The organism is Microbacterium phycohabitans (assembly GCF_032464935.1).
In the GTDB taxonomy this organism is placed as follows: domain Bacteria; phylum Actinomycetota; class Actinomycetes; order Actinomycetales; family Microbacteriaceae; genus Microbacterium; species Microbacterium phycohabitans.
The window spans coordinates 1-57,671 of sequence record NZ_JAWDIT010000003.1; the positions used below are offsets into that span (position 1 = coordinate 1).

Genomic DNA, 57,671 nt, shown 5'->3' on the forward strand with positions numbered 1-57,671 from the left:
GGGTTGGACGAACCTCTGGTGTGTCAGTTGTTCCGCCAGGAGCACCGCTGATTAGCTACGTTCGGGATGGATAACCGCTGAAAGCATCTAAGCGGGAAGCCGGCCTCAAGATGAGACTTCCATGCCCTTTGGGGTGAGAGGCTCCCAGCCAGACTACTGGGTTGATAGGCCGGATGTGGAAGCGTAGTAATACGTGAAGCTGACCGGTACTAATAAGCCGATGACTTGATAACACACCGTTTTTGGTGCTTGCGTCCACTGAGTGGTTCTCGATGTACGGTCGAGAACAACACAACAATGAAAATCGTTGTAGGTTTTTGAAACATCAATAGTGTTTCGGCGGCCATAGCGAGAGGGAAACGCCCGGTCACATTCCGAACCCGGAAGCTAAGCCTCTCAGCGCCGATGGTACTGCAGGGGGGACCCTGTGGGAGAGTAGGACACCGCCGGACTTCCTTTAACGAAATGGCCACCCAACGCTGGGTGGCCATTTCGCATATACGGGGACATTCCCCGTGAGATGACAGCGCCGGTACGCACCCTCCGTGAACACGGGGGACGCGTACCGGCGCTTCGTCGTACCCGGACGGCTAATGTCGACGGAGTGAGTGAGTTCGCGGGGCACCTTCCGGGCAGCCGCGACTATCGACGGCTCCTCATCGGGCTGTTCTTCGGCGGGGTCGCAACCTTCGCGCAGTTGTACTCGACGCAGGCGTTACTGCCGGCGATCGCCGAAGACGTCGGTACGGCTCCGGCCGGGGCCGCGCTCACGGTGTCGGCGTCCACGTTGGGGCTCGCTGCGGCGGTCATTCCGTGGTCGATCGTGGCGGACCGCATCGGGCGCATTCCGGTGATGGCGATCGGGCTCATCGCCGCGACCATGCTCGGTGCCGCGACCCCCCTGGCGCACGACATCGTCATCCTGCTCGTCCTGCGCCTGCTCGAGGGGGCCGCTCTCGGGGCCGTTCCGGCGGTGGCTCTCGCCTACCTGAGCGAGGAGGTCGACGCCCGTCACGTCGCGGCGGCCGCGGGCTCCTACATCGCGGGCACGACCGTGGGCGGTCTGAGCGGTCGCGTGCTGTCGGGCTGGGTGGGGGAGGCTGCCGGGTGGCGGTGGGGCGTGGCATTTGTCGTTCTGCTCTGCGTGGTCGCGGCGGTGCTCTTCCTCTCCCTCGTCCCGGCGGCGCGTGGGTTCGTCCCGGGCCGCCGGCGCGCGGTGCGCGGTCCGTCGATCCTCCGGCGCCTCGCGGTGAACCTGCGGTCTCCGGTGCAGCTCGCACTGTACGCGCAGGGGTTCCTGCTGATGGGCGCGTTCGTCGCGGTCTATAACTACCTGGGCTTCCACCTGAGTGCGGCGCCCTTCTCGCTGCCGCCCGTGGTGATCACGCTGTTGTTCCTGGCGTATCTGGCCGGGACGTTCTCGTCGCCCCAGGCGGGCACGATGGCCGTGCGGTACGGCCGGCTTCCCGTGCTCGCCATCGGGATCGCGGTGATGGCGGCCGGGGCGGCGCTGATGCTCGTGCCCGCGGTCGTCGCTGTGCTGGCGGGCCTGATCGCGTTCACCGCCGGGTTCTTCGCCGCGCACGCGGTGGCATCCGGGTGGACCCCGGTCGCGGCGGCACCGGAGGCGCGAGCGCAGGCGTCTTCGTTGTACTACCTCGGTTACTACGCGGGCTCGAGTCTGTTCGGGTGGGTGCTGGGCGTCGTCTTCGGTGCCGTGGGGTGGGGGTGGTTTGTCGCCGCGGTGCTGGCGATGTGCGCGGCGGCTTTCGCTCTCGCTCTCGTCGTTCTGCGCCGTGGCGGTCGCGCGACCGCGACCGCCTGAGCGTTCGCGCCGGATCATCGACACGCGGCGTCCGCAGGTCAATGCCCACGTCCGAGAGGGAGGAGACCGACTAGCGTCGAGGGTGACGTGAGGGAGGTCGGGAGTGGACGACGCCGATGAGCGCACCATGACGGATGACGAACTGGTCGACGCGCAGCAGGCTGCTGCCGCGGGCGACATCGATGAGGTGGGCGAGACCGTCACCGAGATCAGCTACGACGAACAGCGCTATCCCGCGCGTCCGCGCCGGCTGCGCCCCCGGGATCAGTTCCGGGGCGGGACCCTGCGGCGCTTCCTCACCGACCCGCGCAACGCCAACGGCGGCAACCCGTCGTACGTGGAGTGGCTGGTGCGGCAGTCGATGCTGAAGGACGCCGACGTGCTCAGCCGCCAGCTGTCGGGGCAGCCGTCGATGTGGCGGAACCCGTACGCGCGACCGGATGCCCGTCGGGCGATCGAGTCGACCGACGTCTGGTTCACCGCCTATCCCATCTCGCTCATCACCCGCCCGGGGGAATCGTTCCTCGACGCGCTGGGCGACGAGGCGCTGTGGGAAGCGTTCGAGTGGGTGGGCATCAACGGCATCCACACCGGTCCGGTGAAGCGGGCGGGCGGCATCACGGGCTGGCAGGAGACGCCCAGCGTCGACGGGCACTTCGACCGCATCAGCACCCAGATCGATCCCGAGTTCGGCGACGAGAACGCGTTCCGTCGGGTCGCGGACGTGGCCGAGTCGCACGGGGGGAGCGTCATCGACGACATCGTGCCCGGGCACACCGGCAAGGGGGCGGACTTCCGCCTCGCCGAGATGGCGTACAAGGACTACCCCGGGATCTACCACATGGTCGAGATCCCGCGCGAGGACTGGGCCCTGCTGCCGGAGGTCCCGGCCGGTCGTGACTCCGTGAACCTCGACGCGGAGACCGAGCGGGAGCTGAGCGCACGCGGGTACATCATCGGCGAGCTGCAGCGCGTGATCTTCTACACGCCCGGCGTGAAGGAGACCAACTGGAGCGCCACGGCGCCCGTGGTCGGCACCGATGGTTTGGAACGCCGCTGGGTCTACCTGCACTACTTCAAGGAGGGTCAGCCCTCCATCAACTGGCTCGACCCCACGTTCGCGGGCATGCGCCTGGTCATCGGCGACGCCCTGCACTCGCTCGGCGACCTCGGCACGAGTGCGCTGCGACTGGACGCCAACGGCTTCCTCGGCGTCGAGAAGAGCGCGGAAGGACTGCCGGCCTGGTCGGAGGGACACCCCCTCTCGCACGCGGCGAACCACATCATCGCCGGCATGGTGCGCAAGGTCGGCGGGTTCACGTTCCAGGAGCTGAATCTGACGATGGAGGACATCCGCGACACGGGCGCGGTCGGCGCCGATCTGTCGTACGACTTCGTCACGCGTCCCGGGTACCACCACGCGCTCGCGACGGCGAACACCGAGTTCCTGCGCCTCGCCCTGAACACCGCCCTCGAGACCGGCGTCGAGCCGGTGCAGCTCGTGCACGGGATGCAGAATCACGACGAGCTCACCTACGAACTCGTGCACTGGGCCACGACGCACCGCGACACCGTCTACCCGTTCCGCCACGACGAGCACACCGGGGGCGAGATCGCCGAGATGGTGCGGGCCGATCTGACCCAGAAGCTCACGATCGAGGCGGACTACAACCTCGTCTTCACGCAGAACGGCATCGCGTGCACCACGGCATCCCTCATTGCCGCGACGCAGGGGAAGGCGACCCTCGACGAGATCACCGAGGCGGACATCCCCGCGATCCGCGATGCGCACCTGCTGCTGGCGAAGTACAACTCGTGGCAGCCGGGGGTGTTCGCGCTCTCGGGGTGGGACCTCACGGGTTCGCTCACCCTTCCCGCGGACGACGTGCGGCACCTCATCGCGTCGGGAGACACCCGGTGGATCGAGCGGGGCGGCCACGACCTGCTCGACGTGGCTCCCGAGGCCGTCTCCTCGGTGTCGGGGATGCCGCGGGCCCGCTCGCTGTACGGATCGCTGGGTGATCAGCAGGCCAACCCGGAGTCGTTCCTGTCGGGGCTCCGCGACGTGCTCCGCATCCGCGGCGACCACGGGATCGCCATCGCGACGCAGGTCGACATCCCCCAGGTGGGACACCCCAGCATGCTCGTGATGGTGCACCGGCTCGACGGGGGAGACCGCCGCGCCGAGGACGCTCCGCTGCAGATCACGGTGCTCAACTTCTCGGGCGAGACCATCGAGGGCACCGTGCGCTCGGAGTTCCTGGTGCCGCAGAGCACAGCGGTGGACGCGGCGACGGGCGACGTCGTCGGTCGCGTCGACGAGCTGCAGAGCTTCTCGCTCGAGCTCGGGCCCTACGCGGGACTCTTCCTGGTGCTCGACGCCCCCGAAACCGAGGACTGAGTCGCGGCGGGGAGCGGCGGTCCTGCGGCCGTGCTCCCCGCCGTGCGTCTGTCGGGCGGGCGGTGTCGCGCGGGCGATGTCGGAGGCCGGGCGTAGTGTGTGCCCGTGCCCACCGTCGTCTGTCTCGTGCCCGGCTGCGGCCGGGGCGTCGCCCCGGACGCACCTGTCTCGGTGTGCACGTGGCATCTCGCGGTCGGGGCGGAGTGGGCGGCGGAGACCGACGGCGTCACCGACCTGCTGCCGGCGCCGTGCCGCCTGTGCGGGTCGCGTCTGGGCGTGCGGTGGCCGAGCGGATGGTTGTGCGCCGTGTGCGAATGGCGCCACGGCGAGCCCGTCGACGACGAGCTCCCGCCGCCCCGGGTCGACGTCGTCTACTACCTGAGGTTCGACGACCGCATCAAGATCGGGACGAGCGCACGACCCCGGCAGCGCCTCGCCGCCGTGTGGCACGACGAGCTGCTCGCCTTCGAGCCGGGGGACCGTCTCGTCGAGCAGCGCCGTCACCGGCAGTTCGCCGACGAGAGGTTCGGCCGCACGGAGTGGTTCCGGCGCAGCGCCGCTCTCGACGCGCACGTCGCCGCGTTGGCGGCGGGCGTCGACGACCCGTGGGCGCTGTACGCACGGTGGACGAGCGAGGCCATCGCCCGTCGCGGATGACGTCTTCACGGGTGTACGACGCGGTGAGCGCACGGGCAACCCCTCCCTCCCACGCGATCCCCGCCGTAGCGTGGGGTCGAGGACGAGAGAGGCCAAGGCATGGGACTATTCGATCGACTGTTCGGGTCGGGGGACGACCGCACCGACCGCGCCGCGGCACCCGCCTCGCGCGGTCAGGCGAGCGGGATGCGCGACGCAGAGGGACGCTACGCGCCGCCGCCTCCCGCGGCAGCACCCTCGGCGGCATCCGGAACCGAAGACGACCAGCGGGCGATCGAGCGCTACCGCTATCTGCTGCGCACCGCGCCTCCCGAGACGGTCGAGCAGGTGCACGCCGAGGCCTTCGGTCGACTCACGCCGGCGCAGCGCCGCCAGGTGCTCGACGAGATGTCGTCGGGATTGACGCCGTCGGAGCGGCCGGCGAGCGACGACCCCCGCGCACTCGCCCGCGCGGCGACGCGCGCGGAGTACTCGCAGCCCGGCTTCATGGAGCGGACCTTCGGCGGTCGCTCCTTCGGCGGCGGCGCCGGACCGGGCTTCGGATCGATGCTCGGTGCGTCGATGCTCGGCACCATCGGCGGCTACGTCGTGGGCTCGGCGCTCGTGGGTGCGATGTTCGATCCCGGATACGACGCGGGCTACGCGGACGGCGTCGCCGCGGATGCCGGAGCGGATGGATCCGGAGCGGATGCTGCGGCCGACACGGGCGGAGGGGACGTCGGGGGCTTCGAGGGCGGAGGCTTCGGGGGAGGGGACTTCGGCGGAGGCGACTTCGGTTTCTGATCCGTGAGCGCCGCGCCGGTGCCCGACGTCGGCGTGCCGCGGTCGGATCGCACGGTCGTGGACCCGCGGAACGATATCGTCGAGGCCATGGCGCCCCGCATCTCCCGAGTGCGCCTCGGCCTGCGGCGCAGCATCGTGGCGAACCAGATGCTCCTGGCCGCGGCGGCGTTCATCGGCATCCTGGTGTCGATCTCGGTCGAGCACGTGATCGATCCCAGCCGATTCCTCGCCGGCGCCGCCCTGCTCTTCGCGGGTGCCATCTCGGCGGTCCTCCTCCCGTGGGACCGTGTGCCGCAGGTGTGGGCGGCTCTGCTCCCCATCGTCGACGTCGTGGCCATCGCCCTCATGCGCGAGAGCGCGCCGCTGGCGGGGCTCGGGCTGCTGTGGACCTTCCCGGCCCTGTGGATCGGGACGGTCTTCGGGGTACGGGGCATCGTCGCGGTCTCGGTCTCGGTGACGATCGTGATGTTCCACCAATCCATGGCGGTCGACCTGCAGCGCTTCACCGCGTCGACGCTGCTGCTGCCCTTCGTCGTCGCGGCGCTGTCGACGATCGCCCACTTCACCGCGCGTCGCGCGCAGGCGCAGCGGGAGCTCCTGGAGAAGCAGTCGGCGGAGCTCCGCCGCGCCGTGGAGCGCGCGCGTCGGCAGGAGGATCTGGTCACCGAGGTGCTGGATGCCGTCGACTTCGGCGTCACCCGCGTCACGGCGGCCGGCGAGTTCGCGGTCACGAACGCCGCCCACGCCCGCCTGCTGGCCACCACCGACGTGCTGGGACGTGAGATCGAGGTCTTCGCCGCCGACGGATCGACCCTTATCGCGGCGGATTCGACGCCCCTCGCCCGCGCGCGGGCCGGTGAGGTCTTCGAGGGCGAGATGGTCTGGTACGGCGGACCCGGAGAAGACCGGCGCGCGTTGAGCGTCACGGCGCGCCGCCTGCCGGCGGCCGAGAACGGCGAGATCAGCGGGGTCATCGTCTCGCGGGACGTCACGGTCGAGGAGCAGGCGCGTCGTGCACGGGAGGACCTCGTCGCGAGCGTGTCGCATGAACTGCGCACCCCGCTCACCTCGATCATCGGCTACCTCGAGCTCGCCCTCGACGACCCCTCCATCGCTCCCGCGACCCGCGACAGGCTGGCGGTGGCCGAGCGCAACGCGTCGCGTCTGCTGGAGCTGGTCGCCGACATCCTCGCCCTGTCGGCCACCTCCCGCGAGGGGGTGGGGGTCGAGCTCGAACTGCGCGCGACGGATGTGGCGGCGGTGGTCCGGGCGGCGATCGAGTCGATCGCCCCGCGCGCCGTGGATCACGGTGTGCACATCGATGCCTCCGGCGTCGTCGAGGCGCGAGCGGTGATCGACGCGCGCCGCGTGCGGCAGATCGTCGACAACCTCCTGTCGAATGCCATCAAGTACATCCCCCGCGGCGCGGCGGTGAGCGTGTCGGTGCAACAGGACCTGCATTCGGTCTCGATCCTCGTGGCCGACAACGGGCCCGGGATCTCCGTCGCCGAGCAGGGCCGCCTCTTCGAGCGCTTCTTCCGCGGGGATGCCGTCCGCAACTCCTCGGCGCACGGCAGCGGCCTCGGCCTGGCGATCAGCCGTGACCTCGCGCGCGCCCACGGCGGCGAGATCACCGTGCGGACCGCTCGGGGCGAGGGCGCCGTGTTCACGGTGCGCCTTCCGCGAAATCCCCGGGAGGGCGAATGATCTTCGACGTCCTGACGCTGCAGGCCTCGGCAGCCCTCGTCATCGTGGTCTCCGCGGTCATGTACCTGCTCGACACGATCATGCTCAAGGACGGCCTGCCCGGGCGCCTCTGGTCCGGCGCCTACCTCGCGGGCACCTTCTCCGCGCTCTGCTACATCGCCTGGCTGCTGCTGCCCGATGTCTTCGTGGCGGTGGCCGTGGGCAACGGCGCGTTCGTCGCGGCGACGGGGTTCATCTGGCTGGGGTGCGTCGCCTTCAACGGCCGCGCCCTGCGAGGGTCCGCGATCCTCCTCGGCGCCGTCGTGCTGCTCGTGATCGTGTCGGCCCTCGCGGCCGGTCCGGCGGGAGGCGACTGGGCCGGTGCCATCCCGTTCTTCCTGGGCAACGCGCTGTTCGCCGTCCTCGGGGCGGTCGAGACGCGACGCGGCGCCATCGGCCGGCGCTGGAGCACGGTGGGCCTGACGATCATCCTGGCCATCGAAGCGGTCTGGTTCGTCAGCCGCACGGGGGTGTTCCTCGCGAGCGGGCCGGACAGCGAGCTGTTCCGCACGGTTTTCGACACCCGGGTGTCGGCGTTGCTGACGATCACCCTCGTGATCGCGGCGGTGACGGTGACCTCGGTGCTCCGGGCGAACGAGTCGACCCTGCGCGGTTCACCCGACGTCCGCCGACTGTCGGTGGATGCCAACGGCGTGCTGTTCCGCGAGTCGTTCGAGGCCACGCTCGCCATCGTCTGCGGGCGGGCCGAGCTCGCCGGCGAGGGCGTCTGCGTGATCGGCATCCGCATCGACGATCTGCGGCGGGTCGCCGTGGCGTTCGGCCCGGACGACGCGGAACAGATCGCTCGGGAGCTGCGCCGCGCGGTCCGCCGGTACTCGCCCACGATGGCGCTGGTGGGGGAGGCCGACACGACCGGCCTCGCGGTCGCGTTCACGACCGGACCGACGACCGACATCGGGCGCGTCGCGCGCGCGCTGCACGACAGCGTCGTGAGCGATCTCTCGCACTTGAGCATCTCGGTGGTGCCCGTGGTCGGCGTCGGTGTCGCGGTCACGGCGGATCACGGGTACGACTCGCAGGCGCTCACGCTGCGGGCCGACGAAGCGGCCGCGCGGGCCGCCGCGACGGGGGAGCAGTCCTTCCGGATCGGGTGAGGGCCCGGTCAGGAGCCCGCGTCCGCGGCGAGGTCTTCGACGCGCCGGCGCAGCTCGCGCGGGCGGAACGGCTTGGTCAGGTAGTCGTCCGCGCCGGCCTCGCGTCCCATGCGCTGCTCCGCCTCATCGGCGCGAGCGCTCACCATCAGGATGCGCGTGTCGCTGAATGCCCTGATGCGCCGCGCGGTCTCGAAACCGTCGATGCCCGGCATGCTCACGTCGAGAGTCGTGACCACCGGTTCGTGCCGGCGGACCAGTTCGATGCCGTCGAGCCCGGTGCTCGCGGCGTGCACCGTGAACCCCGCGCTCTCGAGCACGGCGGACACGAGCGTGCGGATGTCGAGGTCGTCCTCGATCACCACCGTGGTGCGGGTATCGGGCATGGCGGAGCTTTCGTCGGGAGGGAGAGAGCGTTCCCACCTGTGAGGAATCGTAGACGACGCCGCGCGGCGGCGCGCGGGGGTGCCGGCGGCGGCGCGGTATGGCATCCTCTTCGGGTGCCTCTTCTCGCGCTGACGGGTGGGATCGCCTCCGGCAAGTCCACCATCTCCGCCCTCTTGGCCGAGCGCGGCGCGGTCGTCGTCGACGCCGACGCGATCGTGCGGGAGGTGCAGGCGCCCGGCTCGGCCGTGCTCGCCGCGATCGCCCGGGAGTTCGGAGACGAGGTGCTCACCGCCGACGGTGCGCTGGACCGGCCCGGTCTCGGAGCGCGCGTGTTCGGTCATCCCGACCGGCTGGCCACTCTGAACGCGTTGGTGCACCCCGCGGTGAAGGCCGAGTCGCAGAGGCGTTTCGACGAGGCGTTCGCCCGGGACCCGCGGACCGTGGTGGTCTACGACGTCCCGCTGCTCGCGGAGGCGCGCGCCGGCGACGCCTGGGACCTGGTGATCGTCGCGCACGCTCCGGTCGAGACGCGCGTTCGGCGTCTCATCGACGATCGCGGTCTCAACGAGGCCGACGCCCGTGCCCGCATCGGCTCGCAGGCCTCCGACGAGGAGCGGCTGGCGCTGGCGGACGTGGTGATCGACACCGCCACGACGATGGATGCCACGCGGCGGCAGGTCGACGACCTCTGGGCGCGGATCTCCCCGACCGCGTGACCGGGGTCGCGGCCGGCTCGTCGACGCGTCGATGAGCTGAGGAAGGCTTTGTGCTCGCGGACGGCGAACGCAAGCCGACCCCGATGTCGGAGGCCCCGCCTACGCTGGAATCATGCAGCCCACTCGCTCCGTCCGTCCTTTCGAGGTCATCAGCGAATACTCCCCGTCCGGCGATCAGCCGCAGGCCATCGCAGCGCTCGCCGGGCGCATCAATGCGGGCGAGACCGACGTCGTGCTGCTCGGCGCCACCGGAACGGGCAAGTCCGCGACCACGGCCTGGCTCGTCGAGCAGGTGCAGCGCCCGACGCTCGTCCTGGCGCACAACAAGACCCTCGCCGCGCAGCTGGCGAACGAGTTCCGCGAGCTCATGCCGAACAACGCGGTCGAGTACTTCGTGTCGTACTACGACTACTACCAGCCCGAGGCCTACGTGCCGCAGACCGATACGTTCATCGAGAAAGACAGCTCGATCAACGCCGAGGTCGAGCGGCTGCGTCACTCGACGACCAACTCGCTGCTCTCGCGTCGCGACGTCGTCGTGGTCTCGACGGTCTCGTGCATTTACGGCCTCGGTGCGCCCGAGGAATACCTGCGCGCCATGGTGGCCCTGCAGGTGGGCGAGCGGTACGACCGCGACGCGCTCATCCGCAAGTTCATCTCGATGCAGTACAACCGCAACGACGTCGACTTCTCCCGCGGCAACTTCCGCGTGCGGGGCGACACGATCGAGATCATCCCGGTCTACGAGGAGTACGCGATCCGCATCGAGATGTTCGGTGACGAGATCGAGGCGCTGTACACCCTGCATCCGCTGACGGGCGACGTCATCGAGAAGATGGACTCGGTGCCGATCTTCCCCGCGTCGCACTACGTCGCGGGCACGGAGACGGTGCAGCGGGCGATCGGCACCATCGAGCACGAACTCGCCGAGCGCCTGAAGGAGCTCGAGTCGCAGAACAAGCTGCTCGAGGCGCAGCGGCTGCGCATGCGCACGACTTTCGACCTCGAGATGCTGCAGCAGCTGGGCTTCTGCTCGGGCATCGAGAACTACTCGCGCCACATGGACGGCCGCATGGCGGGCGACCCGCCGCACACGCTGCTCGACTTCTTCCCCGACGACTTCCTCCTCGTGATCGACGAGTCGCACGTGACCGTTCCGCAGATCGGTGCGATGTACGAGGGCGACGCGTCGCGCAAGCGAACGCTCGTCGAGCACGGCTTCCGCCTGCCCAGCGCCATGGACAACCGTCCGCTGCGCTGGGACGAGTTCAAGGAGCGCGTGGGGCAGACGGTCTACCTCTCGGCCACCCCGGGGCGCTACGAGATGGGGATCGCCGACGGCGTCGTGGAGCAGATCATCCGGCCCACCGGGCTGGTCGATCCCGAGATCATCGTCAAGCCCTCGAAGGGGCAGATCGACGACCTGCTCGAGGAGATCCGGGTGCGCGTCGAGCGCGACGAGCGCGTGCTCGTCACCACCCTCACCAAGAAGATGGCGGAGGAGCTCACCGACTTCCTCGGCGAGCACGGCGTGCGCGTGAGGTACCTGCACTCGGATGTCGACACCCTGCGACGCGTCGAGCTGCTGACGGAGCTGCGAGCCGGGGTCTACGACGTGCTCGTCGGCATCAACCTGCTGCGCGAGGGTCTCGACCTCCCCGAAGTCTCGCTCGTGGCGATCCTCGACGCCGACAAGGAGGGATTCCTGCGCAGCGGGACCTCCCTCATCCAGACGATCGGCCGTGCGGCGCGAAACGTCTCGGGCGAGGTGCACATGTACGCCGACAAGATCACCGATTCGATGCGCAACGCCATCGACGAGACGGAACGTCGGCGCGAGAAGCAGATCGCGTACAACACCGAGCACGGCATCGATCCGCAGCCGCTGCGGAAGAAGATCGCCGACATCACCGAGGTGCTCAACCGCGAGGCGACGGACACCAAGAAGCTGCTCGCCCGCAACGACAAGGCGGGCAAGGGCAAGTCGCCGACGCCGTCGCTGCGGCGCACGGGGATCGCGGCCGAAGGTGCGGATCAGCTCGAGTCCACGATCGCCGACCTCACCCAGCAGATGCTCGCCGCCGCCGCCGAGCTCAAGTTCGAGTTGGCGGGGCGTCTGCGCGATGAGGTGCAGGACATGAAGAAGGAGCTGCGCGCGATGGAGCGGGCCGGGCACGCCTGACCCGGGGAAGAGCGGGCCGGGCGCGCCTGACCCGGGGAAGGACGACCGATGGAGCAGCGCGTCACACTGATCACCCTCGGCGTGCGTGATCTCACCCGGGCGGTCACCTTCTACGGCGCACTCGGCTGGCATCCTCACCCGGCCTCCGTCGACGGTGAGGTGGCCTTCTACGACACCGGCGGGCTCGTCGTCGCGCTCTGGGCGCGGGACGCCCTGGCCGAGGATTCGCAGGTCATGGACGGGGGCGGGTGGGGAGGCGTCACCCTGGCGCACAACGTCGGTACCGAGGCCGAGGTCGACGCGATCCTGGAGGCGGCCCGATCAGCCGGGGCGAGACTCGCGCGAGGCGGCGCTCCCATGGCTTGGGGCGGCTATTCCGGCGTCTTCGTCGATCCCGACGGCCACCCGTGGGAGGTCGCGGTTAATCCCGGGTGGCCGTTGGATGCGCACGGGCGTCCGCGGCTGGGATGACGCGGGCGGCAGCGAGGAGTCGCCGCCGTCAGGGGCAGTGCAGGAGCGGCTTGGGGCCAGTCCGGTCGACCGTGTGCTCGGCCATCGCGTGGCCGCACAGGGGGCACGGGCGTCCCGTGCGCAAGGGCTCGGGCGTGGTCTCGTACGGGCCGACGGATGCCGGTCCCGCGACGCGGATCAGTCGGGTGTTGAGGTACTGGTACCAGCCGCCGGCCTCGCGCACGCGTGCGCGGAGGGATGGGCGATCGGCATCCTTTCGTGTCATGATCATTAGTGTACTAACTATTCGAAGGAGGAGGCGATGGACGATCCCCTCAAGCTGGAGAATCAGGTGTGCTTCGCCCTCGTCACCGCGGCGCGGAACGTGGTGGCGATCTATCGGCCCGTGCTCGAGCCTCTCGGGCTGACGCACCCGCAGTATCTTGTGATGCTCGCCCTGTGGGAGAGCGCCCCGAGGTCGCTGGGAGCGCTGGCCGCGGAACTCGCCATGGAGCCGGCGACCCTCTCGCCCCTGGTGAAGCGTCTCGAGGCGCAGGGGCGGGTGGTGCGCCGGCGTCGTGCCGACGACGAGCGGGTCCTCGACATCGACCTCACCGACGAGGGGCGGGCGCTGCGCGCTGCGGCGCTCGAGGTGCCGGGGAAGATCATGCAGCGCGTCGGCGCCGACGAGCATTCGCTCATCGCCCTGCGCGACGGTCTCGCTCCGTTCGCGGCGCCCGTGCGCGACTGAGCGACGTCGTCGTCGTCTCGCGGTCCGATGGCGCCTCTCCGCGATGCGGGACATCGGCCGAGACGGGGGCCTCGGACCGCCGGTGACGGGACACGGCCGTCCTCCGCCGAAGCGTCCGACCGGACGCGGCGGGTCGGGAGTCGTCCGGCCGAGCCCGTCCCGCGGCCCGAGCAGGGCGGGAGCCTCGCACATCCGTGCGCTCGGGGCGAACCCGGGGCCGATGTCGGAGGGTCGACCTAGACTTAACAGGTGCCGATCGTTCCTGTCTCTTCGCCCTCGTCGTCCGCGAATTCCGCCAACAGCGGCAAGCTCAGCGTCCGGGGTGCGCGCGTCCACAACCTCAAGGACGTCGACCTCGACATCCCGCGCGATTCGCTGGTCGTCTTCACGGGGCTCTCGGGCTCGGGCAAGTCGAGCCTGGCCTTCGACACGATCTTCGCGGAGGGTCAGCGGCGGTACGTCGAGTCGCTGAGCGCCTACGCGCGCCAGTTCCTCGGGCAGGTCGACCGCCCCGACGTCGACTTCATCGAGGGCCTGAGCCCCGCGGTGTCGATCGACCAGAAGTCGACCAACCGCAACCCGCGCTCGACGGTCGGCACGATCACCGAGATCCACGACTACATGCGTCTGCTGTGGGCGCGGATCGGCGTGCCCCACTGCCCCGACTGCGGGGCGCGCATCCAGCGGCAGACCGTGCAGCAGATCGCCGACCAGCTCATGGAGCTGCCCGAGCGCACGCGCTATCAGATCGTCGCGCCGGTGGTCACGCAGAAGAAGGGCGAGTTCGTCGACCTCTTCAAAGAGCTGAGCGCCAAGGGCTACGCCCGCGCGGTCGTCGACGGCGACCTCGTGCAGCTGTCGGAGCCGCCGACACTGAAGAAGAGCTACAAGCACGACATCGCGGTCGTGGTCGACCGGCTCGTGGCATCCGGAGACATCCTCAGCCGCGTGACCGATTCGGTCGAGACGGCGATGGGCCTGGCCGGCGGCATCATGCAGGTCAACTACGTCGACGAAGAGGGCGACGACGCCTGGCAGTCGTTCTCCGAGAAGCTGGCCTGCCCCAACGGGCACCCGCTGCAGCTGACCGAGATCGAGCCGCGCACCTTCTCGTTCAACGCCCCGTTCGGGGCGTGCCCGGTCTGCTCGGGTCTCGGCACCCGCATGTCGGTCGATGTCGACCTCATGCTCGGCGACGAGGAGCTCTCGATCCGCGACGGGGCGATCCTGCCGTGGACCACGCAGGGCAAGGGCCTGTTCCAGTACTACGAGCGGCTGCTCGAGGGCCTCGCGCGCGACCTCGACTTCTCGCTCGACACCCCGTGGAAAAAGCTGTCGAAAGACGTGCAGCAGGCGGTTCTGCGCGGCGAGAACTACAAGGTCACGGTCAAGTGGAAGAACCGTTACGGCCGCGAGATGCGCTATTCCTCCGGTTTCGAGGGAGTGGTGCCCTACATCGAGCGCCAGTACCTGCAGGCCGAGTCCGACACGCAGCGTCAGCGCTGGTCGGAGTACCTGCGTGAGGTCCCCTGCGCAGTCTGCGACGGTGACCGTCTCAAGCCCGAGGTCCTCGCGGTTCTCGTCGACGACACCTCGATCGCGGCCGCCTCGCGGATGAGCCTCGCCGACGCGCGCGAGTTCTTCGCCAACCTCACGCTCACCGATCGCGAAGCCACGATAGCCGCCGCGGTCTTGCGCGAGATCCGAGCGCGGCTCGACTTCCTGCTGCAGGTGGGCCTGAACTACCTGAGCCTCGGTCGCGCGGCCGGCACGCTGTCCGGTGGCGAGGCCCAGCGCATCCGCTTGGCGACCCAGATCGGTTCGGGGCTCACGGGCGTGCTCTACGTGCTCGATGAGCCGTCGATCGGACTCCACCAGCGCGACAACCGCCGCCTGATCCAGACGCTCGAGACGCTGCGCGATCTCGGCAACACCCTCATCGTCGTCGAGCACGACGAGGAGACCATCCACGCGGCCGACTGGGTCGTCGACATCGGACCCCGCGCGGGCGTCGACGGCGGCAACGTCGTGCACTCCGGCCCCCTCGCCGAACTGCTCACCGACGATCGCTCGCTCACGGGCGCCTACCTCTCGGGTCGTCGCGCGATCGAGGCGCCGAAGAAGCGCCGGAAGATCGACAAGAAGCGGCAGGTCACGGTCGTGGGTGCGCGCGAGAACAACCTGCAGAACGTCACGGTCGACTTCCCGTTGGGCGTGCTCACCTCGGTCACCGGTGTGAGCGGTTCCGGCAAGTCGACGCTCGTGAACGGCATCCTGTACGAGGTCCTCGCCTCCAAGCTCAACGGCGCGCGCCGGGTCCCGGGCAAGCACACGCGCGTGACCGGTCTCGACAACCTCGACAAGGTCGTGCATGTCGACCAGGCGCCGATCGGTCGCACCCCGCGATCGAACCCGGCGACCTACACCGGCGTGTTCGACCGCATCCGCACGCTGTTCAGTGAGACTCCCGAGGCCAAGGTGCGCGGCTATCAGGCCGGGCGCTTCAGCTTCAACGTCAAGGGCGGCCGCTGCGAGGCGTGCTCGGGCGACGGCACCCTCAAGATCGAGATGAACTTCCTCCCCGACGTGTACGTCGACTGCGAGGTGTGCCACGGCAAGCGGTACAACCGCGACACCCTCTCGGTGCACTACAAGGGCAAGAACATCGCCGAGGTGCTCGAGATGCCGATCTCGGAGGCCGCGGAGTTCTTCGAGCCCATCCAGGCGATCCACCGGTACCTCAAGACCCTGGTCGACGTGGGCCTCGGCTACGTCCGCCTGGGTCAGTCGGCCACGACGCTCTCGGGCGGCGAGGCGCAGCGCGTCAAGCTCGCGACCGAGCTCCAGCGCCGCAGCAACGGCCGTTCGATCTACGTGCTCGACGAGCCCACGACCGGTCTGCACTTCGAAGACGTGTCGCTGCTGCTCAAGGTGCTGAACGGCCTCGTCGACAAGGGCAACACGGTCATCGTCATCGAGCACAACCTCGACGTCATCAAGAGCAGCGACTGGGTCATCGACCTCGGTCCGGAGGGTGGTGCCGGAGGCGGCACGGTCGTCGCGACCGGAACCCCCGAACAGGTCGCGAAGGTCGAGGAGAGCCACACCGGCGCCTTCCTGGCCGAACTGCTCGAGACCGGACGCACGGGCACGCAGCGCAACACCGCGTCGGACGCGGACAGCGCCGAGCGGGAGCTCGTGAGCGCGGCGGGCTGAACCATGGCCTCCGCCCCTGCGTCCGCATCGCGCAAACGGATGTCGCAGCTGCCCTACCGACCGAAAGCGGGGGAGATCCCCACGAACCCCGGTGTCTACCGGTTCCGGGATGCCGACGGTCGGGTGCTCTACGTCGGCAAGGCGAAGAACCTCCGCGCGCGACTGTCGAACTACTTCGCGCCGCTGCACTCCCTCCACGAACGCACGCGCCGCATGGTCACGACCGCGGCCAGCGTCGAGTGGACGGTCGTGCCCAGCGACGTCGACTCGCTGCAGCTCGAGTACATGTGGATCAAGGAGTTCGATCCGCCGTTCAACGTGCGCTACCGCGACGACAAGTCGTACCCGTTCATGGCGATCACGCTGGCCGACGAGGCTCCGCGCGTCATCGTCACGCGTAACCACAAGATCCGCGGGGCCAAGTACTTCGGGCCGTATCCGAAGGTGTGGGCGGTGCACGACACGATCGACCTCATGATCAAGGTCTTCCCGATCCGCACGTGCAGCGACTCCTCCTACAAGAAGGCCATGGCATCCGGTCGTCCGTGCTTCCCCGGGCAGATCGGCCGCTGCGGCGGGCCGTGCTCGATGAAGGTGACGATCGAGGAGCACCGCGCGGTCGTCGACGACTTCATCGCGTTCATGTCGGGCGGCGACCAGCGCTTCACGCGCGAGCTCACCGCCCGCATGAAGGAGGCCTCGGCGGCGATGGACTACGAGTCGGCCGCCCACTACCGCGACCGCCTGCAGGCCATCGACGCGGTGCTCGGAAAGAGCGCGCTCGTGCTCGCCTCCGACACGGATGCCGATCTCTTCGGCATCGCGGAGGACGAGCTGGCCGCGACGGTGCAGCACTTCGTCGTGCGCGGAGGTCGCGTCCGCGGTGTGCGCGCCACCACGATCGAGAAGGAGATCGACATCTCCGGGGCCGAGCTCGTCGACCAGGTGCTGCAGCGCACGTACGGCGATGCCGAGGCGACCGACATCCCCCGTCAGGTGCTCGTGCCCGAGCTGCCCGACGATGCGGAGCAGCTGGAGGACTGGCTGCGCGAGCGCCGTGGGCGCCCGGTGACCCTGCACGTCGCGCAGCGCGGACGCAAGGCCGACCTGCTGAAGACCGCCACTCTCAACGCGCAGCAGGCGCTGATGCTGCACAAGACCCGTCGCACGAGCGATTACGTCGCCCGCTCGCAGGCGCTCACCGACCTGCAGGAGGCGCTCGGCATGACCGAGGCGCCCCTGCGCATCGAGTGTTTCGACATCTCGCATCTCGCGGGCACCAATGTCGTGGCATCCATGGTCGTGTTCGAAGACGGCCTGCCGCGCAAAGACCAGTACCGCTCGTTCGGGGTCGCCGAGACCACGGACGACACCGACTCGATGTACCAGGTGCTCTCGCGCCGACTGGCCTACCTCGACCGGCCCGACGAGATCGAGCCCGAGACGGTGAACGGTGCGATCGTGGCCGATCCCGAGTCGGAGGAGGCCACGAGCGACGGCGACGTCGTCACCGCCCGCAAGCGTCCGCGCTTCGCGTATCGTCCGCAGCTGCTCGTCGTCGACGGCGGCCAGCCGCAGGTGGCGGCGGCGGCGCGCGCCCTGGCCGACGCCGGTCACGAGGAGATCGCGCTGTGCGGCATCGCCAAGCGTCTCGAGGAGGTGTGGCTGCCGAACGAGGAGTACCCCGTGATCCTGCCGCGCACCTCGGAGGCGCTGTACCTGCTGCAACGACTGCGCGATGAGGCCCACCGCTTCGCGATCGTCCACCAGCGCAAGCGCCGCAAGCGCGACATCTCCAGCGTCCTGTCGGAGGTTCCCGGTCTCGGCGACGCCCGCATCAAGGCCCTGCTGCGGCACTTCGGCTCTGTCTCGGCGCTGAAGAACGCGACCCCCGACGAGATGACGGTGCTCCCGGGCATCGGCCCGACGCTGGCCGAGGCCATCCACACGCACCTGTCTCGGTAGGCTGGACGAGACGACGGGAGGCGATCGCCATGGAACCGGCACGCGATGAGCCAGGTGAGGTGCTGATCGTCACGGGCATGTCGGGCGCGGGGCGCTCCACGGTGGCCAATGCGCTCGAGGACCTCGACTGGTATGTCGTCGACAATCTGCCGCCGCGCATGCTGCGGCCCCTGCTCGAACTGACCGAGCTCGCGGGCGGAGCCGTGCCGCGCGTGGCGGTCGTGGTCGACGTGCGCGGGCGTTCCCTGTTCGGCGATCTCCCCGAGGCGATGCGCACCCTGCAGGCGGGGCGCCAGGTGCGCGTGGTCTTCCTCGACGCCTCCGACGCCGTTCTGGTGCGTCGCTTCGAGGCGGTGCGGCGGCCGCACCCGCTCCAGGGCGAGGGCACGATCCTCGACGGCATCCGCCGTGAGCGCGAGCGTCTGGCCCCGGTGCGCGAGGCCGCCGACGTCGTCATCGACACCTCGAGCCTGAACGTGCATCAACTGTCGCTGCGCACGGTCGCGCTCTTCGGCGAGGAGGGGGCGGCCCGGCACACCATCACGCTCATGAGCTTCGGCTTCAAGTACGGTCTGCCGCCCGATGTCGACCTCGTCGCCGACATGCGCTTCCTGCCCAACCCGTTCTGGAACGACGAGCTGCGTCCGCTGACCGGCGAAGACCCCCAGGTTCGGGAATACGTGCTGGGCCAGGAGGGCGCGTCGACCTTCCTCGACGCCTATTCGGCCGCGCTTCGGCCCGTCCTGGAGGGCTATCAGCGCGAGAACAAGCGGCATTCCGTGGTGGCCGTGGGGTGCACCGGGGGTAAGCACAGGTCGGTGGTGATGGCGCGCGAGCTCGCTGCACGTCTTGCCGATGTTCCGGGGGTGGCCGTCCGCGTGGCTCACCGCGACCTCGGTCGCGAGTAGGCTGTAACGTCGTCCCCGCCGCCCCCCACCCGAGGAGAACCGTGCCCCTGACCGCCGACGTGAAGGCCGAGCTCATCACCGTCCGCGACCCGCGCCCGACCGCGCGCGTCGCCGAGCTCACGGCCCTCCTGCGCTTCTCCGGTGGTCTGCACTCCATCGCCAACCGCGTCGCCGTCGAGGCCGAGCTGGACTCCGACGTCCTCGCCCGCCGTGTCGCCCGCGACCTGATGGAGCTGTACGGCGTGCGTCCCGAGCTGCACCACGTCCAGGGTTCCGGGGGACGGACGGGCGGTCACTTCGCCGTGCGCGTGATCGAGGCGGGAGAGACGCTCGCGCGTCAGACCGGACTGCTCGACCAACGTCGTCGCCCCGTCCGGGGACTCCCCAACAAGCTCACGACCGGATCGCGCCCCGACCTCAGCGCCATCTGGCGCGGAGCGTTCCTCGCCAGCGGCACGCTCAGCGACCCGGGACGCTCGGCGGCGCTCGAGATCTCGTGCCCCTCGTCGGAGGCCGCGATGGCCCTCGTCGGAGCGGGCCACCGCATCGGCATCCCCGCCAAGGCCCGCGAGGTGCGCGGAGTGCCGCGCGTCGTCGTGCGCGACGGCGAGGCGATCCGCGGCGCCCTGTACGAGATGGGCGCCCGGCGCACCGCGGGGGAGTGGGACCAGATGCGTCAGCGCCGCGAGGTGCGCGCCGGCGTGAACCGCCTCGTCAACTTCGACGACGCCAACCTGCGCCGCTCGGCCCAGGCCGCGGTGGCCGCGTGCGCGCGCGTCGAGCGGGCCCTCGAGATCCTGGGCGACGAGGTGCCCGACCACCTGCAGCAGGCCGGCGAGCTGCGTCTCGCCCACCGCGATGCGAGCCTCGACGAGCTCGGCCACCACGCCGACCCGCCCCTGACGAAGGACGCCGTCGCCGGTCGCATCCGTCGCCTGCTGGCCATGGCCGACAAGAAGGCCGAGGCCGACGGCATCCCGGGCACCGAGGCCGCGGTCCCGGTCGGCGCCGAGGACTGACGCCCGTTCTCTCCGGATGCCGCGAGCCCGCGGCATCGGCACCCTTCGGCGTGCGGGACGGAGGCGTGGCGCGGAGCCGCGGGGCCGCGGCATGTTCCCGCTCGCGAGGCCGTGCATCCACGCGAGGCTGCGGTGATCTTCCGCCCGCAGGCGAGACCGCGGCACCTACGCGATGCTGCGGCACCTTCCCGTCCGCAGGCGCGAGGCCGCGCCATCCGCACTCCCTCCGCCGGCGCCGGCTCGTGGCATCCGGCCGGCGGGGAACGCTCGACGCGCCCGGGCGGATACTCCGCGTCCCGCGGGGAAGCAACCCTGTGGGTCGAGCGTTAGCCCTCAATAGGATGAAGACGTCACCCTCGCTGCTCGATCCTCGGCACGCCATCCCGGCGCAGAGGTCACGGCGGCGCCCGATTCGGAAGTAGAGAACATGGCGAAGTACACGCTGCCCGAACTGCCCTACGACTACTCGGCGCTGGAGCCGCACATCAGTGCGACGATCATGGAGCTGCACCACAGCAAGCACCACCAGACCTACGTCAATGGCGCCAACACCACTCTCGATCTCCTCGCCGAAGCGCGCGAGAAGGGCGATTTCGCCAACATCAACCGCCTGCAGAAGGATCTCGCGTTCAACCTCGGCGGTCACACCAACCACTCGATCTTCTGGACGAACCTCTCGCCCAACGGTGGCGACAAGCCCACCGGCGACCTCGAGTCGGCCATCGACGACCAGTTCGGTTCGTTCGACGCGTTCCGCGCGCAGTTCACCGCCGCCGCCCTCGGCGTGCAGGGCTCGGGCTGGGCGGGTCTGTTCTGGGACTCGATCGGTGAGAACCTCGTCATCCAGCAGTTCTTCGACCAGCAGGGTCAGATCGTCGCCGGTACCGTTCCGCTGCTGCTCCTCGACGTCTGGGAGCACGCCTACTACCTCGACTACAAGAACGTGCGCGCCGACTACGTGAAGGCGTTCTGGAACATCGCCAACTGGGCCGACGCCCAGGACCGCTTCGCGGCCGCCCGCGAGAAGACCGCGGGTCTGCTGGTACTGTCGTAAACGGTGCGGCGTCCCGGTGGGACCCCCACCGGGACGCCGTTGTCCGCCAGCGAAACCGCAATCACGCGCTCATCGCGCACAACTGATTCAGGAGAAATTCCGTGACCGTCAAGATCGGAATCAACGGCTTCGGCCGTATCGGACGCAACTACCTCCGCGCGGCTCTCGCGCAGGGTGCCGACCTCGAAATCGTGGCGGTGAACGACCTCACCGACAACAAGACCCTCGCGCACCTCCTCAAGTACGACTCCGTGGGCGGCGTGCTGTCCGAGGACGTCTCGTACACCGAAGACTCCATCACGGTCGGCGACAAGACCATCAAGGTCTTCGAAGAGCGCGACCCCGCCAACCTCCCCTGGGGCGAGCTCGGCGTCGACATCGTCATCGAGTCGACCGGCCGTTTCACGAAGGCCGAGGATGCCAAGAAGCACGTCGCCGGCGGCGCCAAGAAGGTCCTCATCTCGGCTCCGGCCACGGGTGACGACGCCACCATCGTCATGGGTGTGAACGAAGAGACGTACAACCCCGAGACCGACGTCATCATCTCGAACGCCTCGTGCACCACGAACTGCCTCGCCCCGCTGGCGAAGGTCTTCGAAGACGCCTTCGGCATCGAGCGCGGCTTCATGATGACGGCGCACGCCTACACCGCCGACCAGAACCTGCAGGACGGCCCGCACAGCGACCTGCGTCGTGCCCGCGGTGCGGCGATCAACATCGTCCCCGCCTCGACCGGTGCCGCCAAGGCCATCGGCCTGGTCCTGCCCGAGCTCAACGGCAAGCTGAGCGGCTCGTCGTACCGCGTTCCGGTTCCCACCGGCTCCATCGTCGACCTCACGATCGTCACCCCCACCGAGGGCCTGACCGTCGACCAGGTCAACGAGGTCTACAAGAAGGCCGCCGCAGAGGGTCGCCTCAACGGCATCCTGCAGTACACCGAGGACCCGATCGTCTCGAGCGACATCCAGGGCAACCCGCACTCGTCCATCTTCGACGCGGAGCTGACCAACGTCAGCGGCAACCTCGTCAAGGTGTCGTCGTGGTACGACAACGAGTGGGGCTACTCGAACCGTCTCGTCGACCTGACCGAGTACGTCGCCGAGCGCCTGTAACCCTTCATGGCTCTGCGCACCCTCGATTCGCTGGGGTCGCTCGCCGGCACGCGCGTCATCGTCCGTTGTGATCTGAACGTCCCCCTCAAGGACGGCGTCATCACGGACGATGGCCGCGTGCGCGCGTCGCTGCCGACCCTCAACGCCCTGATCAACGCCGGCGCGCGTGTGATCGTGTGCTCGCACCTCGGCCGCCCCGACGGGGCGCCCGACCCGAAGTACTCCCTCGAGCCGGTCGCGCAGCGCCTGTCCGAGCTGCTCGGCCAGCCCGTCGCGTTCGCGCGCGACACGGTGGGCGAGTCGGCTCAGGATGCCGTGGCCTCGCTCGAAGACGGAGACGTCGCCGTCATCGAGAACCTCCGCTTCAACGCGGGGGAGACCTCGAAGGACGAGTCGGAGCGCCAGGCCTTCGCGCGGGAGCTCGCCGCTCTCGGCGACGCCCTCGTGTCCGACGGCTTCGGCGTCGTGCACCGCAAGCAGGCGAGCGTCTACGACCTCGCTCAGATCGTGCCCTCGGCCGCGGGTCTGCTCATCCAGAAGGAGCTCGAGGTCCTCGACCGCCTGACCGAGAACCCCGAGCGTCCGTACACGGTCGTGCTCGGCGGATCGAAGGTCAGCGACAAGCTCGGCGTGATCGAGCACCTGCTTCCGCGCGTGGACAAGCTCCTCGTCGGCGGCGGCATGATGTTCACCTTCCTGGTCGCCGAGGGGTACAAGGTCGGCTCGAGCCTGCTCGAGAAGGATCAGATCGACACCGTGAAGGGCTACCTCGCCACGGCGAAGGAGCACGGCGTCGAGATCGTGCTCCCCGTGGATGCCGTGGTCGCGGCGTCGTTCTCGGCGGACGCCGAGCACGTGGTCGCCGACGCCGACGCCCTCGAGGACACCGCCTTCGGTGCCGCGGGTCTCGGCCTCGACATCGGACCCCGCACCGCCGAGCTCTTCGCCGACGCGATCCGCGCTTCGCGCACCGTCTTCTGGAACGGTCCGATGGGCGTGTTCGAGATGAAGGCGTTCGAAGCCGGTACCAAGACCGTCGCCCAGGCGCTCACCGAGGTCGACGGCCTCAGCGTCGTCGGCGGCGGCGACTCCGCGGCGGCCGTGCGTCAGCTCGGCTTCTCGGACGACCAGTTCGGTCACATCTCCACCGGCGGTGGCGCCAGCCTGGAGTTCCTCGAAGGCAAGAAGCTCCCCGGACTGGAGGTCCTCGGATGGCAACAGTGAACAGAACCCCCCTCATCGCGGGCAACTGGAAGATGAACCTCGACCACCTGCAGGCGGTCGCGTTCGTGCAGAAGCTGCACTGGACGCTGAAGGAGGCCAAGCACGAGAACGGCAGTGTCGAGGTGGCGGTCTTCCCGCCGTTCACCGACCTGCGCACCGTGCAGACGCTTCTCGACGCCGACAAGATCGAGTTCGCGCTCGGCGGTCAGGACCTCTCGGCGCACGACTCCGGTGCCTACACCGGTGAGATCTCGGGCCAGTTCCTGGCGAAGCTCGACGCGACCTACGTGATCATCGGTCACTCGGAGCGCCGGCAGTTCCACCACGAGACCGACGAGATCATCGCGGCGAAGACCCAGGCGGCTCTGCGCCACGGTCTCGTCCCGGTCATCTGCGTCGGCGAGACCTCGGAGGACCTCGAGAAGTTCGGCGCCAGCGCCGTTCCCGTGGGTCAGTTGGAGGTCGCTCTCGAGGGTGTGGCATCCGATGCCGACATCGTCGTGGCGTACGAGCCGGTCTGGGCCATCGGCTCGGGCCAGGCGGCGACGCCCGACCAGGCACAGGAGGTCTGCGCCAAGCTCCGCGCCGTCGTCGCGGACAAGCTCGGCGCCGATGCGGCCGCGCGCACCCGCGTGCTGTACGGCGGCTCGGTGAAATCGGGCAACATCGCCGGCTTCATGCGCGAGCCCGATGTCGACGGAGCCCTGGTGGGCGGTGCGAGCCTCGTCGTCGACGAGTTCGCGGCGATCATCCGCTTCCAGAAGCACGTCGGCGTCTGACGCCCTTTCCGGATGCCCGCGGCACCTCGCCGCGGGCATCCGTGCGTCTGAGACGCGTCCCCGTATACTTGACGCTTGTGCGGTCGTCCGGCCGCGCGCGAAAGGCTTTCGACAGTGCAGATTCTCGAGTTCGTCCTGCAGGTGCTCCTGGGCATCACCAGCCTCCTGCTGACCCTGCTCATCCTGCTCCACAAGGGTCGCGGCGGCGGTCTGTCCGACATGTTCGGCGGCGGCATGAGCTCCGCCCTCGGTTCGTCGGGCCTGGCCGAACGCAACCTCAACCGATTCACGATCGTGCTCGCGCTGGTGTGGTTCGTCACCATCGTCGGCCTCGGTCTGCTGACCAAATTCGCGGAGATCTGACATGGCCACTGGCGGCAATGCCATCCGTGGCTCGCGCGTCGGCGCGGGCCCCATGGGCGAGCAGGATCACGGCTTCCACGCGGACCGCGTGGCCGTGTCGTACTGGGACGCCCTCGGCAACGAGACCGTCCGCTACTTCGCGGCGGGCATCCCCGACGACGAGATCCCCGAGACCATCGACTCGCCGCACTCTGGCCTGCCCGCGGGCCGCGACAAGGCGAACCCGCCGGCGCTGGCCAAGGCCGAGCCCTACAAGACGCACCTCGCCTACGTGAAGGAGCGCCGCAGCGACGAAGAGGCCGCTTCGCTCCTCGACGACGCCCTGCAGCAGCTGCGCGAGCGTCGCGGACAGTAACGACTCCCGCGTTCACGACAGAAGGGCCGGATGCCATGGCATCCGGCCCTTCGTCGTTCATGGCGTCCGAGGACGGACGCCTCTTCGTTCACGGCGTCCGAGGACGGACGCCTCTTCGTTCACGGCGTCCGCTCAGTGGACGGGGGAATCCGTGACGATCGTGGTCCACGGGCCGGGCGGCACGTCGACGTCGTCGACGAACGCCCAGTCGACGCGGTCGCCGTCGCCGTCGAGCTCGGCGAAACCGAGGCAGCCGTTGAGGGCGGGGGAGACGTCCAGGCCCGCGCCGTTGTAGCGCCCGTTGGCCGGCCGACGGTCGTCGGAGCCGAAGACGTACGCGCTGTCGCGGTACTCGCCGGGTCCGGCATCCTGGATCTGTCCGTAGCAGAGGCGGTCGCCCTTGCGCAGCACGACCCAGCGGTTCTTCATCAGGCTCGCGGAGCGGTCGTCGACGAGTGCAGCATAGGGCGCCTGATCGGCCCAGGGGACGACCTCGCCGCGGGTGGCGAAGCCCTCGTCGTCGTTGACGTCATCGAAGGGCAGGTCGAGGTAGAACGGGTTCTGCCGCGGCGTCATGCGGGTCGGGAAGTAGCCGTTGTCGGCGGTGCGGGGCTCGGTGTCGCACCTCTCGCCGTCGACGACGCCGTCGCATCCGCCGTACGAACCCAGCCAGTCCGAGTCGTAGGTCGAGATCCGCTGGCTACCGTCGGACGCCTGGGGGTCGAACACCTCCCCGACCCAGAAGGTCGTCGAGACGATCCCGGTGTGCCAGGGGTAGCCGGTGTCGGGGAGCGGCGCGAGGGCGGGTGCGCAGCCGGTCGCGCCGGCGACGGCGACCACCCCGAGGGCGATCGCCGTCGCCGAGCGCGAGCGCGGTGTCATCCGGTGACGTCGCTCTCGGTCGGACGGAACACTTCGAGCGGGCCCTGCGGAGTGGCCGGCGCCGACGTGTCGAGCGGGGCCGTCGTGCTCATGACGGTCAGCGGCGGAGCGCTGGAGCTGTCGTAGAGGGCGAGGTCGTCGGTGCGCAGGGTGCCGTTGCCGAAGATGGTCAACGCGAAGCTGATGCCGTTGTAGCCCGCGGGGATGGCCGCGGTCGTCCAGTCGGCCTCGGTCCAGGCTCCCGCCGCGGCGAACCAGGGGCTCGAGGTCCAGTACGACCACATCCCGCTCGTGGACCGCAGGTAGACCGCGAACTGGGTCGGCCCGCTCGACTGGTACCACTCGCGCAGCACGTAGGTCTTGCCCGGGGTGACCGTCGGCGAGCACTGACCGAGGTCGAACTGCGGCAGGAGCTTCGCGTCGCCGTCGGTGTACCCGGTCATCGAGATGCCGCTGGCGATGTTGCCGGTGTGCGCGGGGGAGCCGGTGCTGAAGGACGGCGTGTTCGTGCCGTAGCCCCCTCGCATCCAGCAGTCGGGGGCACCCGTCTCCATGCTGGGATTGACGATGCCGTTGGTCGAGCCGGTGGGCGCGGGGACGGCGGGACCGTCGACGACGGGCTTGGTGGTTCCGCCGATCACGCTCCCGACGGTCTTGACGACCGTGCCGGCCGCCTGCCGGGTCTTCAGCCACGACAGGAACTGGGTGAACGTCGACGTCGTGACGGCGAGGTCGCTGCAGGCGTCGTCGCAGACGTCGTGGAACGTGTACTGCACCCACCCGCCGCCGTTGTTCTCAGCGTTCGTGACGCCCTGCTTCAGATCGTCGAGGGTCCAGGTGGCATCGACCTGATCGAGGGCGGCGAGGGCGTAGGGGGCGGCGGGACGCGTCTTCTCGGCATACGCGCAGTCGGGACACCCGAAGCGGCTCTTGATGTCGCCGAGGAGCCGGCCGCTGTTGTACCCGCACGCGGCGACCGCCTTCTCGACGTCGGGCGTGCTCGAGGCGAAGGGGTAGGCGAAGCTCTTCACCGTGAAGCCCCACGAGGTGAGGTTCTTACGGTCGAGGCAGATCTGCCGGGTCGCCTCGTCGACGCTCACCGTGGCGAGGTCGGGGTGGTTGACGGTGTGCCCGCCGATCTCGTGCCCGGCGTTCTTGAGGGTCGTGAGATCGGCGCGCGTCATGTGCCCCGGGGCGCCGATGAAGCCGGACGGCACGTAGAAGGTCGCCTTCATCGCGTTCGCCTTCAGCGCGGCGAGCGCGTTCAGCTGATCGGCGTTGGCGTCGTCGAAGGTGAGGCTGACCACGGTGCGGGTCGCCGCCTCGGCCGGCGGGGGTGCGAGCGCGACCGACGCCCCCACCACCACCGCGAGCGCTGAGACGAGGGCGAGGGCGCGCCGCCAGCGCGGGGGCACGGTCGTGGGCGGACGCCGTCGATCGGTGCGGAGGTCTCGTCGGAGCATGGGAGTGGCCTTTCGTGCGGAGCGAGGGGGAGGGACGGCACCGCTCACGACACCGTCACCGACTTGGCGAGGTTGCGGGGCTTGTCGACATCGCGGTGCAACCGCAGGGCGAGCTCGCGCGCGAAGAGCTGCAGCGGCACCACGGTCTCGAGCGGACCCCAGGAGGGTCCGGTCCGGGGCAGATGCAGGGGCACCCCGCCCACGGTGAGCACGCGTTCGCCGAACCGGATGACGCGACCCCCGCGCGCGGTGACCTCGGCGATGTCGACGTCGAGCCGGGGATCGCCGTTGTCGACCACGAACACCGGGGTGCCGGCATCCACCAGGGCCAGGGGGCCGTGCTTCAGCTCGCCGGCGGGGTAGGCCTCCGCCCAGCGGTAGGACAGCTCCTTCAGCTTGAGCGCGCCCTCGGCCGCGTAGACGAGCCCCGCACCGCGGCCGAGGAAGAGGAACCCCGACGCCCGGGCGTACTCGGTGGCCAGCTGAGCGCACGGTCCCCGCCACGCGTCGAGCGCGGCGGCGAGCCCATCGGGGGTCGCGGCGAGGGCGCGGAGATCGGCGCCCAGGCGCGCAGAGTCGGTCCGGTCGAAGACGGACAGTCCGGAGAGGGCCACGCACACCCCGGTCAGCACCTGCGCGACGAAGGTCTTGGTCGCGGCCACTCCCACCTCCGGGCCGGCCAGGCAGTCGATGACCGCGTCGGAACGACGGGCGAGGGTCGAGGAGGGGTTGTTCGTGAGGGCGAGGACGGTGCCGTGGCGGGGCGGGAGGGCGTCGAGGGCGCGGAGGACGTCGGCGGTCTCGCCCGACTGGCTCATCGCGATGACGAGGGTGCGCGGTTCCCACACCTCGTGCGCGGCCTCGCTGGCCACGAGCGTACGCGTGGGCAGGCCGCCGAGGCGCGCGAACACCCCCGCGAGGGCGCGACCGGCGTGCAGCGACGTGCCGCAGCCGACGACCGTGACGCGGTCGATGGTGTCGAGCGACGGCAGACCGAGGCCCCGCCACAGCGACCCGTCGACGATACCCGGGGCGAGGGCCTCGAGCACGCGGCGGGCGACGACGGGCTGCTCGTCGATCTCGTTGCCCATGTGGTCGCGGTGGCGACCGGTACTGGCCAGCAGCGCGGTGCGGGGGACGGGCCAGAGTCCGCGCGGTCGGCAGCTGCCCCCCGCGCGGTGCCAGCGGGTTCCGGCCGCGTCGACCTCGACGACGTCGTCGTCTTCGAGCACGCGGAACTGGGCGACCTCGGGCGCCACCGCCCCGACGTCGCTGGCGAGGTAGGCGCCGTCGGCGGCTTCGGCGTAGATGAGCGGTGAGCCGTGCGCCGTCGCCGCGAGGGCACCGGTGCGCGCGTCGAGGGCGACGACGGCCCACGAGCCCGAGAGCTGGCCCGTCGCTTCGGCGAGCGCGTCGCCGAGTCCGACGCCGGGGCGCTGCGCCTGTTCGATGAGGTGCACGATGACCTCGCTGTCGACCCCGGTGGCGAAGCGGTGCCCGGCGGCGACGAGCTGCGCCCGCAGCGCGTCGGCGTTGTCGACGATGCCGTTGTGCACCACGTAGAGCCGACCGCTGCAGTCCTCCAGGGGATGGGCGTTCGCCTCGCTCACCTCGCCGTGCGTCGCCCAGCGGGTGTGCCCGATGGCCGCGGTCGTGGCATCCGTCGTCTGTTCTCCGGTCACCACCGCGAGAGCCGCCACGCCGCTGAGGGTGCGCGCGTGCAGGGTGCTCCCGTCGGGTCGCCGGGCGGCGATCCCGGCGGAGTCGTAGCCGCGGTACTCGAGGCGCTCGAGGGCGGAACGGGCGCGGGATGCCGCGGCGGCGGGGCCGCGGTAGGCGGTGATCCCGCACATCAGACGACGCCCCGGAACGATCCGGCTCCGGCGAGGGGCATGGCATCCGATCCGAGACGCTCCCGTGAGAGCAGGTCGGCGGCCACGCGCATGATCGTCGTGGTGAGCGGGGTCGTGGGTTCGTAGCCGACGAGGTCGTGCGCCTTGGTGTTGTCGGGGACGCGGCGGCGCATGTCTTCGAAACCGGCGGCGTAGGCCTGCTCGTAGGGGACGAGTTCGATCTCGCTGCGGCTGTCGAGGGTGACGATGATCTCGCGTGCCAGATCGAGGATCGAGATCTCGCGCGCACCGCCGAGGTTGTAGGCCTGTCCGCGGGCGCGGGGGTCGCGTTCGATCCGCACCATCGCGGGGACGATGTCTTCGACGGCCGAGAAGCAGCGCGTCTGGAGGCCGTCGCCGAACACCGTGAGGGGGTGCCCGCGCAACGCCTGGCCGACGAGGTTGGGCAGCACCATGCCGTAGCGGCCCGTCTGGCGGGGACCGACGGTGTTGAACAGCCGCACGATCGCGACGTCCAGCCCCTCCTGGTCGCAGTACGCCTTGGCGAAGGCCTCGTCGATGCCCTTGGCCCCCGCGTAGGTCCACCGTGAGAGCAGGGGGTCGCCGAGCACGCGGTCGGAGTCCTCGCGCAGGCGGTCGGCGGTGTTCTTGCCGTACACCTCGCTCGTGGAGACCAGCAGCACGGACGCCTTGTGCTCGATCGCCGCCGTCAGCACGTTCTCGGTGCCGTGGATGTTGATGCGGAGCCCCCGCAGCGGCTGCTCGACGATGAGCTTGACCCCGACCGCCGCCGCGAGATGGAACACGCGGTCGCAGGAGTGCATCGCCTGGGCGACGGTCTTGGTGTTGAGGATGGAGCCGTGGATCATCTCCAGCCGCGGGTTGTCGGCGACGCCGGCGAGGTTGCGCGCCGAGCCGGTGGAGAGGTCGTCGAGGACGACGACGTCATCGCCGGCCGCGAGGAGGTGCTCGACGAGGTGGCTGCCGACGAAGCCGGCGCCGCCCGTGACCAGCGTGCGCGTGCGCCCGCCCGCCGTCGACGGGAAGACCGGGACGCCGCTCACAGCAGCACCCGCCCCGCGATGTCGTCGCTGCGGTAGGTGCCGTCGACGACGAGCGCCTCGCCGTCGAGCCAGGCCAGGTCGCAGTCGTGGTGGCGCGTGTGCACGAGCACGACGTCGGGATGGAATCCTCCCGGATCGGCCAGGGAATCGCGCTCGCGACCCGAATCGAGGTGGATGTGCGGGGCGTGGGTGTCGACGTACTGCACCTCGGCGCCCACGTCGATGAGGTGGTCGATGATCTCGAGCGCGGGCGATTCGCGCAGGTCGGCCACGTCGGGCTTGTAGGTCACCCCGACGATCAGGATGCGAGCCCCCAGCGTGCCCTTGCCGGCGCGACCGAGCACGTCGCGGATGCGTTCGACGACGCGGCGCGGGCGGGCGGCGATGCGCGTCATGGCCTCCGTGATGACCCCGGCGTCGACGTGCAGGGCCTTCAGCTGCCAGAGCAGGTAGTGCGGATCGCACGGGATGCAGTGTCCGCCCACCCCGGGGCCGGGATAGAACGCCATGAAGCCGTACGGTTTGGTACTCGCCGCCTCGATCACCTCCGTCACGGGCACGTCGAGGGCGCTGCAGATGTCGGCGAACTCGTTGGCGAGGGCGATGTTGACCGCGCGGAAGGTGTTCTCGAGCAGCTTGGTCATCTCTGCCGTCGCGAGGGACGAGACCCGGTGCACCCGAGCGGCGTAGCGCGAGAGCAGCTGGGCCCCTTCCTCCTCGCACCGGGGGGTGGCGCCGCCCACGACGCGCGGGACGACCTCCTGTGCGAAGCCGACGTTGCCCGGGTCGATGCGCTCGGCGCTGAAGGTGACGAAGACGTCGCGGCCGATCTCGAACCCGCGATCGCGCAGCGGCTGCTCGACGAGGTCGTGCGTGCAGCCGACGTAGGTGGTGGAGGTCAGCATGATCAGCTGCCCCGGGCGGGCCGCGGCGACGACGGTGGCGCATGCGGCCCGCAGGGGAGCGAGGTCGGGGACCTGCTGGTGATCCACCGGTGTGGGGACGCACACGACGATGGCGCTCGCCCGCGACAGCTCGCTCACGTCACCGGTCAGGCGGAACTCTCCCGGGCGACGGAGAGCGGCATCCAGGCGCTCCCGGTCGGTGTCGATGAGGTCGGCGCCGCGGGCGGCGATCGTGCGCAGCCGCCGCGAGGAGACGTCCAGGGCGAGCACGCGCGAGCCGCTGGCATGGTAGGCCAGCGCCGTCGGCAGCCCCACGTACCCCAGGCCCACGATCGCGACGTCGAAGTCGAACCGGGGTGGCACGGGGGCGATCGGGGTCTGCGGCACGGGGGTCGCTTCGGCGCGCACGTCGAGTGTGGACATCGTCATCCTCCAACAGCGGGGTCCGAGGGGGCGATGGGGGGCCAGGCCCCCTCGGACGATTCGGGTGGTGCGGGTGGGGCGACCGATCGGGTGGGTCGGCGCTGATCCGGGGCCCACACTGATCCGGGCCCCCGCGCCGGTCAAGGACGCCGATCGGATCATGCGGGATGCCGCCGACCGCATCGCGATGTGCGGGAAACCGCAACGGCGAGTGCGGGCCGGCTGCGGCGACGTGCGGCCCCGCGGCGCGTACCGTCGGGCGCAGCCTCGACCCGAAGAGGAGGAACCCGTGAGCCCTGTCCTGCCCCCTCTCGAGGTCGAGCGTCGGCCTCCGGCCCCGGCATCTCGGCGCCCCTGCACCCCCGTGGTCCCGGTGCCCCGGTCCGAACGGCGGGCCCCGGCATCCCGATCCGTGCGCGATGAGCGGCGGATGCCGTGACCGTGGCGCTCGCGATCGTGGTCGCCGTCGCGACGGTCGGCGTGTCGACGCTGGTGTGGGGCACGGTCGGCATCCTGCGTCTGCTCGCCGAGCACCGCGCGGCGCCGCCGTGGGGAGCGCCGTCGATGTTCTACCGCGCCGACGAGGTCGCCGTGCTGATCGCCGCCCACGACGAGGAGCTCGTCATCGCCGATGCGGTGGCCGCCGCGCGGCGCCTCGTCCCGGCCGGGAACGTCTTCGTGGTGTCGGACGGCTCGAGCGACGACACCGTCGCACGAGCACGTCGGGCCGGTGCGACGGCGTTCGACCTCGTCCCCAACCGCGGCAAGGCCGGTGCCATCCGCGCGGGGCTCGATCATTTCGGCATCGCCGCCCGGTTCCCTCTCCTGCTCCTGCTCGACGCCGACTCGCGCCCTCGTCCCGATTACCTGCGCACCGCGCTCCCGCTGTTCACCGACGACGGGGTGGTCGCGGTCGCCGGTCGTGCCACGACAGCCGTCGACACCCCGCGCACCGCCGTCGGTCGCGTCCTCACGGCGTATCGGGAACGCACCTACGTCTGCACGCAGTACCTGCACAAGTTCGGTCAGGCCGCGCGCGGGGCCGACGCCGTGGCGATCGTGCCGGGGTTCGCGAGCCTCTACCGCACCGATGTGCTGGATCGCATCGACATCGAGGCCCCGGGGCTGTCGATCGAGGATTTCAACATGACGTTCGAGGTGCACGCGAAGGGCCTGGGTCGCATCGCGTTCCACCCCGGCTGCGCGGTGGCCGAGACGCAGGATCCCGCGACCCTGCGCGACTACACGGCCCAGGTGCGCCGGTGGAGCCTCGGCTTCTGGCAGACCGTGCGGCGGCACGGCCTGCGGCGCGGACTGTTCTGGGCTTCGGTGGGGGTGTTCGCGATCGAGACCGTCGTCTCCAGCCTCGTGCTCGCCGCGGCGCTCCCGGTGCTGCTGGTCGCCGGGCTCGCGGCGGGGGGCGCGGCCGTGCTCACGGGACCGGCGGCGCAGACGGCGGCGGCGGTGTCGGCGGCGCTGCCGGTCGCACCGCTCGCGCTGGCCTTCCTCCTCGTGGACGCGCTGATGACGGTTTTCGCCTGCGCGCTCTCGGGCACCCGGCCGCGCGTGTGGATGCTGCTGTTCCCACTGCTGCGGGTGTGGGATGCGATGCTGTGCCTGCGTGCGCTGGTGTCGTCGTGGGGGCGTCCGTCCGACGGGCGGTGGCGCAGCCCCGACCGTCGCCCCGCCGCTCTCGCGGCGGCACCGACGAGGGCGGATGCCCTGCCCTCGGCATCCCTGCGGATCTCCGCCGACGGGGGTCGGCGCCGCCTCTCCGCGACGCCGGTGCCCGTGTCGGTCACGGCGTCGCCGCTCCCCGGAGCAGCGAGACGAGGTGGACGCGCGAGCTGACCCCGAGCTTGCGGTAGATGCGGGTCAAGCGCAGCTCGACGGTGCGCAGCGAGATGAACAGCGCCGAGGCGATCTCTCGGTTGCGCAGCCCCTGCTGCACCAGGGCCACGACCTCCTGCTCCTGCGGCGACAGCACGCGGCCGCGGGCCGGGGCCGCGCTCACGCGCGGCGCGGGGGAGCGCTCCGCCATCGGCAGGCACCGCTGGAGCGTCGCGCGCAGGGCCAGGTGCTCCGACGGGGAGTCGGTGCTGAGCAGCACGGCGTCGGCGTCGCGGAATGCGCGCGCCCCATCCTCCCCCGAGCGGCACACGGCACGGGAACGTGCCACGGCGAGCGTCGTCCACCGGCGCGGATGCCGGGCGGCGGCCGCCTCGAGCCGGGCGAGCTCGCGACGCGCATCGGACGAGCGGCCGGTCAGCCACAGGGCCTCGATCAGGTCGGCGTCGATGCGCAGCAGCGAGGGGTCGTCCGACCCCGGGGCGTCACCGGCCGCACGGAGCAGGCTCACGGCGTCCTCGTACCGTCCCTCGGCCAGGGCGAGGCTCCCCTCCAACGCGGCGAAGAACGGCAGGAGGGCCGTCCGCCCCTCGCGCCGGCACAGGTGGCGGCCCCGGGCGATGAGGTCGGGAGCGCTCGCGTCGAGGGGGTCGACCGCGGCCGCCGCGGCGCACAGCAGGGTCGTCGCGGCGTCCTCCGGGCGACCCGGGGGCCACTCGTGGCGCCAGGCCGTCATGGCCTCGCGCACCGCCGTCGGGTCGCCGCCGCGCACTTCGCAGGTCACGAGGAGGCGCAGCAGTCGCTCGCGCCACAGTGGCGCCACGCGGGGCATGCGTTCCAGCAGCTCGGTCGCCTGCCGTCGAGCGGCGGCGTACTCCTCGCGCAGCATGCGCAGGCTCGCGGCGAGGGAGGCGATCTCGATCGGTGCGTCCGCGGCGACGGCGGAGGGGTCCAGCGGTGGCGGCACGGGGCGTGTCGCCGTGGGGCCCGTGGATCCGAGCTCGGCGATCAGCAGGCGCAGCAGCCCTGTCTCGGTCGATGCGACGCTCGCCGCTGCGGCGGCGTCGAGGCACCCGAGCGCCTCGGCGACCTCCCCGCGTGCGAGGTGCAGCCGGGCGTTCTCGCAGAGCAGGCGTTCGACCCCCTCGGCCCATTCCGCGTCGGTCTCGTCGCGGGCGAGGGCATCGTCGATCACCTGGTCCACGCTCGCCCCCGCACGAAGACGAGCGATCGCCGCGCGCACCCGGACCGCGGCGTCGTCGCTGCGGCCGGCGCGACGCAGGTAGTGCTGCCCCAGCAGGTCGAGCCCCTGGAGCACGAGCGCGCTCCCGAGGTCGACGAGTCCGCGGGTGCGGCCCTCGTCGTCAAGGGAGCCCGACAGTGCGCGTTCGGCGAATTCGACGGCGGATGCCGTCTCCCCGGCGCGCGCGAAACCGACCGCCGCCGCGAGGATCGGGCCGCGGTCGCCGCCGGGCTCGAGGAAGCTCTCGTGCCACAGCTGCGTCGCACGGTCGCGACCGCGGTGGTCGTCGGCGGCTTGCGCGTGCAGCCGGCGACGATCCTCCGGGGCCATCGCCGCGTGACGCCGCAGCCGCAGCGCCGGATCGCTCATGCGGGCCAGATCGTCGTGCACGCGAACCGTGCCGTCGTCGATCAGCTGGTCGACGTCGACGCCCTCGGCGAGGGCGGCGAGTCGCAACCGGTCGTAGTCGTACACGGGGCCGATCGAGAGCAGGTCGAGCACCGCATCCGTCCGGGGTCCGCGCGGCGAGAAGCCGTCGCGTCGCGGCCGACCGCTGCGGTCCTCCGACAGGCGCAGGGGGAGGTGCAGGGCGTCTTCGCCGGCCGCCTCGGCGGCGGTCAGCCGCACGCGAGTGAGCACGCCGGGGTCGCCGCCGGTGAACATCACGACGACGTGTCGCACGGCCGCCGCGCTCGCGGGACCGACGATCTCCCGTGCGAGCTCCGCGGCCGCCTCGAACGCGAGGGGCTCGAGGTGCACGTGCGGCACCGCAATGACCTCGTGACGCTGTCCGAGCGCCCCCACCGTGGCGAGGATCGTGACGCCCGTGCCGCGGAGGCGCCCGAACACGAACGACAGCACCGTGAGGCTCGCCCCGTCCATCTCGTCGAGGTCGTCGATCACGAGCACGGCGCCGTCGTCGCGGATCAGATGCAGCGTGCGGCTGAGTTCCTCGGCCAGCAGGTGCTCCGGCCAGTCGCGTCCGCGATCCAGGATGCCGTCGATCGCGGCGCCGCGTGCACCGCCGAGTCCGGCGGCGACGGCGGAGAGCCCCGAGTACGGCCACATCCGCTCGCTCGGACTCACCGCGACCAGACTCGCCGCATGCTCGCGCGCGAGTTCACGGGCCAGGGCCGATTTGCCCAGGCCCGCATCGCCGACGAACACGCACGCGGCTCCCGTGCGCAATCCGACGGTCTTCCGTGCGATGTCGAGCTCTCGCGCGCGACCGAAGAATGGCATCCGACGCTCCCTCTAGCGTGAGCCGGTGAGCGACGATCGAGATCGCCGCGCCGGTTCAGGATGCCCCCCCTGCAGGAAGGGTAGGCCGCTGCGCCGGGGATGGCAAGGGCCGGAGGATTTCCGGGCGGAACACGGGAAGGGCCCGGATGCGATGCATCCGAGCCCTTCCCGCCGTCGGTGTTCCGTCGCCGGTACCTGCGGCCGCGGCAGGAGGCTCTGCGCCGTCGCTGCGCGCGAACCGGGCGCCGCGGCGCTCAGTACTCGCGGTCGATGAGCTGCGGCGGAACCTGGTCGGCGGCCACCTCGTCGACGAAGAACGCCGTGCGTCGGCGTCCTTTCGCCCCCGCGGCGGGCACGCTCTGGTAGCTCGCCCCGGCCAGGGCCAGGCCGAGGGCGGCGGCTTTGTCGGCGCCCGCGATGACCATCCACACGCGCTTCGAGGAGTTGATCACCGGCCGCGTCAGCGAGACGCGGTCGCTGGGCGGCTTCGGGGAGTCGCGCACCGGCACCGTGGCCCGGTCGGTGACCGAGATCTCGGGCCGGTCGGGGAACAGCGAGGCGATGTGCGCGTCGGGGCCGACGCCGAGGAAGCAGATGTCGAACGACGGCCACGGTCCGGTCTCGCTGCGATCGGACGGGGCGAACTGGGCAAGCTCGTCGGCGTAGGCGATGGCCGCGGCATCAAGGTCGAGACCGTCGTCGCTGGAGGCGACGACGTGGATGTTCTCGGCGGAAATGTCGAGGTGGTCGAGGAACGCCTCGCGCGCCTGCTTCTCGTTGCGGTCGTCGGAGTCGCGGGGCACGAAGCGTTCGTCACCGAACCAGAAGTGCACGAGCGACCAATCGACCTCGGTCACCCGCGGATCGCGGGCGGCCGTGCGCAGGACCGCTCCGCCCATCGTGCCGCCGGTGAGGCAGACGTGCATGCGCTTGCCCTCGGCTACGCGCTTGACGATGCGGTTCATGAACCGGGTCGCCACGTACTCGGCGAGAGTCTGCGCATCGCGCTTGATGATGACGCGCTTGGCCGCGCCGCCGTCGGTCACGATGCGTCCTGTTCGCTCGCCGCCCGCAGCAGATCGTGGCCCTCGGTGATGACCCGCCCGTAGAGCAGGTCGGGGTCGAGTCGGCGCAACTCCTCCGCCAGGCACTCGCGGAGCGTGCGGCGCGGGAAGGCGAGATCGTGCGTGGGCTGACCGGGCTGGGTGAGCACGGCGATGCCGGCCTCGGGTCGCTCGAGCAGCGTGTCGCCGCTCGGTCGCGTGAGGCGCACCGACTTGATGCCGCTCGCCCACTCCTCGGACGGCAGGTAGGCGTAATCGACCGGGGCTTCGAGCTTCATCCCGAGCCAGGCCGCCAGCAGAGCGGTCGACGGGGAGTCGGCGGCGCCGCGCACTTCGATCGCGGTGACCGGCTCGAACGGCGGCTGATCCAGCACCGCGGCGAGCTGCTCGCGCCACCGGGTGACCCGCGTCCACGCGAAGTCGGTGTCGCCGGGGGAGTAGTGCTCGCCCAGCTGGGCGACCCACCCCGCGGGATCCGCCTGCGACGAGGCGTCGGTGATGCGGCGCTGGGCGATGCGGCCGATGGCCGAGCGCGACGGGTTCTCGGGCGCCTCTGCGGGCCACCAGGCCACGACGGGGGCGTCGGGCAGGAGCAGACCCGTGACGAGGCTCTCGGCGTTGGAGGCGGCGGCACCGTGGGCGCGCAGCACGACGACCTCGCTCGCGCCCGCGTCGCCGCCGACGCGGATCTGCGCGTCGAGACGCGGATCCTCGTCCTCGTCGCCGAGTAGCACGGCGATGACGCGCATCGGGTGCTCGCGGGAGGCGTCGTTCGCGGCCTCGATGACCTCTTCCTCGGCGCCGTGGTGCGTCACGATGATGAGCGTCAGCACGCGCCCGAGGGCGACGGCGCCGCCCTCTTCGCGCACGCTCACGAGGCTCTTGGAGATCGCGCTGACAGTCGTGTCGGGCAGATCGATGATCACGGGCGCCTCCAGGTGCGGCCGTCGCGGGCGAGGAGTTCATCGGCGGATGCCGGTCCCCACGACCCGGGCGAATACTGTTCGAGAGGACCGCCCTCGGCGGCCCAGAACTCCTCGATCGGGTCGAGGATCTTCCAGCTGAGCTCGACCTCTTCGTGCCGCGGGAACAGCGGCGGGTCGCCCAGCAGCACATCGAGGATCAGGCGCTCGTAGGCCTCGGGACTGGCCTCGGTGAAGGCGTGGCCGTACCCGAAGTCCATCGTGACGTCGCGCACCTGCGTTCCGTCGCCCGGAACCTTCGACCCGAAGCGGATGGTGACGCCCTCGTCGGGCTGCACGCGGATGACGAGTGCGTTCTGGCCGAGCTCCTGCGTCTGGCTGCGCGAGAACAGCTGCTGCGGGGCGCGCTTGAACACCACGGCGACCTCGGTCACGCGGCGTCCGAGACGCTTGCCGCTGCGCACGTAGAACGGCACCCCCGACCAGCGGCGGGTGTTGATCTCGAGCTTGATCGCCGCGTACGTCTCGGTGACGGACTCGGGGTTCATGCCGTCTTCCTCGAGAAAGCCGAGCACCTTCTCCCCGCCCTGCCAGCCCCCGGCGTACTGACCGCGCGCGGTCGCCTCGGAGAGGTTCTCCGGCAGGCGGACGGCGGCCAGCACCTTCTCCTTCTCGGCACGCAGGTCGGCGGCGTTGAAGCTGATGGGCTCCTCCATCGCCGTGAGGGCGAGCAACTGCAGGAGGTGGTTCTGGATGACGTCGCGCGCGGCGCCGATCCCGTCGTAGTAGCCCGCGCGACCGCCCACACCGATGTCTTCCGCCATCGTGATCTGCACGTGGTCGACGTAGTTGCGGTTCCAGATGGGCTCGTACAGCTCGTTCGCGAAGCGCAGCGCGAGGATGTTCTGCACGGTCTCTTTGCCGAGGTAGTGGTCGATACGGAAGATCGAGTCGGCCGGGAACGCGCTCTCGACGACCTCGTTCAGCTCGCGGGCCGACGCGAGGTCGTGCCCGAAGGGCTTCTCGATGACGACGCGGCGCCACCCGGTGGTGTCCTCGCCCTTCTCTCCGACCAGTCCCGAGGCCTTCAGCTGGGTGGTGACCAGCGGGAACGCCTTCGGCGGGATCGACAGGTAGTAGGCGTGGTTGCCCATCGTGCCGCGCTCGGTGTCGAGCTTGTCGACGGTGTCGCGCAGGCGCGCGAACGCCTCGGGGTCGTCGAACTCGCCCTGCACGAAGCGGATGCCCTCGAGGAGCTCCTTCCACGTCTCCTCGCGGAACTCCGTACGCGCGTACTTCTTGACCGACTCGTAGACCACCTTCGCGAAGTCCTGGTCCTCCCAGTCGCGGCGGGCGAAGCCGACCAGCGCGAATCCGGGGGGAAGCAGGCCGCGGTTGGCGAGGTCGTAGACCGCCGGCATGAGCTTCTTGCGCGACAGGTCGCCCGTCACGCCGAAGATCACGAGCGCGCTCGGACCCGCGATGCGGTTGAGTCGGCGATCCTCGGGATCGCGCAGAGGATTGTGACCCGGTGTGATCTCTACGACCATGCTTACTGTGCCGCCTCGAAGAGTGAGAGCACCTCGACCTGCGGGTCGGTCAGCGTCAGCGTGACGACGGGACGACCATGGGCCTCCGCCAACACCCTCGCGTCTCCCGCGGCCTGTGCCTGGATGAGTTGTCCGAACGTGAACGGGCGCCCCGGGATCTCGAGGTCGACGTCGGTGCGTTCGATGATCTGGAGGAACACGCCGGTGGCGGGTCCGCCCTTGTGGTACTGCCCGGTGGAGTGCAGGAACCGCGGACCCCACCCGAAGGTGGTGGGACGGCCGGTGTCGGCCGCCACGAGTTCGCGCAGCCCCGACAGCTGGGCCAGGTCGAGCCGGTTCACGTACGCCTGCACGCTCACGTAGCCGTCGGCCGGCACGCGGGCCCACAGGGCCGCGAGGACGCCCTCGACGGTGCCGCTCTCAGCGAGGGCCGGGTCGGAGACGCGCACCTCGACGCCGTCGGCGACGAACGCCGGCGCCGTCGGGACGGGCTGCGCCTCGAGCAGTCCCCGGGTCGCCTCCTTCGCCGACTCCACATCGGGCTGGTCGAACGGGTCGATGCCCAGCATCCGTCCGGCGATCGCGGTCGCGTACTCCCACACGACGAACTGCGCGCCGAGCGAGCCGCTCACCAGGACCTCGCCCGTGTGGCGCTCGAACAGGTGGAACGCGTCGGCGTCGTCGACGAAGCGCACGACCTGCAGATCGTCGGGCTTCGCGTCGAGCTCGGGCGAGACGGGGAGCAGCACGACGGGCAGGATGCCGGTGCCGTCCTTGCCCGTGGACTCGGCGACGAGCTGCTCGATCCAGTCGGGCAGGCCGATCAGGTGGCTTCCGTCGGTGACGAGCCCGAGCTTGTCGCGACGGTGCGCTCCGCCGCCGGCGATGGCCGCGGCGAGCACGAGGGCGGGGTTCTCGGGGGAGTCGATCGCCACCTCGAGCAGCGTGGCGTCGGCCTCGTCGAGCAGGTCGTCGATGTCGACTCCCGCGAGCCCCGCCGGCACGAGGCCGAAGGCGGTGAGCGCCGAGTAGCGCCCCCCGACGGTCGGATCGGCGGTGAACACGCGGTAGCCGTCGGCGCGGGCCGACTGCTCGAGCGGGGAGCCCGGGTCGGTCACGACGACGATGCGCGTCGCGGGGTCGATGCCGACGTCGCGGAAGGCGGTCTCGAAGGCCCGCTTGGCGGAATCGGTCTCGATCGTCGACCCCGACTTGCTGGACACGACGAGCACGGTCTGCTCGAGCCCACCCGACTCGGCGTCTCCGTCGATGGCCGCGAGCACCTGCCCGGGGGCCGTGGAGTCGAGGATGACGAGGGGCACCCCCGCCGACTGGGCGATGACCTCGGGCGCGAGCGACGAGCCGCCCATTCCGGCCAGGACCACCCGGGTCACGCCCTGCGCGACGAGGTCGTCGCGCAGGGCGGTGATCTCGGGCACGAGGGGGCGGGAGACGGAGACCGCCCCCACCCACCCCAGCCGACGCGAGGCCTCGTCTTCGGCGGCGGCGCCCCACAGGGAGGCGTCGCCGGCCGTGATGCCGGATGCGACGAGCGAGCCGGTCAGAGCCGGCAGCTCGGCGTCGACGACCGACTTGACGTGGCCGGTGACCTTGACGGCGAAGCTCACTTGGCGGCCTGGGCGCTTCCGGCCTGCAGAGCGGTCTTCACGGTGTCCTGCAGCTCGTGCCACGAGGCGATGAACTTCTCGACGCCCTCGTCCTCGAGCACCTGCGTCGCGTCGGCGACGTCGACGCCGGCCGCCGCGAGGCGGTCGAAGACGTCGTGCGCCTCGGCGTACGCGCCCGTCACGGTGTCACCCGTGATGACGCCGTGGTCGAACGTGGCCTCGAGGGTCTTCTCCGGCATCGTGTTGACGGTGCCGGGGGCGACGAGCTCGGTCACGTAGAGCGTGTCGGGCAGCGCGGGGTCCTTGACACCCGTCGAGGCCCAGAGGGGACGCTGCACCGTGGCGCCGGCATCCAGGAGCTTCTTCGCGCGGTCCTCGGAGAACTTCTTCTCGTACAGCTCGTAGGCGAGACGGGCGTTGGCGATGCCCGCCTTGCCCTTCAGGTCCGCGGCCTCGTCGGTGCCGATCGCAGCGAGACGCTTGTCGATCTCGGTGTCGACGCGCGAGACGAAGAACGACGCCACCGACTGCAGGGTCGTGATGTCGTGACCGGCGGCCTGCGCCTTCTCGACACCGGCGAGGTACGCGTCGATGACCTCTTCGTAGCGCTCGAGGCTGAAGATGAGCGTGACGTTGACCGAGATGCCCGCACCGATGACCTCGGTGATGGCGGGCAGGCCCGCCTTGGTCGCGGGGATCTTGATGAGGACGTTCTTGCGGTCCACGCGCGCCGAGAGGTCCTTCGCCTGAGCGACGGTGCCCTCGGTGTCGTGGGCGAGGTCGGGGGAGACCTCGATCGACACGCGGCCGTCGACGCCGTTCGTGGCCTCGAAGACCGGCAGGAAGATGTCGCACGCGTCGCGCACGTCGTCGGTGGTGATCGAGAAGATCGCCTCGTCGACGCTGGCGTCGGCGGCCGCGAGCTCCTGGACCTGACCCTCGTACGCCTCGCCCTTCGACAGGGCGCCGGCGAAGATCGTCGGGTTGGTGGTGACGCCCGACACGTTGCGCTTCTCGATGAGCTCGGCGAGGTTGCCGGACTGGATGCGCTGACGCGAGAGGTCGTCGAGCCAGATGCTGACGCCCTGGGCGGAGAGGTCTGCGGTGGGAGTGCTCATTGTCGTGGTTCTCCTCTGATTACTTCTTGGACGCGGCGAGCGAGTCGCGCGCGGCCTCGACGACGGCCTCGGCCGTGATGCCGAACTTCTGGAACAGGGTCTTGTAGTCGGCCGAGGCGCCGAAGTGGTCGATCGCGACGGAACGGCCGGCGTCGCCGACGATGCCCGCCCAGCTGAGCGCGGAGCCCGCCTCGACCGACACGCGCGCCTTCACCGACGACGGCAGCACCGACTCGCGGTAGGCCTCGTCCTGCTCGGCGAACCACTCCAGCGACGGAGCCGACACCACGCGGGCGTGGACGCCCTCGGCGGCCAGGGTCTCGCGCGCCTCGACGGCGAGCTGCACCTCGGAACCGGTCGCGATCAGGATCACGTCGGGCTCGCCGTTCTTCGCCTCCGCGAGCACGTACGCGCCCTTGACGGCGCCGGCGGCCGAGGCGAACTCGTTACCGGATGCCGCGCCCTCGCCGCGGGCGAACACGGGGATGTTCTGACGCGTCAGGGCGATACCGGCGGGACCGGCGGTGCGGCGCAGCATCTCGAGCCACACGACACTGGTCTCGTTGGCATCCGCGGGACGCACGAGGGCGAAGTTCGGGATGGCTCGGAGCGTGGCGAGCTGCTCGATCGGCTGGTGCGTGGGGCCGTCTTCGCCGAGGGCGACGGAGTCGTGCGTCCAGACGAAGATCGTCGGGATGTTCATCAGCGCGGCCAGACGCACCGGCGGGCGCATGTAGTCGCTGAAGATGAGGAAGGTGCCGCCGAACGGACGCGTCGGTCCGTGCAGCACGATGCCGTTGAGGATCGCGCCCATGGCGTGCTCGCGGATGCCGAAGTGCAGCACGCGGCCGTAGGGGTCGCCGGACCACTCGTGCGTGGACCACGACGAGGGGATGAAGGACTTGGCATCCTTGATCGTCGTCAGGTTGGACTCGGCGAGGTCGGCCGAACCGCCCCAGAGCTCGGGGAGCTCGGCGGCGAGGGCGTTGATGACCGTTCCGCTGGCGGCGCGGGTGGAGACGTCCTTGCCGGCCTCGAACGCGGGGAGCGCGTCGGCGATGTTGGCGGGAAGCTCGCGGGCCTGCAGGCGGTCCCACAGCTGCTTGCGCTCGGGGTGCTTCGCGGCCCAGGCGTCGAACTTCTCCTGCCAGGCGGCCTTCTCGGCCTCCCCGCGCTCGACGAGCTCGCGCGTGCGCTCGAGCACGTCGTCGGCGACGGCGAAGTGCTGCTCGGGGTCGAAGCCGAGCACCTCCTTCGTGGCCTTCAGCTCGTCGGCGCCGAGGGCGGAACCGTGGATCTTGCCCGAGTTCTGCTTGCCGGGCGAGGGCCAGCCGATGATGGTCTTGAGGATGATGAGCGACGGCTTGCTGGTCTCGCCCTTGGCGGCCTCGATCGCCGCGTGCAGCTCGGCGACGTCTTCGACGTACTGCCCCGTCTTCTTCCAGTCGACGGTCTGGACGTGCCAGCCGTACGACTCGTAGCGCTTCTGGACGTCCTCGGTGAAGGCGACGTTGGTGTCGTCTTCGATCGAGATCTGGTTGGAGTCGTAGATCGCGATGAGGTTGCCGAGCTCCTGGTGGCCGGCGAGCGAGGAGGCCTCGCTGGTCACGCCCTCCTGGAGGTCGCCGTCGCCGGCGATGACGTAGACGAAGTGGTCGAAGGGGCTCTCGCCCGCCGGGGTCTCGGCGTCGAAGAGGCCGCGCTCGTAGCGGGCGGCATAGGCGAAGCCCACCGAGGATGCCAGGCCCTGGCCGAGCGGTCCGGTGGTGATCTCGACGCCGTCGGTGTGGCCGAACTCGGGGTGGCCGGGGGTGAGCGAGCCCCACGTGCGCAGCGCCTGGAGGTCCTTCAGCTCGAGGCCGAAGCCACCGAGGTACAGCTGCACGTACTGCGTGAGCGAGGAGTGTCCGGCGGACAGGATGAAGCGGTCGCGGCCGGGCCAGTGCGTGTCGGCCGGGTCGTGGCGCAGCACCCGCTGGTACAGCAGGTAGGCGGCGGGGGCCAGCGACATGGCCGTGCCCGGGTGGCCGTTGCCCACCTTCTCGACGGCGTCAGCCGCCAGGATGCGTGCGGTGTCCACCGCGCGCCGATCGATCTCGTCCCATTCGAAGTCCGACAACACGGTGCCTTTCTCGATCCTGCGCCCGGTTCACAACCGACGTCCGCGCTCGTCACCGTAGGAGTGGGAGGGGGGTGGGGTGTCGGCGCGGGGCGCGCGTTCTTCGCCAGCATAGCGAGAACGACCGACGCCGTTGCCGTTCGTGACGGGGGTCGACAGGCGGCCGGGGGTGTGGTGGGGATGGCATAGAATCGGAGGGATTCATACGCGCTACCCCGGGGGACGATGGACATCTCGACGACGTCGCACGTCATTGCGACGACCGATCGCCGCTCCGTCGGACGCACCCTCCGGGCCTACGTCGCTCTGACGAAGCCCCGCGTCCTCGAGCTTCTGCTGGTGACCACCGTGCCGGTGATGATCCTGGCGCAGGGTGGACTGCCCAACCTCTGGCTCATCCTCGCCACCGTGATCGGCGGCTCGCTGAGCGCCGGGTCGGCGGCCGCGTTCAACATGTACCTCGACCGCGACATCGACGCCCACATGCAGCGCACCGTGAACCGTCCGCTGGTGACCGGCGAGGTCTCGCCGCGGGGCGCGCTGATCTTCGCGTGGACGCTCGCGGTCGTCTCGACCGTGTGGCTCCTGGCGTTCACCAACCCGCTCGCCGCCGGGTTGTCGGCGGCGGCGATCTTCTTCTACGTGGTCATCTACACGATGATCCTCAAGCGCCGCACCGAGCAGAACATCGTGTGGGGCGGCATCGCGGGCTGCTTCCCGGTGCTCATCGGGTGGTCGGCGGTGACGGGTTCGCTCTCGTGGGCGCCCTTCATCCTGTTCGCACTGGTGTTCCTGTGGACGCCGCCGCACTACTGGCCGCTGTCGATGAAGTACGCGGCGCAGTACGACGAGGTCGACGTCCCCATGCTCGGCGCCACCCGCAGCGGGTCGCAGGTGGGTCTGCAGGTCATCCTCTACGCGTGGGCCACCGTCGCCTGCTCGCTCCTGCTGATCCCCGTCGCCTCGATGGGCCTGGTCTACAGCGTGTCGGCGCTGGTGTTCGGCGGCTGGTTCATCTACGAATCCCACCGCCTCTACTCCCGCGCCGTGCGCGGCGGAGAGCCTCGGCCGATGCGCGTCTTCCACGCGTCGATCACGTACCTGACGCTGCTGTTCGTCGCCATCGCGGTCGACCCGCTGCTTCCCTTCTGATCCGTCTCGTCGATGCCCGTCCCGCTCTCGGGGCGGGCGTTCGCGATTCCGGATGCCGTGTCCTCGAACGGCCGCGGTGCGAGTGCCCGACGCGAGCGCACCGTGCGCGCGCATGAACGCGATCCACGCGCGGATGAGACCGCTGGTCTCGCGTCCATGCGCGGAGGAGACGTTCATGCGTGAGATGCGCCCGCCGGACGTACGTCGCCGGTCTGAGCGCGGCGACATGAACGCGCGCGCACCCGCCATCGTCGAACGCTCCGGTCTCGACCGCACGCGAGAACGCCCGCCCCCTGGACGGGAGCGGGCGTTCGTGCGAGACCGGCGTCAGCGACGCGTGGTGCCGTCTCCGGTGTCGAGCGTGGGCTCGTCGTGGCGAGCAGCTGCGGCGGCCTGCGGGGGAGCGGTCGCGGTCGAGGGGGTCTCGACGTCGGCGTCCTCCACCGCGAGGGGTGCGGCGGTCGTGCTCGGCGCGAAGGGGGCGGCGGGAGCCGAGGTCTCGGCAGCGGTCTCGTCGTCGCTGTTCCAGTCGATCGTCTCGATCGCGACCTCGGGGCGACGGGTCAGGGCCGCGGCGGCGCCGAGGGCGAGGGCGAGGGCGATGCCGATCGCACCGGCGCCGAGCACGGCGGCGCCCACGACGACCCAGGACTGACCGACGTAGACCTGCACGACGGTGGCGTTGGGGTCGTTGAGCACCTGTTCCATCGCATCGATCCCGTTCAGGACGATCGCGAGTCCACCGGCGATGGCGGCCAGGGAGGCGACGACGAGCACCCAGAACGGGATGCTGGTCACCAGGCGGGGGCGGGTCTTCATGGGGAGTACTCCTTGTCGTTCCGGTGCGGGGGCACCGGACTGGCGTCTCCCGACGCGGTGGCATCGGGAGTGCCCGGGCTGGACCCGGAGCATCAAGGTTCTCTCAGTCGTCCTGACGGGGCCTAGGGGTCGCCGATGAATGCCCTATGAGCGTATAAGGGGGAGAACGCGGGTCGTCAGGCGCGGGCGTCGGCGGTGGCGCGATCCCGCTCGATCCGGGACGCGGCGATCGGGGCCTTCAGGCGCAGCACCACGACGGTCATCGTCGCTGCGGCCAGAGCCGCGAGCACCATGTGCGTGCCGACGGCCAACTCGGGCAGGCCGTTGCGCGCCTGGTAGAGGCCGACGGCGATCTGCACGAGCTCGACGGCGAGGAGGGCGAGGGCCCACCGGCGCAGCGGCAGGCGCAGGCGCCACGCCGCGACGACCACGGCGAGCGTCAGGGCGAACAGCGCATACCCGGGCCAGGAGTGCACGTGCTCGAGCACCTCGGCATCGAAGCCGTTGCGCCCCGCGGACGCGTCGCCGGAGTGCGGTCCCGCCCCCGTGGTGAGGACACCGAACACGATGGTCAGGGCGAGCAGCCCGGTCGTCGCGTGAACGAGTCCGGCGAACCAGCGCGGCACGGCGAGGGCGCGCGGTCCCGCCGGCTGGTTCATGCGCACCAGGAAGGCCGCGCACACGGAGACCAGCACGACCGACGCGACGTAGTGGAACCCGACGATGAACGGGTTCAAGCCGGTGAGCACCGTGATACCGCCCACGACCGCCTGGGCCACGATGCCGCCGAGGACGACCAGCGAGAGCACGAAGAGCACGCGACGCTCGTGGCGCATGCGCCACACCAGCACGACCACCGCGAGGGCGAGGATGCCGACCAGGCCCGTGAGGGTGCGGTTGCCGAACTCGATGATGCCGTGGATGCCCATCTCGGGGGTGTTCACGAGGGAGTCCGCCGTGCAGCGCGGCCAGGTGGGGCAGCCCAGGCCCGAGCCCGTCAGTCGCACGGCGCCGCCGGTGCCGATGATGAGCACCTCGGCGATGAACGACAGCCAGGCGAACACCTTCACCCGCCGGTCGACCTCCGTGGGCAGCCACGCGCCCGCGCGCTGCAGCACTCCCGGGACGCGGGACGAGGGGGAGGGGGACGAGGCGGAGGGCATGCGTGCGGCTTCCTGGCGTCGAGGCCGTCCCGGCGTTCGGGAGAGCGGGCCTGCCATGCCGGGAGCGGGTGTTGCCTGTAGAATCGAAGGGTCCGTGTGCAGCGCTCACGCGATCCGCACGACAGACAGTCTAGGCGCGCAGCCAGCGCCTTCGAGCGGGCCCACCAGCGACCAAGCTGTGACTTCGATCGGAGTCCGGAATGTCGGGGCGGATGACACCGTTGTGGCCCGAGAAGGAGAGTGATCACCATGTCCGATGTCCTCATCGACCGACCCGAGCTCGAAAGCCTGGGGCAATACGAGTTCGGCTGGCACGACACCGACGCGGCGGGCGCCATCGCGCAGCGCGGCATCAACGAAGACGTCGTCCGCGGCATCTCCGCATTGAAGTCGGAGCCCGAGTGGATGCTGAAGACCCGCCTCAAGGGCTACCAGCTGTTCGGCAAGAAGCCGATGCCCACCTGGGGTGCCGACCTGTCGGAGATCGACTTCGACAACATCAAGTACTTCGTGCGCTCGACCGAGAAGCAGGCGCAGACCTGGGAAGACCTCCCGGAAGAGATCCGCAACACCTACGAGAAGCTCGGCATCCCCGAGGCGGAGCGTCAGCGCCTCGTCGCCGGCGTCGCCGCGCAGTACGAGTCCGAGGTCGTCTACCACCAGATCCGTGAGGACCTCGAGCAGCAGGGTGTCATCTTCATGGACACCGACACCGCCCTGCGCGAGCACCCCGAGTTCTTCGAGGAGTACTTCGGCACCGTCATCCCGGCCGGCGACAACAAGTTCGCCGCGCTGAACACGGCCGTCTGGTCGGGCGGTTCGTTCGTGTACGTGCCCAAGGGCGTCCACGTCGAGATCCCGCTGCAGGCCTACTTCCGCATCAACACCGAGAACATGGGCCAGTTCGAGCGGACTCTGATCATCGCGGACGAAGACAGCTACGTGCACTACATCGAGGGCTGCACCGCTCCCATCTACAAGAGCGACTCCCTGCACTCTGCCGTGGTCGAGATCATCGTGAAGAAGAACGCCCGCGTTCGCTACACGACGATCCAGAACTGGTCGAACAACGTCTACAACCTCGTCACCAAGCGCGCCGTCGCCCACGAGGGCGCGACCATGGAGTGGGTCGACGGCAACATCGGCTCCAAGGTGACGATGAAGTACCCCTCCATCTACCTGATGGGCGAGCACGCCAAGGGCGAGACCCTCTCGGTCGCCTTCGCCGGTCCCGGTCAGCACCAGGACGCCGGCGCCAAGATGATCCACATGGCGCCGTACACGCAGTCGTCGATCGTCTCGAAGTCGATCGCCCGCGGCGGCGGTCGTGCCGGGTACCGCGGCGAGGTCCGCGTGGATGCCAATGCGCACCACTCCGCGAACACCGTGCGCTGCGACGCGCTGCTCGTCGACACGATCTCGCGCAGCGACACCTACCCCGCGATCGACATCCGCGTCGACGACGTGCAGCTCGGTCACGAGGCGACCGTCTCGAAGGTCAGCGAGGAGCAGTTGTTCTACCTGCAGTCGCGCGGCCTGCCCGAAGACGAGGCCATGGCCATGATCGTGCGCGGCTTCATCGAGCCGATCGCCCGCGAGCTCCCGATGGAGTACGCGCTCGAACTCAACAAGCTCATCGAGATGGGCATGGAAGGCAGTGTTGGTTAAGTGACGACTGCGACCGAAACCCCCGCAGCCGCCGAGGGTCACATCGACCCGGCAGCCCTCGTGGCATCCGTCGTTCCGGTGCAGACGCGCTCGGAGCGGAAGACCTCGTTCGACCCGGCCGACTTCGGCACGCCCACCGGGCGCGAGGTCAACTGGAAGCTCAGCCCGATCGACCGGCTGGCGCCTCTCTTCGTCGACGAGGCCGGTCCGACCGGCGTCGTGACCGTCGACGTCGAGGCGCCCGCCGAGGTCGAGCAGCTCCGGCTCGCTCCGGGCGACGCCCCCCGCGGGGAGCACTTCCGGCCCGAGGACCTGACCGCCGCCCTCGCATGGACGCACGAGGCCGAGGCGCCTCTGCTGCGCATCCCCGCGAACTTCGAGCTCGACGCGCCCATCGTGGTTCGACTGACCGGCACCGGCGGGCTCGCGCACGCGCACGTCGTGATCGAGGCGCAGCCGAATTCCCGCGGCACCGTGGTGCTGCGTCACGAGGGCACCGCGAACCACGCGCAGAACGTCGAGATCATCGTGCGCGACGGCGCCGACCTCACGGTCGTCTCGGTGCAGCGATGGAACGACGACGCCGTGCACGCGGCATCCCACCAGGCCCGCGTCGACCGCGACGCCAAGCTCACGCACGTCGTGGTGAGCTTCGGCGGCGGCGTCGTGCGCGTGAACCCCTCCGTGGAGCTTTCGGGCCCGGGTGCCGAGGGCCGTCTGTACGGTCTGTCGTTCTCCGACGCCGGTCAGCACCTCGAGTCGCAGGTCTACCTGCACCACAAGGGTCCGCACACGGTCGGCGACGTGCTCTACAAGGGTGCGCTGCAGGGCGAGAGCGCGCGCAGCGTCTGGATCGGCGACGTCCTCATCGGACCGGATGCCACGGGCACCGACTCCTACGAGGCCAACCGCAACCTCGTGCTCACCGACGGCGCTCGCGCCGACTCGATCCCGAACCTCGAGATCGAGACGGGCGACATCCAGGGCGCCGGTCACGCCAGCGCGACCGGACGTTTCGACGACGAGCAGCTGTTCTACCTGCAGGCCCGCGGTATCGCCGAAGACGAGGCGCGTCGCCTCGTGGTGCTCGGCTTCCTCAGCGAGATCGTGCAGCGCATCGGCATCCCGGAGCTCGAGACCGAGCTCATCGAGGCGATCGAGCACGAGCTGGCCGAGGGGGCTCCCGCGTGAGCGCCTCCCGTGCCTGTGCGCTGAGCGAGCTCGTTCAGGACGAGGCCCGTCGCGTCGAGATCGACGGCGTGGCCATCGCGGTCGTGCTCGACGGCAACGGCGACGTGCACGCCATCGGCGACGTCTGCACGCACGGCGACATCTCGCTGTCCGACGGATTCGTCGAGGGCGAGACGCTGGAGTGCTGGGCGCACGGCTCGGCGTTCTCGCTGAAGACCGGCCGCCCGCTGAACCTCCCGGCCTACGAGCCGGTCCCCGTGTACGAGGTCGTGATCGACGGAGACGACGTGCTCATCGATCCGTCCGTCACCAAGGCGACGGCCTGAGCCGCGCCCGAGACCTGAGACTTTACGAGTAAGGAACCCCATGTCTGTCCTCGAGATCCGCGACCTCCACGTGACGGTCGAGACGGAGAACGGTACGACCCCGATCCTCAACGGCGTGACGCTGACGATGCGCACCGGTGAGACCCACGCCATCATGGGCCCCAACGGCTCCGGCAAGTCGACCCTGGCGTACACGATCGCCGGCCACCCCAAGTACACCGTGACGAGCGGCTCCATCACCCTCGACGGTGAGGACGTGCTCGAGATGAGCGTCGACGAGCGCGCCCGCGCGGGACTCTTCCTCGCGATGCAGTACCCGGTCGAGATCCCGGGCGTCACGGTCACGAACTTCCTGCGCACGGCCAAGACGGCCATCGACGGCGAGGCGCCGGCGATCCGCAGCTGGACCAAGGACGTCAAGGGCGCCATGGAGAACCTGCGCATGGACGCGAAGTTCGCCGCGCGCAACGTCAACGAGGGCTTCTCGGGCGGCGAGAAGAAGCGCCACGAGATCCTCCAGCTCGAGCTGCTCAAGCCGAAGATCGCCGTGCTCGACGAGACCGACTCCGGCCTCGACGTCGACGCGTTGAAGATCGTCTCGGAGGGTGTGAACCGCGCGAAGGAGCAGACCGATCTCGGTGTGCTGCTCATCACGCACTACACCCGCATCCTGCGCTACATCCGCCCCGACTACGTGCACGTCGTCGTCAAGGGACGCATCGTCGAAGAGGGTGGGCCCGAGCTCGCCGACCGACTCGAGGAAGAGGGCTACGACCGCTTCCTCGAAGCCGGTACCCCGATCGACGCGTAGGATCGTTACATGACCGCAACGCTCGCTCCCGAGAAGTACGACGAGGTCACCGAGGCCCTGAAAGACGTCATGGACCCCGAACTGGGGATCAACGTCGTCGACCTCGGCCTCATCTACGACCTCGCGTGGGACGACGAGAACGACGCGCTCGTCATCCACATGACCCTCACCTCGGCCGGCTGCCCGCTGACCGACGTGCTCGAAGAGCAGACCGCACAGGCTCTCGACAACGTCGTGGACCGCTTCCGCATCAACTGGGTGTGGATGCCGCCGTGGGGTCCCGAGCGGATCACCGACGACGGCCGCGACATGATGCGCGCCCTCGGGTTCGCGATCTGATCCGGCTTTCCGAACGCCCACCCCCGCGGGGGTGGGCGTTCGTGTTTCCCCGTCTGACAGCCGATTCCCCGGCATCCGGGGGTCGATCTAGGCTTTCGGGATGAGCGTCACCCCCCTGCAGGCCCTGCCCCTGGACCTCCTTCGCCAGCGCTCCAGCACGAAATGGCGCTCGTACGGCGACGACGTCATCCCCATGTTCGTCGCGGAGACCGACTTCCCCCTCGCCCCCGCGATCACCACGGCCCTTCATCGCGCGGTCGAGATCGGCGACACGGGGTACACCCCGCCCCGGCCGGGGATCGACCTCGATTTCGCCGCCTACGCCGATCGGCGGTGGGCGTGGGAGATCGATCCGGCGCGCGTGCGGTGGACGGGCGACGTGATGATGGGGGTCGTCGAGGTGCTCCGCGCGGTGACCTCACCCGGTGATCGCGTCGTGGTGACGCCCCCGGTGTACCCGCCGTTTTACGACACTGTCGAGGAGGCGGGGGCCGTCGTCGAACGTGTGCCTCTCCTCGACGACGGTGAGCGCTGGAGCCTCGACCTCGACGGGATCGAGAAGGCTCTGGCATCCGGTGCGCGCGCGGTGCTGCTGTGCAACCCGCACAATCCCACCGGAACCGTGCACGCGCGGGACAGCCTGGCGGCGCTCGCGCGCCTGGCGGCTCGGTACGGCGCGAGCGTCGTGAGCGACGAGATCCACGCGCCGCTCACGCACGCGCCGGCCGTGTTCACCCCGTTCCTGGATGCCGCGCCGGAGGCGGCGGCGGTCGGCTACGCGGTGACGAGTGCGAGCAAGACGTACAACCTCGCCGGGCTCAAGTGCGCGGTCATCGTCACCGGGTCGGAGGAGACCGCCCAGGTCGTGCGCGCGCTGCCGTGGGAGGTCGAATGGCGCGCGGGCCTGTTCGGCGTCATCGCCAACCGGGCCGCGTTCGCGGCGGAGAGCGATGCGTGGCTCGACGGGCTGCTGGCGGCTCTCGACGAGAACCGGCGACTGCTGGCCGACCTGCTCGCCGAGCACCTGCCGCTCGCGCGGTATCGGATCCCGGATGCCGGTTTCCTCGCCTGGGTCGATGTGTCGGCGTACGGCTGGGGCGACAATCCCGCGCCCTTCATCCGGCGAGAGGCGAAGGTCGCGCTCCACCACGGTCCGCTGTTCGGCACGGAGGGCATCGGGCACGTGCGCATCAACGTGGGGTGCGCACCGGAGGTGCTGCGCGAGGCGATCGAGCGCATCGCCGCGCTCGTTCCGCCGGCGTGACACCGCCGAGAGCACGGCATCCCGAGGGCGCTCCGGTATCGGTCCCGGTATCGGTCCCGGACGGAGGAGGACGCCGATCGTCCACGGGCGAGGATTCGAGCGCCGCTCGCCTGGCATCCGAAGATAGGTAAGGATATCCTTATCGAGTGAAGACAGCCACGCGCCCTGCCTACCGCCCGTACGTCGCCGTGGTGACGGCCGCTCGCCGCCTGTCGCCCCACTTCGCCCGCATCACCTTCACCTGCCCGGACTTCGAGGTGTTCGGCACCGATCGGCGCGACCAGCGGGTGAAGATCGTCCTCCCCGGGGCGGACGGTCGCCTGTGCGACATCGGACAGTACGACCCCGAGGCGATCGACAACGGCGAGTGGTACACGCGGTGGCGCGACCTCCCCGACGAGGAGCGGATGCCGTTCCGCACCTATACCGTGCGGCGCATCGATCCCGAGGCGCTCGAGCTCGACATCGACTTCGTGCTGCACCACGACGCCGGCCCGGCGGGTTCGTGGGCGGAGTCGGCGACGGCGGGAGACAGCATCCTGGTGGTGGGTCCCGACGCGCGCAGCGAGGATTCGGCCCAGGGGATCGACTTCCACCCCGGTACGGCCCAGCGGCTTCTGCTCGCGGGCGACGAGACGGCCGCCCCGGCGATCTGCGCGATCCTGGAGGGGCTCGGCCCCGGCTTCGTCGTCGACGCCTTCGTGGAGGTGCCGACGATCGACGATGCGCTGCCGGTCGGCCCCGGCGCCCTGCCGGTCACGTGGCTCGCCCGCGATGAGCGCCCGCACGGAGAAGCCTTGATCGAGGCGGTCGAGTCGTGGGCGGCGGGATCCCGAGCGGTGCTGGAGCGGGCCGCGGCACCGCGCCCGCAGGAGCTCGAAGACATCGACCTCGACGTCGATCTGCTGTGGGACAGTCCCGCCGACGGCGAGGGGGAGTTCTACGCGTGGATCGCGGGCGAGTCGCAGACGGTCAAGACGCTGCGGCGGTTGCTCGTGCAGGGTCACGGGGTCGACCGCAAGCGCGTGGCGTTCATGGGGTACTGGCGCGACGGGCAGGTCGAGCGCACGGTGTGAGGCGTCCCCGACGAGGGGCTGCCAGCGGAAGAGGGCCCGGACGGCGATGCCGTCCGGGCCCTTCTGCGCTGTCGTGACCGGTCGCGCCGGAGCGAGGGCGTCAGAGGACTCTCCTGCGAGCGGGGGAGTCGTGCTCCGGCCTCAGCGCGACGGTGCCGCGGTCTCGGTCAGGGTGTGGTGGCGCCCGATCGGCACGATCATCGGGCGGCCTGTGAGGGGGTCGGGCACGACGCGGCTGCGCAGCCCGAAGACCTCCTGCACGGTGTCTTCGGTGAGCACCTCGGTCGGGTCGCCCGCCGCGACGATGCGCCCCTGCGCCATCGCGACGAGATGGTCGGCGTACCGCGCGGCGAGGTTGAGGTCGTGCAGCACCATCGCGACGGTGGTGCCGCGCTCGCGATTGAGGTCGGTGAGCAGGTCGAGCACGTCGATCTGGTGACTGATGTCGAGGAATGTCGTCGGTTCGTCGAGCAGCAGCACGTCGGTCTCCTGGGCGAGGGCCATCGCGATCCAGACCCGCTGACGCTGGCCGCCGCTGAGCTGATCGACGTGTCGGTCGGCGAGGTGGGCGGTGTCGGTGGCGTCGAGGGCGCGGGCCACGGCGTCGTCGTCGGCGCGCGTCCACCGCGAGAGCGCGCCCTGGTGCGGGTGGCGACCGCGGCTGACGAGGTCGGACACCGCGATGCCGTCGGGAGCGACCGGCGACTGGGGGAGCAGCCCCAGCACGCGCGCGACCTGCTTCGTCGGCATCCGGTGGATCGCCTTCCCATCCAGCAGCACCTGTCCGGTGGTGGGGGAGAGCAGACGCGCCATGGCCTTGAGGAGCGTCGACTTCCCGCACGCGTTCGCGCCGACGATGGCGGTGACCTTCCCGGGCGGGAGGGAGAGGTCGAGCGAGTCGACGATCGTGCGGTCTCCGTAGCCGAGGGTGACGCCTTCGGCGGTCAGGCTGCGTTCGACGGTCATCGTGTCATCCCTCCGAAACGGGAGCGGGGAGGAGTCGGCTGTCCAGGGAGAGTCATATCGACGTTCCTTCGGATCGGCTGCTGCGGACGAGCAGGAAGACGAGGTAGGGCGCCCCCAGCACGCCGGTGATCACACCGACGGGCAGGCGTGTGCCGAAGGCGTACTGGGCGGCGAAGTCCGCGACGAGCACGAGCAGCGCGCCCACGAGACCGGCCGGCAGCACGGGCGAGCCGACCGGCCCCAGCAGACGCACGGCGATGGGGCCGGCCAGGAACGACACGAACGCGATGGGCCCCGCCGCGGCGGTGCCGAAGGCGAGGAGTCCGACCGCCGCCACGATCAGCAGCAGACGGCTGCGCTCGACGGGCAGGCCGATGGCCGAGGCGGTGTCGTCGCCCATGCGGAGGACCTCGAGGCGCCCCGAGAGGACCAGCAGCACCGGGCCGAGCACGACGACCGCGAAGAGCACGGGGAGGGCGCGGTCCCACGTGGCGTCGTTCAGGTTGCCGGTGATCCAGCGCATGGCGGCGGGGAGGTCGTACTGTGCGGCGCGCGCGATCACGTACGACACGACGGCCTGGCACATGGCGGCCACGCCGATGCCGACGAGGATGAGCCGCGCCCCCGAGCTGCCGTCGCGGTAGGCCAGGAGGTAGATGACGAGTGCGACGGTGAGGGCTGCGGCCATCGCGAGGAACGACACGGCCGTCTCGCTCAGGCCGAGGACGACGATGCCGATGACGGCGGCGGCGCTGGCTCCGGTGTTGATGCCGATGACGTCGGGACTGGCGAGGGCGTTGCGGAGCATGGTCTGGAAGACCACCCCACCCATGCCGAAGCAGAGGCCCGTGAGAAGTCCCGTCATCGCGCGCGGTAGGCGCAGCTCTCCGACGGTGAACGACGCTCCCGCCACGCGTCGACCGGTCACGACACCCCAGACATCCGCCGGGGAGTAGAAGGTCTGACCGAGCATGAGGCTGAGGGCGAACGACACCAGCACGAGGGCGGCGAGCACGCCCGTGACGACGAGCCACCGGCGCCGCCGACGGCGACGCCCCGCGACGACGGATGCCAGGGTGTCGGGCGCAGCGCTCGAAAGGGCGCCGAGAGGCGCGATGGACGTGCTCACAGGGCCCTCATCCTCTGTCGGCGCACGAGTGCGATGAAGAACGGAGCACCGATGAGCGCGGTGACGATGCCGACCTCGATCTCCTCGGGGCGCGCGACGACGCGTCCGACGACGTCGGCCAGGGTGAGCAGGACGGCCCCGCCCAGGGCGGAGACGGGCAGCAGCCAGCGGTGGTCGACACCGACGAGGAGGCGGAGCATGTGCGGCACGACGAGCCCCACGAAACCGATGGGACCGGCGACGGCGGTGGCCGCACCGCAGAGCACGACGGCGCCGCCGGTCGCGATCAGGCGCGCGGTGCGCACGCGCGCGCCGAGGCCGGCGGCGAGTTCGTCGCCGAGGGCGAGGGTGTTCAACGCCGACGCGCTGGCGAGGCAGACGAGCAGACCCACGCCGAGGAAGGGGAGCACCTGCAGGATCGTCGGGAACGTGGCCCCGCCGACGCCCCCGATCTGCCAGAACCGGAAGACGTTCAGCACCTCGGTGCGGGGGAGCAGGATCGCGCTCGTCAGCGAGCTGAAGGCCACCGCCGTGACGGCGCCGGCGAGGGCGAGGCGCAGGGGGGTCGCCCCTCCCCGCCCGAGGGAACCGATGGCGTAGACGAGCACGGCAGCACCCGCGGCCCCCAGCATCCCGGTCCAGATGTACATCGAGGGCGAGCTGAGGCCGAAGAAGGCGATGCCCGTGACGATCGCGAGTCCCGCACCGCCGTTGATCCCGAGGATCTGCGGGTCGGCCAGCGGGTTCCGCGTGGCCCCCTGCAGCACGGTGCCCGCGACGGCGAGCGCGGCTCCGACGAGGATCGCGAGGACGGTCCGGGGGATGCGCTTGGCGACCGCGGCGCTGGAGGCCGAGTCGGTGGAGCCGTTCAGGCCGGCCCAGACGTCGGCGGCCGTGACGTCGCGCGCGCCGAAGGTGACCGACAGGATCACGGCGATGAGCAGCAGGATGACGAGAGCGACGACGCCGACGACGCGTCGCCGCCCCCAGCGACGCGGGCGTGCGTCGCCGGGGGCGGTGACAGTCGGAGCGAGAGCGGTCATCGCGCCGACGGACGGGAGGCGTGCATCAGGACGCGGCCTTCTCGGCGGCCGCGCCCACCAGCGCGATGTAGTCGTCGCCGTAGCTGGTGCCGATGTTGAGGGGGGTCGGCGTGATCGCGGACGAGAGGGTCGAGTTGTCCTCGACCACGGCGATGGCGCCGTTCTTCACGGCGGGCACCTTCGACAGCAGGGGGTCGGCCTGCATCGCGGCGATCATGTCGTCGCTGCCGTAGGCGACCATCACGTCGACGTCGGCGAACTTCTCGATCTGCTCGGTGCTGGGGGTGAACCAGAAGGTCTCCGACGCGGCCGACTCCTCGGACACGTAGGAGGAGGGGGCCAGTCCGAGCTCCTGCAGGTATCCCATGCGCGGGTCGAGCGTGCTGTAGAAGCC

At 70.4% G+C, this 57,671-nt stretch carries 49 protein-coding genes and 2 rRNA genes (1 of these 51 running past the window's edge); 31 read left to right on the top strand and 20 right to left on the bottom strand.

What is annotated here, in order from left to right; genetic code table 11:
- The 8 genes from RWH44_RS08620 to RWH44_RS08655 all read left to right on the top strand — a co-directional run.
- A 23S ribosomal RNA gene (locus RWH44_RS08620) occupies positions 1–233 on the top strand; the annotation flags it as partial.
- A gap of 102 nt (positions 234–335) precedes the next feature.
- Positions 336–452: ribosomal RNA gene (gene rrf, locus RWH44_RS08625) — 5S ribosomal RNA — on the top strand.
- 152 nt (positions 453–604) lie between these two features.
- On the top strand, positions 605–1,825 hold the full coding sequence (locus RWH44_RS08630) for an MFS transporter (RefSeq protein WP_316004282.1): 1,221 nt from the start codon (positions 605–607) through the stop codon (positions 1,823–1,825).
- A gap of 127 nt (positions 1,826–1,952) precedes the next feature.
- On the top strand, positions 1,953–4,226 hold the full coding sequence (gene treS, locus RWH44_RS08635) for a maltose alpha-D-glucosyltransferase (protein WP_437127286.1): 2,274 nt from the start codon (positions 1,953–1,955) through the stop codon (positions 4,224–4,226).
- Positions 4,227–4,331: 105 nt separating this feature from the next.
- Complete coding sequence (locus RWH44_RS08640; protein WP_316004284.1) at positions 4,332–4,883, top strand: GIY-YIG nuclease family protein; 552 nt, start codon at positions 4,332–4,334, stop codon at positions 4,881–4,883.
- Positions 4,884–4,982: 99 nt separating this feature from the next.
- The gene (locus RWH44_RS08645) at positions 4,983–5,666 is read left to right on the top strand and encodes a hypothetical protein (protein ID WP_316004285.1); all 684 of its coding nucleotides are present in this window, start codon (positions 4,983–4,985) and stop codon (positions 5,664–5,666) included.
- A gap of 87 nt (positions 5,667–5,753) precedes the next feature.
- Positions 5,754–7,373, top strand: coding sequence for a sensor histidine kinase (locus tag RWH44_RS08650; protein ID WP_298873108.1), 1,620 nt, complete (start codon positions 5,754–5,756; stop codon positions 7,371–7,373).
- Positions 7,370–8,527, top strand: coding sequence for a hypothetical protein (locus RWH44_RS08655; protein WP_298873105.1), 1,158 nt, complete (start codon positions 7,370–7,372; stop codon positions 8,525–8,527). The genes RWH44_RS08650 and RWH44_RS08655 overlap by 4 nt, the downstream gene beginning before the upstream one ends.
- A gap of 8 nt (positions 8,528–8,535) precedes the next feature.
- On the opposite strand, the gene RWH44_RS08660 is transcribed toward RWH44_RS08655, so the two are convergent.
- Positions 8,536–8,910 carry a response regulator transcription factor gene (locus RWH44_RS08660; protein WP_298873103.1) on the bottom strand — a complete coding sequence of 125 codons (375 nt, stop codon included), beginning with the start codon at positions 8,908–8,910 and terminating at the stop codon, positions 8,536–8,538.
- A gap of 114 nt (positions 8,911–9,024) precedes the next feature.
- Between RWH44_RS08660 and coaE the strand changes: the two genes are divergently transcribed.
- The 3 genes from coaE (at position 9,025) to RWH44_RS08675 (ending at position 12,280) form a co-directional block, all read left to right on the top strand.
- The gene (gene coaE / locus RWH44_RS08665) at positions 9,025–9,627 is read left to right on the top strand and encodes a dephospho-CoA kinase (protein ID WP_316004286.1); all 603 of its coding nucleotides are present in this window, start codon (positions 9,025–9,027) and stop codon (positions 9,625–9,627) included.
- Positions 9,628–9,739: 112 nt separating this feature from the next.
- Positions 9,740–11,809, top strand: coding sequence for an excinuclease ABC subunit UvrB (gene uvrB, locus RWH44_RS08670; RefSeq protein ID WP_298873098.1), 2,070 nt, complete (start codon positions 9,740–9,742; stop codon positions 11,807–11,809).
- Between the two features lie 48 nt (positions 11,810–11,857).
- Positions 11,858–12,280 (top strand): VOC family protein, encoded by a 423-nt coding sequence (locus RWH44_RS08675; RefSeq protein WP_316004287.1) that lies wholly within the window; start codon positions 11,858–11,860, stop codon positions 12,278–12,280.
- A 28-nt stretch (positions 12,281–12,308) separates the two neighbouring features.
- Here the strand turns inward: RWH44_RS08675 and RWH44_RS08680 are convergent, their stop codons facing one another.
- On the bottom strand, positions 12,309–12,551 hold the full coding sequence (locus RWH44_RS08680) for a hypothetical protein (protein WP_316004288.1): 243 nt from the start codon (positions 12,549–12,551) through the stop codon (positions 12,309–12,311).
- Between the two features lie 30 nt (positions 12,552–12,581).
- Here RWH44_RS08680 and RWH44_RS08685 point away from each other — a divergent pair, with 30 nt between their 5' ends.
- From RWH44_RS08685 to RWH44_RS08735, 11 genes are all read left to right on the top strand, one after another.
- Positions 12,582–13,010, top strand: a complete 429-nt coding sequence (locus RWH44_RS08685) for a MarR family winged helix-turn-helix transcriptional regulator (RefSeq protein WP_298873093.1) — start codon at positions 12,582–12,584, stop codon at positions 13,008–13,010.
- A gap of 249 nt (positions 13,011–13,259) precedes the next feature.
- Positions 13,260–16,226: an excinuclease ABC subunit UvrA gene (gene uvrA / locus RWH44_RS08690; RefSeq protein WP_316004289.1), complete on the top strand. Its 2,967-nt coding sequence runs from the start codon at positions 13,260–13,262 to the stop codon at positions 16,224–16,226.
- 39 nt (positions 16,227–16,265) lie between these two features.
- Positions 16,266–18,191, top strand: a complete 1,926-nt coding sequence (gene uvrC / locus RWH44_RS08695; protein ID WP_316004290.1) for an excinuclease ABC subunit UvrC — start codon at positions 16,266–16,268, stop codon at positions 18,189–18,191.
- A gap of 29 nt (positions 18,192–18,220) precedes the next feature.
- Complete coding sequence (rapZ, locus tag RWH44_RS08700) at positions 18,221–19,099, top strand: RNase adapter RapZ (RefSeq protein ID WP_298873088.1); 879 nt, start codon at positions 18,221–18,223, stop codon at positions 19,097–19,099.
- Between the two features lie 41 nt (positions 19,100–19,140).
- Positions 19,141–20,118: a DNA-binding protein WhiA gene (whiA, locus tag RWH44_RS08705; protein ID WP_298873087.1), complete on the top strand. Its 978-nt coding sequence runs from the start codon at positions 19,141–19,143 to the stop codon at positions 20,116–20,118.
- A gap of 427 nt (positions 20,119–20,545) precedes the next feature.
- A complete protein-coding gene (locus RWH44_RS08710; RefSeq protein WP_116537380.1) occupies positions 20,546–21,172 on the top strand; it encodes a superoxide dismutase in 627 nt (208 codons plus the stop codon).
- Between the two features lie 101 nt (positions 21,173–21,273).
- Positions 21,274–22,284, top strand: coding sequence for a type I glyceraldehyde-3-phosphate dehydrogenase (gene gap / locus RWH44_RS08715; RefSeq protein WP_136585807.1), 1,011 nt, complete (start codon positions 21,274–21,276; stop codon positions 22,282–22,284).
- 6 nt (positions 22,285–22,290) lie between these two features.
- A complete protein-coding gene (locus tag RWH44_RS08720) occupies positions 22,291–23,508 on the top strand; it encodes a phosphoglycerate kinase (protein WP_316004291.1) in 1,218 nt (405 codons plus the stop codon).
- Positions 23,496–24,287, top strand: a complete 792-nt coding sequence (tpiA, locus tag RWH44_RS08725; protein ID WP_298873084.1) for a triose-phosphate isomerase — start codon at positions 23,496–23,498, stop codon at positions 24,285–24,287. Before RWH44_RS08720 ends, tpiA begins: the two co-directional genes overlap by 13 nt.
- Positions 24,288–24,401: 114 nt before the next feature.
- Entirely contained in the window at positions 24,402–24,650 is a 249-nt protein-coding gene (gene secG, locus RWH44_RS08730) for a preprotein translocase subunit SecG (RefSeq protein ID WP_056232190.1), read from the top strand.
- Position 24,651: 1 nt separating this feature from the next.
- Positions 24,652–25,005 carry an RNA polymerase-binding protein RbpA gene (locus RWH44_RS08735; protein ID WP_055955187.1) on the top strand — a complete coding sequence of 118 codons (354 nt, stop codon included), beginning with the start codon at positions 24,652–24,654 and terminating at the stop codon, positions 25,003–25,005.
- A gap of 132 nt (positions 25,006–25,137) precedes the next feature.
- Here RWH44_RS08735 and RWH44_RS08740 read toward each other — a convergent pair whose 3' ends face one another.
- Genes RWH44_RS08740 through RWH44_RS08760 form a run of 5 tightly spaced genes read right to left on the bottom strand, consistent with a single transcriptional unit; the run spans position 25,138 to position 31,595 of the window.
- Positions 25,138–25,887: a hypothetical protein gene (locus RWH44_RS08740; RefSeq protein ID WP_316004292.1), complete on the bottom strand. Its 750-nt coding sequence runs from the start codon at positions 25,885–25,887 to the stop codon at positions 25,138–25,140.
- Complete coding sequence (locus tag RWH44_RS08745; RefSeq protein WP_316004293.1) at positions 25,884–27,350, bottom strand: polysaccharide deacetylase family protein; 1,467 nt, start codon at positions 27,348–27,350, stop codon at positions 25,884–25,886. The genes RWH44_RS08740 and RWH44_RS08745 overlap by 4 nt, the downstream gene beginning before the upstream one ends.
- Before the next feature lie 44 nt (positions 27,351–27,394).
- Entirely contained in the window at positions 27,395–29,203 is a 1,809-nt protein-coding gene (glmS, locus tag RWH44_RS08750; protein WP_316004294.1) for a glutamine--fructose-6-phosphate transaminase (isomerizing), read from the bottom strand.
- Positions 29,203–30,267 carry an NAD-dependent epimerase/dehydratase family protein gene (locus RWH44_RS08755; protein WP_316004295.1) on the bottom strand — a complete coding sequence of 355 codons (1,065 nt, stop codon included), beginning with the start codon at positions 30,265–30,267 and terminating at the stop codon, positions 29,203–29,205. The genes glmS and RWH44_RS08755 overlap by 1 nt, the downstream gene beginning before the upstream one ends.
- A complete protein-coding gene (locus tag RWH44_RS08760; protein ID WP_316004296.1) occupies positions 30,264–31,595 on the bottom strand; it encodes a nucleotide sugar dehydrogenase in 1,332 nt (443 codons plus the stop codon). The genes RWH44_RS08755 and RWH44_RS08760 overlap by 4 nt, the downstream gene beginning before the upstream one ends.
- 435 nt (positions 31,596–32,030) lie before the next feature.
- On the opposite strand from RWH44_RS08760, the gene RWH44_RS08765 reads away from it, so the two are divergent.
- Positions 32,031–33,446 (top strand): glycosyltransferase family 2 protein, encoded by a 1,416-nt coding sequence (locus tag RWH44_RS08765; protein ID WP_316004297.1) that lies wholly within the window; start codon positions 32,031–32,033, stop codon positions 33,444–33,446.
- On the opposite strand, the gene RWH44_RS08770 is transcribed toward RWH44_RS08765, so the two are convergent.
- From RWH44_RS08770 to tkt, 7 genes are all read right to left on the bottom strand, one after another.
- Entirely contained in the window at positions 33,394–35,928 is a 2,535-nt protein-coding gene (locus RWH44_RS08770; protein ID WP_316004298.1) for a helix-turn-helix transcriptional regulator, read from the bottom strand. The two genes, RWH44_RS08765 and RWH44_RS08770, sit on opposite strands and share 53 nt — an antisense overlap.
- 254 nt (positions 35,929–36,182) lie before the next feature.
- The gene (gene pgl / locus RWH44_RS08775) at positions 36,183–36,974 is read right to left on the bottom strand and encodes a 6-phosphogluconolactonase (protein ID WP_316004299.1); all 792 of its coding nucleotides are present in this window, start codon (positions 36,972–36,974) and stop codon (positions 36,183–36,185) included.
- Positions 36,971–37,918, bottom strand: a complete 948-nt coding sequence (locus tag RWH44_RS08780) for a glucose-6-phosphate dehydrogenase assembly protein OpcA (RefSeq protein WP_298873067.1) — start codon at positions 37,916–37,918, stop codon at positions 36,971–36,973. Before RWH44_RS08780 ends, pgl begins: the two co-directional genes overlap by 4 nt.
- A complete protein-coding gene (gene zwf / locus RWH44_RS08785; RefSeq protein WP_298873065.1) occupies positions 37,915–39,465 on the bottom strand; it encodes a glucose-6-phosphate dehydrogenase in 1,551 nt (516 codons plus the stop codon). The genes RWH44_RS08780 and zwf overlap by 4 nt, the downstream gene beginning before the upstream one ends.
- A gap of 2 nt (positions 39,466–39,467) precedes the next feature.
- The gene (locus tag RWH44_RS08790; protein ID WP_316004300.1) at positions 39,468–41,093 is read right to left on the bottom strand and encodes a phosphoglucose isomerase-related protein; all 1,626 of its coding nucleotides are present in this window, start codon (positions 41,091–41,093) and stop codon (positions 39,468–39,470) included.
- The gene (gene tal, locus RWH44_RS08795; RefSeq protein ID WP_316004301.1) at positions 41,090–42,211 is read right to left on the bottom strand and encodes a transaldolase; all 1,122 of its coding nucleotides are present in this window, start codon (positions 42,209–42,211) and stop codon (positions 41,090–41,092) included. The genes RWH44_RS08790 and tal overlap by 4 nt, the downstream gene beginning before the upstream one ends.
- Before the next feature lie 19 nt (positions 42,212–42,230).
- A complete protein-coding gene (gene tkt / locus RWH44_RS08800) occupies positions 42,231–44,330 on the bottom strand; it encodes a transketolase (RefSeq protein WP_316004644.1) in 2,100 nt (699 codons plus the stop codon).
- Positions 44,331–44,555: 225 nt separating this feature from the next.
- Between tkt and RWH44_RS08805 the strand changes: the two genes are divergently transcribed.
- The gene (locus RWH44_RS08805; protein ID WP_298873060.1) at positions 44,556–45,482 is read left to right on the top strand and encodes a heme o synthase; all 927 of its coding nucleotides are present in this window, start codon (positions 44,556–44,558) and stop codon (positions 45,480–45,482) included.
- A gap of 327 nt (positions 45,483–45,809) precedes the next feature.
- Here the strand turns inward: RWH44_RS08805 and RWH44_RS08810 are convergent, their stop codons facing one another.
- Complete coding sequence (locus RWH44_RS08810; protein ID WP_298873058.1) at positions 45,810–46,301, bottom strand: dinucleotide-utilizing enzyme; 492 nt, start codon at positions 46,299–46,301, stop codon at positions 45,810–45,812.
- A 176-nt stretch (positions 46,302–46,477) separates the two neighbouring features.
- Complete coding sequence (locus RWH44_RS08815; protein ID WP_316004302.1) at positions 46,478–47,464, bottom strand: COX15/CtaA family protein; 987 nt, start codon at positions 47,462–47,464, stop codon at positions 46,478–46,480.
- A 249-nt stretch (positions 47,465–47,713) separates the two neighbouring features.
- Here RWH44_RS08815 and sufB point away from each other — a divergent pair, with 249 nt between their 5' ends.
- The 7 genes from sufB to RWH44_RS08850 all read left to right on the top strand — a co-directional run bounded on the left by sufB (position 47,714) and on the right by RWH44_RS08850 (position 54,139).
- The gene (gene sufB / locus RWH44_RS08820) at positions 47,714–49,132 is read left to right on the top strand and encodes a Fe-S cluster assembly protein SufB (protein ID WP_316004303.1); all 1,419 of its coding nucleotides are present in this window, start codon (positions 47,714–47,716) and stop codon (positions 49,130–49,132) included.
- Positions 49,133–50,323 carry a Fe-S cluster assembly protein SufD gene (gene sufD, locus RWH44_RS08825; RefSeq protein WP_316004304.1) on the top strand — a complete coding sequence of 397 codons (1,191 nt, stop codon included), beginning with the start codon at positions 49,133–49,135 and terminating at the stop codon, positions 50,321–50,323. It abuts the gene before it with no gap.
- Positions 50,320–50,649, top strand: a complete 330-nt coding sequence (locus tag RWH44_RS08830; RefSeq protein WP_076675369.1) for a non-heme iron oxygenase ferredoxin subunit — start codon at positions 50,320–50,322, stop codon at positions 50,647–50,649. The genes sufD and RWH44_RS08830 overlap by 4 nt, the downstream gene beginning before the upstream one ends.
- Before the next feature lie 40 nt (positions 50,650–50,689).
- A complete protein-coding gene (sufC, locus tag RWH44_RS08835) occupies positions 50,690–51,460 on the top strand; it encodes a Fe-S cluster assembly ATPase SufC (RefSeq protein ID WP_298873053.1) in 771 nt (256 codons plus the stop codon).
- A gap of 9 nt (positions 51,461–51,469) precedes the next feature.
- A complete protein-coding gene (locus tag RWH44_RS08840) occupies positions 51,470–51,799 on the top strand; it encodes a metal-sulfur cluster assembly factor (protein WP_013586729.1) in 330 nt (109 codons plus the stop codon).
- Positions 51,800–51,899: 100 nt separating this feature from the next.
- Positions 51,900–53,063: a MalY/PatB family protein gene (locus RWH44_RS08845; RefSeq protein WP_316004305.1), complete on the top strand. Its 1,164-nt coding sequence runs from the start codon at positions 51,900–51,902 to the stop codon at positions 53,061–53,063.
- 146 nt (positions 53,064–53,209) lie between these two features.
- A complete protein-coding gene (locus tag RWH44_RS08850) occupies positions 53,210–54,139 on the top strand; it encodes a siderophore-interacting protein (protein ID WP_316004306.1) in 930 nt (309 codons plus the stop codon).
- A 141-nt stretch (positions 54,140–54,280) separates the two neighbouring features.
- Here RWH44_RS08850 and RWH44_RS08855 read toward each other — a convergent pair whose 3' ends face one another.
- The 4 genes in view from RWH44_RS08855 to RWH44_RS08870 are tightly spaced (at most 52 nt apart) and all read right to left on the bottom strand, a layout consistent with a single transcriptional unit that may run on beyond the window.
- A complete protein-coding gene (locus tag RWH44_RS08855; protein WP_316004307.1) occupies positions 54,281–55,105 on the bottom strand; it encodes an ABC transporter ATP-binding protein in 825 nt (274 codons plus the stop codon).
- A 52-nt stretch (positions 55,106–55,157) separates the two neighbouring features.
- Positions 55,158–56,234, bottom strand: a complete 1,077-nt coding sequence (locus tag RWH44_RS08860) for a FecCD family ABC transporter permease (protein ID WP_316004308.1) — start codon at positions 56,232–56,234, stop codon at positions 55,158–55,160.
- Positions 56,231–57,277, bottom strand: a complete 1,047-nt coding sequence (locus RWH44_RS08865; protein WP_316004309.1) for a FecCD family ABC transporter permease — start codon at positions 57,275–57,277, stop codon at positions 56,231–56,233. The genes RWH44_RS08860 and RWH44_RS08865 overlap by 4 nt, the downstream gene beginning before the upstream one ends.
- Before the next feature lie 25 nt (positions 57,278–57,302).
- Positions 57,303–57,671: the end of an iron-siderophore ABC transporter substrate-binding protein gene (locus tag RWH44_RS08870; RefSeq protein ID WP_316004310.1), read on the bottom strand. Its footprint extends 663 nt past the window's final position; 369 of the gene's 1,032 nt are visible here — the last part of the coding sequence; its start codon lies beyond the right edge, outside the window — the gene reads right to left on this strand; its stop codon occupies positions 57,303–57,305.

Coding starts and splice junctions, on each gene's coding strand:
- RWH44_RS08770 (WP_316004298.1), bottom strand. CDS start 35,928: ATGCCATTCTTCGGTCGCGCGCGAGAGCTCGACATCGCACGGAAGACC.
- RWH44_RS08720 (WP_316004291.1), top strand. CDS start 22,291: ATGGCTCTGCGCACCCTCGATTCGCTGGGGTCGCTCGCCGGCACGCGC.
- RWH44_RS08855 (WP_316004307.1), bottom strand. CDS start 55,105: ATGACCGTCGAACGCAGCCTGACCGCCGAAGGCGTCACCCTCGGCTAC.
- tal (WP_316004301.1), bottom strand. CDS start 42,211: ATGAGCACTCCCACCGCAGACCTCTCCGCCCAGGGCGTCAGCATCTGG.
- RWH44_RS08840 (WP_013586729.1), top strand. CDS start 51,470: ATGACCGCAACGCTCGCTCCCGAGAAGTACGACGAGGTCACCGAGGCC.
- RWH44_RS08685 (WP_298873093.1), top strand. CDS start 12,582: ATGGACGATCCCCTCAAGCTGGAGAATCAGGTGTGCTTCGCCCTCGTC.
- sufB (WP_316004303.1), top strand. CDS start 47,714: ATGTCCGATGTCCTCATCGACCGACCCGAGCTCGAAAGCCTGGGGCAA.
- RWH44_RS08815 (WP_316004302.1), bottom strand. CDS start 47,464: ATGCCCTCCGCCTCGTCCCCCTCCCCCTCGTCCCGCGTCCCGGGAGTG.
- uvrC (WP_316004290.1), top strand. CDS start 16,266: ATGTCGCAGCTGCCCTACCGACCGAAAGCGGGGGAGATCCCCACGAAC.
- RWH44_RS08805 (WP_298873060.1), top strand. CDS start 44,556: ATGGACATCTCGACGACGTCGCACGTCATTGCGACGACCGATCGCCGC.
- RWH44_RS08845 (WP_316004305.1), top strand. CDS start 51,900: ATGAGCGTCACCCCCCTGCAGGCCCTGCCCCTGGACCTCCTTCGCCAG.
- RWH44_RS08865 (WP_316004309.1), bottom strand. CDS start 57,277: ATGACCGCTCTCGCTCCGACTGTCACCGCCCCCGGCGACGCACGCCCG.
- sufC (WP_298873053.1), top strand. CDS start 50,690: ATGTCTGTCCTCGAGATCCGCGACCTCCACGTGACGGTCGAGACGGAG.
- RWH44_RS08680 (WP_316004288.1), bottom strand. CDS start 12,551: ATGATCATGACACGAAAGGATGCCGATCGCCCATCCCTCCGCGCACGC.
- RWH44_RS08810 (WP_298873058.1), bottom strand. CDS start 46,301: ATGAAGACCCGCCCCCGCCTGGTGACCAGCATCCCGTTCTGGGTGCTC.
- tpiA (WP_298873084.1), top strand. CDS start 23,496: ATGGCAACAGTGAACAGAACCCCCCTCATCGCGGGCAACTGGAAGATG.
- RWH44_RS08735 (WP_055955187.1), top strand. CDS start 24,652: ATGGCCACTGGCGGCAATGCCATCCGTGGCTCGCGCGTCGGCGCGGGC.
- RWH44_RS08645 (WP_316004285.1), top strand. CDS start 4,983: ATGGGACTATTCGATCGACTGTTCGGGTCGGGGGACGACCGCACCGAC.
- RWH44_RS08660 (WP_298873103.1), bottom strand. CDS start 8,910: ATGCCCGATACCCGCACCACGGTGGTGATCGAGGACGACCTCGACATC.
- glmS (WP_316004294.1), bottom strand. CDS start 29,203: ATGTGCGGGATCACCGCCTACCGCGGCCCCGCCGCCGCGGCATCCCGC.
- RWH44_RS08655 (WP_298873105.1), top strand. CDS start 7,370: ATGATCTTCGACGTCCTGACGCTGCAGGCCTCGGCAGCCCTCGTCATC.
- RWH44_RS08740 (WP_316004292.1), bottom strand. CDS start 25,887: ATGACACCGCGCTCGCGCTCGGCGACGGCGATCGCCCTCGGGGTGGTC.
- rapZ (WP_298873088.1), top strand. CDS start 18,221: ATGGAACCGGCACGCGATGAGCCAGGTGAGGTGCTGATCGTCACGGGC.
- zwf (WP_298873065.1), bottom strand. CDS start 39,465: ATGGTCGTAGAGATCACACCGGGTCACAATCCTCTGCGCGATCCCGAG.
- RWH44_RS08650 (WP_298873108.1), top strand. CDS start 5,754: ATGGCGCCCCGCATCTCCCGAGTGCGCCTCGGCCTGCGGCGCAGCATC.
- RWH44_RS08760 (WP_316004296.1), bottom strand. CDS start 31,595: ATGTCCACACTCGACGTGCGCGCCGAAGCGACCCCCGTGCCGCAGACC.
- treS (WP_437127286.1), top strand. CDS start 1,953: ATGACGGATGACGAACTGGTCGACGCGCAGCAGGCTGCTGCCGCGGGC.
- uvrB (WP_298873098.1), top strand. CDS start 9,740: ATGCAGCCCACTCGCTCCGTCCGTCCTTTCGAGGTCATCAGCGAATAC.
- RWH44_RS08710 (WP_116537380.1), top strand. CDS start 20,546: ATGGCGAAGTACACGCTGCCCGAACTGCCCTACGACTACTCGGCGCTG.
- RWH44_RS08745 (WP_316004293.1), bottom strand. CDS start 27,350: ATGCTCCGACGAGACCTCCGCACCGATCGACGGCGTCCGCCCACGACC.
- RWH44_RS08675 (WP_316004287.1), top strand. CDS start 11,858: ATGGAGCAGCGCGTCACACTGATCACCCTCGGCGTGCGTGATCTCACC.